This is a genomic window from Pseudomonas soli, from assembly GCF_900110655.1.
GTDB classification, from domain to species: Bacteria; Pseudomonadota; Gammaproteobacteria; order Pseudomonadales; family Pseudomonadaceae; genus Aquipseudomonas; species Aquipseudomonas soli.
In genome coordinates this window covers 112,097-168,426 of record NZ_FOEQ01000001.1, presented here as the reverse complement: position 1 = coordinate 168,426, position 56,330 = coordinate 112,097, and the positions used below count along the sequence as shown (strand labels likewise).

The 56,330-nt window shown below is 65.7% G+C and carries 49 protein-coding genes and 1 pseudogene (1 of these 50 cut by a window edge); 16 read left to right on the top strand and 34 right to left on the bottom strand.

Annotation, left to right across the window (positions count from 1 at the left end; genetic code table 11):
* The 3 genes from BMY03_RS00770 to fos form a co-directional block, all read left to right on the top strand.
* Window positions 1-229: the 3' portion of a GNAT family N-acetyltransferase gene (locus BMY03_RS00770; RefSeq protein WP_094009990.1), read on the top strand. Its footprint begins 320 nt before the window's first position; 229 of the gene's 549 nt are visible here — the last part of the coding sequence; its start codon lies off the left edge, out of view; its stop codon occupies window positions 227-229.
* Window positions 230-351: 122 nt separating this feature from the next.
* Entirely contained in the window at window positions 352-699 is a 348-nt protein-coding gene (locus BMY03_RS00765; RefSeq protein WP_023629951.1) for a hypothetical protein, read from the top strand.
* A 76-nt stretch (window positions 700-775) separates the two neighbouring features.
* Entirely contained in the window at window positions 776-1,186 is a 411-nt protein-coding gene (gene fos / locus BMY03_RS00760) for a fosfomycin resistance glutathione transferase (RefSeq protein WP_094009989.1), read from the top strand.
* On the opposite strand, the gene BMY03_RS00755 is transcribed toward fos, so the two are convergent.
* On the bottom strand, window positions 1,177-1,686 hold the full coding sequence (locus tag BMY03_RS00755; protein WP_038706187.1) for a GNAT family N-acetyltransferase: 510 nt from the start codon (window positions 1,684-1,686) through the stop codon (window positions 1,177-1,179). The genes fos and BMY03_RS00755 overlap by 10 nt on opposite strands.
* A gap of 150 nt (window positions 1,687-1,836) precedes the next feature.
* Here BMY03_RS00755 and BMY03_RS00750 point away from each other — a divergent pair, with 150 nt between their 5' ends.
* A complete protein-coding gene (locus BMY03_RS00750; RefSeq protein ID WP_094010351.1) occupies window positions 1,837-2,334 on the top strand; it encodes a methylated-DNA--[protein]-cysteine S-methyltransferase in 498 nt (165 codons plus the stop codon).
* Here the strand turns inward: BMY03_RS00750 and BMY03_RS00745 are convergent.
* Together BMY03_RS00745 and BMY03_RS00740 are read right to left on the bottom strand one after the other, a co-directional pair.
* On the bottom strand, window positions 2,327-2,569 hold the full coding sequence (locus tag BMY03_RS00745) for a hypothetical protein (protein WP_038706186.1): 243 nt from the start codon (window positions 2,567-2,569) through the stop codon (window positions 2,327-2,329). The genes BMY03_RS00750 and BMY03_RS00745 overlap by 8 nt on opposite strands.
* Window positions 2,566-3,306: a carbon-nitrogen hydrolase family protein gene (locus tag BMY03_RS00740; RefSeq protein WP_094009988.1), complete on the bottom strand. Its 741-nt coding sequence runs from the start codon at window positions 3,304-3,306 to the stop codon at window positions 2,566-2,568. Before BMY03_RS00740 ends, BMY03_RS00745 begins: the two co-directional genes overlap by 4 nt.
* Before the next feature lie 82 nt (window positions 3,307-3,388).
* Here BMY03_RS00740 and BMY03_RS00735 point away from each other — a divergent pair, with 82 nt between their 5' ends.
* Window positions 3,389-3,913 (top strand): DUF2867 domain-containing protein, encoded by a 525-nt coding sequence (locus tag BMY03_RS00735; RefSeq protein WP_232888138.1) that lies wholly within the window; start codon window positions 3,389-3,391, stop codon window positions 3,911-3,913.
* 3 nt (window positions 3,914-3,916) lie between these two features.
* Here BMY03_RS00735 and BMY03_RS00730 read toward each other — a convergent pair whose 3' ends face one another.
* Window positions 3,917-4,426, bottom strand: coding sequence for a DUF3016 domain-containing protein (locus tag BMY03_RS00730; protein WP_094009987.1), 510 nt, complete (start codon window positions 4,424-4,426; stop codon window positions 3,917-3,919).
* A gap of 74 nt (window positions 4,427-4,500) precedes the next feature.
* Between BMY03_RS00730 and BMY03_RS00725 the strand changes: the two genes are divergently transcribed.
* Window positions 4,501-5,196, top strand: a complete 696-nt coding sequence (locus BMY03_RS00725; RefSeq protein WP_094009986.1) for a metallophosphoesterase — start codon at window positions 4,501-4,503, stop codon at window positions 5,194-5,196.
* Here the strand turns inward: BMY03_RS00725 and BMY03_RS00720 are convergent.
* Both BMY03_RS00720 and BMY03_RS00715 read right to left on the bottom strand, forming a co-directional pair.
* A complete protein-coding gene (locus BMY03_RS00720; protein ID WP_094009985.1) occupies window positions 5,174-5,794 on the bottom strand; it encodes a LysE family translocator in 621 nt (206 codons plus the stop codon). The genes BMY03_RS00725 and BMY03_RS00720 overlap by 23 nt on opposite strands.
* Before the next feature lie 93 nt (window positions 5,795-5,887).
* The gene (locus BMY03_RS00715; protein ID WP_094009984.1) at window positions 5,888-6,706 is read right to left on the bottom strand and encodes an AraC family transcriptional regulator; all 819 of its coding nucleotides are present in this window, start codon (window positions 6,704-6,706) and stop codon (window positions 5,888-5,890) included.
* A gap of 135 nt (window positions 6,707-6,841) precedes the next feature.
* On the opposite strand from BMY03_RS00715, the gene BMY03_RS00710 reads away from it, so the two are divergent.
* From BMY03_RS00710 to BMY03_RS26835, 3 genes and pseudogenes are all read left to right on the top strand, one after another.
* Window positions 6,842-7,465: a LysE family translocator gene (locus BMY03_RS00710; RefSeq protein WP_094009983.1), complete on the top strand. Its 624-nt coding sequence runs from the start codon at window positions 6,842-6,844 to the stop codon at window positions 7,463-7,465.
* A 523-nt stretch (window positions 7,466-7,988) separates the two neighbouring features.
* A pseudogene (locus BMY03_RS26840) lies at window positions 7,989-8,228 on the top strand (methyl-accepting chemotaxis protein); the annotation flags it as partial.
* A gap of 36 nt (window positions 8,229-8,264) precedes the next feature.
* Window positions 8,265-8,723 (top strand): CZB domain-containing protein, encoded by a 459-nt coding sequence (locus BMY03_RS26835; RefSeq protein WP_390899040.1) that lies wholly within the window; start codon window positions 8,265-8,267, stop codon window positions 8,721-8,723.
* On the opposite strand, the gene BMY03_RS00700 is transcribed toward BMY03_RS26835, so the two are convergent.
* The 10 genes from BMY03_RS00700 to BMY03_RS00655 all read right to left on the bottom strand — a co-directional run bounded on the left by BMY03_RS00700 (window position 8,711) and on the right by BMY03_RS00655 (window position 20,427).
* Window positions 8,711-8,986 (bottom strand): peptidylprolyl isomerase, encoded by a 276-nt coding sequence (locus BMY03_RS00700; RefSeq protein ID WP_013972552.1) that lies wholly within the window; start codon window positions 8,984-8,986, stop codon window positions 8,711-8,713. The two genes, BMY03_RS26835 and BMY03_RS00700, sit on opposite strands and share 13 nt — an antisense overlap.
* A gap of 52 nt (window positions 8,987-9,038) precedes the next feature.
* Entirely contained in the window at window positions 9,039-10,988 is a 1,950-nt protein-coding gene (locus BMY03_RS00695; protein ID WP_094009982.1) for an acetoacetate--CoA ligase, read from the bottom strand.
* Between the two features lie 88 nt (window positions 10,989-11,076).
* Complete coding sequence (hbdH, locus tag BMY03_RS00690; RefSeq protein ID WP_094009981.1) at window positions 11,077-11,847, bottom strand: 3-hydroxybutyrate dehydrogenase; 771 nt, start codon at window positions 11,845-11,847, stop codon at window positions 11,077-11,079.
* A gap of 11 nt (window positions 11,848-11,858) precedes the next feature.
* On the bottom strand, window positions 11,859-13,250 hold the full coding sequence (locus tag BMY03_RS00685; protein ID WP_094009980.1) for a GntP family permease: 1,392 nt from the start codon (window positions 13,248-13,250) through the stop codon (window positions 11,859-11,861).
* A gap of 265 nt (window positions 13,251-13,515) precedes the next feature.
* A complete protein-coding gene (locus tag BMY03_RS00680) occupies window positions 13,516-14,901 on the bottom strand; it encodes a sigma-54 interaction domain-containing protein (protein WP_094009979.1) in 1,386 nt (461 codons plus the stop codon).
* Window positions 14,902-15,010: 109 nt separating this feature from the next.
* Window positions 15,011-16,027, bottom strand: a complete 1,017-nt coding sequence (locus BMY03_RS00675; RefSeq protein WP_094009978.1) for an ABC transporter permease — start codon at window positions 16,025-16,027, stop codon at window positions 15,011-15,013.
* The gene (locus BMY03_RS00670; protein ID WP_094009977.1) at window positions 16,027-17,085 is read right to left on the bottom strand and encodes a microcin C ABC transporter permease YejB; all 1,059 of its coding nucleotides are present in this window, start codon (window positions 17,083-17,085) and stop codon (window positions 16,027-16,029) included. Before BMY03_RS00670 ends, BMY03_RS00675 begins: the two co-directional genes overlap by 1 nt.
* A complete protein-coding gene (locus BMY03_RS00665; RefSeq protein ID WP_094009976.1) occupies window positions 17,082-18,923 on the bottom strand; it encodes an extracellular solute-binding protein in 1,842 nt (613 codons plus the stop codon). The genes BMY03_RS00670 and BMY03_RS00665 overlap by 4 nt, the downstream gene beginning before the upstream one ends.
* 81 nt (window positions 18,924-19,004) lie before the next feature.
* Complete coding sequence (locus BMY03_RS00660) at window positions 19,005-19,286, bottom strand: peptidylprolyl isomerase (RefSeq protein WP_094009975.1); 282 nt, start codon at window positions 19,284-19,286, stop codon at window positions 19,005-19,007.
* 79 nt (window positions 19,287-19,365) lie between these two features.
* Window positions 19,366-20,427 carry a 3-deoxy-7-phosphoheptulonate synthase gene (locus tag BMY03_RS00655; protein WP_094009974.1) on the bottom strand — a complete coding sequence of 354 codons (1,062 nt, stop codon included), beginning with the start codon at window positions 20,425-20,427 and terminating at the stop codon, window positions 19,366-19,368.
* A 697-nt stretch (window positions 20,428-21,124) separates the two neighbouring features.
* Here BMY03_RS00655 and mnxG point away from each other — a divergent pair.
* Window positions 21,125-26,974, top strand: coding sequence for a manganese-oxidizing multicopper oxidase MnxG (mnxG, locus tag BMY03_RS00650; protein WP_094009973.1), 5,850 nt, complete (start codon window positions 21,125-21,127; stop codon window positions 26,972-26,974).
* Between the two features lie 158 nt (window positions 26,975-27,132).
* On the opposite strand, the gene BMY03_RS00645 is transcribed toward mnxG, so the two are convergent.
* The 12 genes from BMY03_RS00645 to BMY03_RS00590 are packed head-to-tail and all read right to left on the bottom strand — an operon-like array spanning window position 27,133 to window position 42,953.
* Complete coding sequence (locus BMY03_RS00645) at window positions 27,133-28,188, bottom strand: hypothetical protein (protein WP_038706172.1); 1,056 nt, start codon at window positions 28,186-28,188, stop codon at window positions 27,133-27,135.
* A gap of 33 nt (window positions 28,189-28,221) precedes the next feature.
* Window positions 28,222-30,033, bottom strand: coding sequence for a hypothetical protein (locus BMY03_RS00640; RefSeq protein ID WP_094009972.1), 1,812 nt, complete (start codon window positions 30,031-30,033; stop codon window positions 28,222-28,224).
* A gap of 3 nt (window positions 30,034-30,036) precedes the next feature.
* The gene (locus tag BMY03_RS00635; RefSeq protein WP_094009971.1) at window positions 30,037-31,329 is read right to left on the bottom strand and encodes a hypothetical protein; all 1,293 of its coding nucleotides are present in this window, start codon (window positions 31,327-31,329) and stop codon (window positions 30,037-30,039) included.
* Between the two features lie 19 nt (window positions 31,330-31,348).
* The gene (locus tag BMY03_RS00630; protein ID WP_094009970.1) at window positions 31,349-32,272 is read right to left on the bottom strand and encodes a hypothetical protein; all 924 of its coding nucleotides are present in this window, start codon (window positions 32,270-32,272) and stop codon (window positions 31,349-31,351) included.
* Between the two features lie 57 nt (window positions 32,273-32,329).
* On the bottom strand, window positions 32,330-34,717 hold the full coding sequence (locus BMY03_RS00625; protein WP_023630891.1) for an Ig-like domain-containing protein: 2,388 nt from the start codon (window positions 34,715-34,717) through the stop codon (window positions 32,330-32,332).
* A gap of 10 nt (window positions 34,718-34,727) precedes the next feature.
* A complete protein-coding gene (locus BMY03_RS00620) occupies window positions 34,728-35,870 on the bottom strand; it encodes a hypothetical protein (protein WP_094009969.1) in 1,143 nt (380 codons plus the stop codon).
* A complete protein-coding gene (locus BMY03_RS00615; protein WP_094009968.1) occupies window positions 35,849-37,294 on the bottom strand; it encodes an alkaline phosphatase family protein in 1,446 nt (481 codons plus the stop codon). The genes BMY03_RS00620 and BMY03_RS00615 overlap by 22 nt, the downstream gene beginning before the upstream one ends.
* On the bottom strand, window positions 37,284-38,516 hold the full coding sequence (gene eboE / locus BMY03_RS00610; protein WP_038706169.1) for a metabolite traffic protein EboE: 1,233 nt from the start codon (window positions 38,514-38,516) through the stop codon (window positions 37,284-37,286). Before eboE ends, BMY03_RS00615 begins: the two co-directional genes overlap by 11 nt.
* On the bottom strand, window positions 38,513-39,397 hold the full coding sequence (locus tag BMY03_RS00605; RefSeq protein WP_023631477.1) for a TatD family hydrolase: 885 nt from the start codon (window positions 39,395-39,397) through the stop codon (window positions 38,513-38,515). The genes eboE and BMY03_RS00605 overlap by 4 nt, the downstream gene beginning before the upstream one ends.
* Before the next feature lie 36 nt (window positions 39,398-39,433).
* Complete coding sequence (locus tag BMY03_RS00600) at window positions 39,434-40,207, bottom strand: EboA domain-containing protein (protein WP_094009967.1); 774 nt, start codon at window positions 40,205-40,207, stop codon at window positions 39,434-39,436.
* Window positions 40,204-41,094: a UbiA family prenyltransferase gene (locus BMY03_RS00595; RefSeq protein WP_094009966.1), complete on the bottom strand. Its 891-nt coding sequence runs from the start codon at window positions 41,092-41,094 to the stop codon at window positions 40,204-40,206. Before BMY03_RS00595 ends, BMY03_RS00600 begins: the two co-directional genes overlap by 4 nt.
* Window positions 41,091-42,953 carry a 3-dehydroquinate synthase gene (locus BMY03_RS00590; protein WP_094009965.1) on the bottom strand — a complete coding sequence of 621 codons (1,863 nt, stop codon included), beginning with the start codon at window positions 42,951-42,953 and terminating at the stop codon, window positions 41,091-41,093. Before BMY03_RS00590 ends, BMY03_RS00595 begins: the two co-directional genes overlap by 4 nt.
* Window positions 42,954-43,503: 550 nt before the next feature.
* Between BMY03_RS00590 and BMY03_RS00585 the strand changes: the two genes are divergently transcribed.
* Both BMY03_RS00585 and BMY03_RS00580 read left to right on the top strand, forming a co-directional pair.
* Window positions 43,504-44,706 carry a DUF3142 domain-containing protein gene (locus BMY03_RS00585; RefSeq protein WP_094009964.1) on the top strand — a complete coding sequence of 401 codons (1,203 nt, stop codon included), beginning with the start codon at window positions 43,504-43,506 and terminating at the stop codon, window positions 44,704-44,706.
* Window positions 44,693-46,840, top strand: coding sequence for a hypothetical protein (locus BMY03_RS00580; RefSeq protein ID WP_094009963.1), 2,148 nt, complete (start codon window positions 44,693-44,695; stop codon window positions 46,838-46,840). Before BMY03_RS00585 ends, BMY03_RS00580 begins: the two co-directional genes overlap by 14 nt.
* 36 nt (window positions 46,841-46,876) lie before the next feature.
* On the opposite strand, the gene BMY03_RS00575 is transcribed toward BMY03_RS00580, so the two are convergent.
* Genes BMY03_RS00575 through BMY03_RS00550 form a run of 6 tightly spaced genes read right to left on the bottom strand, consistent with a single transcriptional unit; the run spans window position 46,877 to window position 53,099 of the window.
* Window positions 46,877-48,418, bottom strand: coding sequence for an ABC transporter substrate-binding protein (locus tag BMY03_RS00575; protein WP_038706164.1), 1,542 nt, complete (start codon window positions 48,416-48,418; stop codon window positions 46,877-46,879).
* Window positions 48,419-48,452: 34 nt separating this feature from the next.
* A complete protein-coding gene (locus BMY03_RS00570) occupies window positions 48,453-49,427 on the bottom strand; it encodes an ABC transporter ATP-binding protein (RefSeq protein WP_038706163.1) in 975 nt (324 codons plus the stop codon).
* Window positions 49,424-50,410: an ABC transporter ATP-binding protein gene (locus BMY03_RS00565; protein WP_094009962.1), complete on the bottom strand. Its 987-nt coding sequence runs from the start codon at window positions 50,408-50,410 to the stop codon at window positions 49,424-49,426. The genes BMY03_RS00570 and BMY03_RS00565 overlap by 4 nt, the downstream gene beginning before the upstream one ends.
* Window positions 50,407-51,261 (bottom strand): ABC transporter permease, encoded by an 855-nt coding sequence (locus BMY03_RS00560; protein ID WP_038706161.1) that lies wholly within the window; start codon window positions 51,259-51,261, stop codon window positions 50,407-50,409. The genes BMY03_RS00565 and BMY03_RS00560 overlap by 4 nt, the downstream gene beginning before the upstream one ends.
* Window positions 51,258-52,205: an ABC transporter permease gene (locus tag BMY03_RS00555; RefSeq protein WP_094009961.1), complete on the bottom strand. Its 948-nt coding sequence runs from the start codon at window positions 52,203-52,205 to the stop codon at window positions 51,258-51,260. The genes BMY03_RS00560 and BMY03_RS00555 overlap by 4 nt, the downstream gene beginning before the upstream one ends.
* A gap of 3 nt (window positions 52,206-52,208) precedes the next feature.
* Window positions 52,209-53,099 carry a proline iminopeptidase-family hydrolase gene (locus tag BMY03_RS00550; protein ID WP_094009960.1) on the bottom strand — a complete coding sequence of 297 codons (891 nt, stop codon included), beginning with the start codon at window positions 53,097-53,099 and terminating at the stop codon, window positions 52,209-52,211.
* A gap of 172 nt (window positions 53,100-53,271) precedes the next feature.
* Between BMY03_RS00550 and BMY03_RS00545 the strand changes: the two genes are divergently transcribed.
* From BMY03_RS00545 to BMY03_RS00530, 4 genes are all read left to right on the top strand, one after another.
* Window positions 53,272-54,033 carry a LuxR family transcriptional regulator gene (locus tag BMY03_RS00545; protein WP_038706159.1) on the top strand — a complete coding sequence of 254 codons (762 nt, stop codon included), beginning with the start codon at window positions 53,272-53,274 and terminating at the stop codon, window positions 54,031-54,033.
* Between the two features lie 99 nt (window positions 54,034-54,132).
* Window positions 54,133-55,032 (top strand): proline iminopeptidase-family hydrolase, encoded by a 900-nt coding sequence (locus BMY03_RS00540; protein WP_094009959.1) that lies wholly within the window; start codon window positions 54,133-54,135, stop codon window positions 55,030-55,032.
* Between the two features lie 176 nt (window positions 55,033-55,208).
* Window positions 55,209-55,631: a PA0061/PA0062 family lipoprotein gene (locus BMY03_RS00535; protein WP_023630318.1), complete on the top strand. Its 423-nt coding sequence runs from the start codon at window positions 55,209-55,211 to the stop codon at window positions 55,629-55,631.
* Between the two features lie 52 nt (window positions 55,632-55,683).
* Window positions 55,684-56,292 (top strand): dTMP kinase, encoded by a 609-nt coding sequence (locus BMY03_RS00530; RefSeq protein WP_023630319.1) that lies wholly within the window; start codon window positions 55,684-55,686, stop codon window positions 56,290-56,292.
* Window positions 56,293-56,330 lie beyond the last annotated feature (38 nt).

Sequence of the window (56,330 nt, the reverse complement as noted above, 5' to 3'; positions counted from 1 at the left end):
CGCATTCGAGGCGGCCAGCGCGTGCCTGGCCTACGCGTGGTCGACCCTTGGGTTGCTTCAGGTCATCGGTTACACCTCGAGCATCAACACACCCTCCAGGGCATTGATGCAGAGGCTGGGCATGCGTTCGGATCCGCAGGAGGACTTCCTCGACGTGACGGTGCCTGAAGGCAATCCGTTGCGACCCCACGTGCTCTACCGGATCGACCGGCCCACCCAGGCGATATAGCGAACCGGCATACCGCACCCGTCACTCCGGGGCTAGGCTTGTAGATCGTAAGCAGACTATTAAAAAGGGTGGTGGCTGTGTGACTCTGTCCAGGGCATCCTGCTGGGGTGGTTGGAGTCTGTATGAATCGCTTGATGATGGCATTGGCCGCCAGCCTGCTGCTGGCCGGTTGCGCGCATGATCCCGATATCCGGGCCGGGCGCGACAACACCTTCGGCGTGACCGCGAAAGCCCCGCCGGATTACCTGAACTGCGTCAAAGCCGAGCTTCCCGCAAACGCGACGACCTTTATCGTGCAGAACCAGGACGCCCTCGAGCTGTTTGTCGCCAGCCTTGATCCGAACAAGGCCGACGGCCTGGTGAAGGTCCAGGGCTCCCCTGGGCGGCAACAATACTCCGCCTATCAACGCGATGCCTGGTATGACAAGGGGCGCCTGCTCGATGCCGCGCTGATGTGTTCGAGGGTATGATCGGCGCTTCGCGGGACGCTGCCGTTTGCCTCGTCCCGCGAAACGCTCTTGTCCTACTTCACTTCGGACGATTCTCATGTTGAACGGATTCAACCATCTCACCCTGGCCGTCTCCAACCTCGCCGACAGCATCGTGTTCTACCAGCAGGTACTGGGCTTCAGGCTCAGTGCTCGGTGGGAGCGGGGTGCCTATCTGAGCCTGGGCGAGCTGTGGCTGTGCCTGTCGGTCGATCAGGTAGAGGCGGGCGACATGCAGCGCACGTACACGCACTACGCGTTTTCCATTTGCCAGGGCGACTTCGCGGCCTTCGCCCAGCGCTTGCGCGAGCACGACGTGCGCCTGTGGAAGCAGGACAGCAGCGAGGGAGACTCGCTGTACTTTCTCGACCCGGATGGCCACCAGCTCGAAGCGCATGTCGGCGATCTGCAATCGCGGCTGGCGGCCTGCCGGGTGAAACCTTATGCAGGCATGGTGTTCTACGACTGACGCAACCGCGCCATGCACAGCGCGTCGACAAACACCCCATCGCGCACACCGTAGTCGCGCAACCGGCCTTCGACCTCGAAGCCGAACTTGCGATACAGCGCCAGTGCCGGTTCGTTGTCGGCGTAGACGGTGAGCTGGACCCGGCGCAGGTTCATCCAGTTGTCGGCAATGTCGAGGATGGCCGTCATCAGCCGTGAGCCGACGCCCTTGCCTTGCCAGGCCTGGGCAACGCCCATCAGCAGTTCGCCCAGGTGCGCCTGGCGGATGCGTGTGCTCTGGTCGAGGCCGATATTGCCGATCACCTGGCCTTGGTGCACCGCCACCAGGCGGATTTGTCGGTCATGGTAGGCGGCCAGGCGCTCGCGCCACACTTCGACGCCCTGATAGGGCATCTGCAGCACCTGGCGGCACACCGCGGGTTCGTTGTAGAGCGCGGTGATACCGTGCAGGTGCTGCTCGGCAAAGCGTTCGATGACGATGTCGGGCGAGGCGTCGTTCACTGTGTTTCCGTCCTTTGAAAAACGAGTGGCGCCTCAGTGTACGGGGCGGCGCTGCGGACTGGCCAGTGGCGATGGCTGGGCAAGAAAGCGGATGCGTGGCCGCGCCGCGATGGGTACAGTGCAGCGAACGTCATCCTGCCGGAGCCTGCCATGTCCTGTGCCTTCACCCTCATGCAATCGCCTGTCGGCACCCTGACCCTGGTGGCGCGGGGCGAGCGGCTGGCCGCCGTGCTGTGGGAGCATGAGCGGGACAACCGGGTACGCCTCGGCGAGCTGCACCGCGACGACCAGCACGGCGTGCTGCGCGAGACCGCCCGCCAGCTGGGCGAGTACTTCGCCGGGCAACGCCAGCGCTTCGAGCTGGACCTGGACTTTGCCGGGACCGCGTTCCAGCGTGAGGTGTGGGCGGCGCTGTTGAGCATTCCCTTCGGCGAGACCCGTAGCTACGGCCAGATCGCCCGGCAGATCGGCAAGCCCGATGCGGTTCGGGCGGTGGGCGCGGCCAACGGCCGCAACCCGATCTCGATCATCGCGCCCTGCCACCGGGTGATCGGGGCCTCGGGCAGTCTCACTGGTTTCGCCGGTGGCTTGCCGGCCAAGCAGTATCTGCTGGCGCTGGAGGGGCGCCAGAGCCTAGGCGTCAGCTGAGCCAGGCACAGAATACCGTCAACACCAGCGCCAGCACGGTGCCGGCAAACAGGCTGTAGTGGCGGTGGGCGCGGCGGGCGTGGGCTTCGACTTCGCGCAGGTACTGCCCCGCAGGCGGGGCGTCCGGGCGATGGCGCAGGCCTTCGGCGATATCGGCCAGGCGCCCGCGAATCAGGGTGCCCACCAGGTACCAGACGCTGGCATAACTGGCCAGGATCACCAGCGCATACTTCATGCGCCCAGCTCCAGTGGCCATGCCTGGGCAGTGCCAGTCGCCGTGTCGAGCAGCAGCAGGCCTGGCGCTGTATCACCGAGGCAGGCCAGCAGGTTTCCTTCGGCATCCCAGGCCGCGGACTGCCCGGCCCCCACGTAAATGTCCGCAGGGCCGACGCAGTTGCTCATGATCACCGGCATGCGCAGCCGCCGGGCAACCTGCGGGTAGTGCGCAGCCCCTGCGCGGATGCCTTCCTCGGTCTTGACCACGCTGACCAGGTAAAGGTCGGCGCCCTGGGCCTGTGCGTGCGCGGCGTGCTCGAGGAACATCGATTCATAGCAGATGGCCGGCGCCACCTGGTGGCTGCCGGCGGCGAACACCAGCGAGGTGCTGCCGGGTACGAAGTAGTCCAGTTCGTCGTCATGCAGGCGCTGCTTGGCATACACCAGCGGCGCCAGCCTCGGGCGCAATACCAGCATGCCGATGCGCACGCCGGCCATGGTCGGCATCGGCAGGCCGACCGCCGCCGTTACGCCGAAGCGATCGCACGCGGCTTGCAGCGGTACCAGTTGCGGCGAGTCGGCGGGCATGGCCAGTTGCCGGGCCAGCGTTGGTTCGTAGCCGGTCAAGGACAGTTCGGGGAACACCAGCAGTTCGGCGCCCAGGGCCGCGGCCTGTTCGATGGCGTGCAAATGATGGGCGATATTGGCGGCCACATCGCCTTTGCTCAAAGCCAGCTGTACTGCGCAGCTCTTCATGGAGTATCCGTCCTTGGCATGTCGTCGGCAGTCGAGGATACAATCGACGGCCGTTCCCTCCCAGTACCGATGTGTCGATTTCATGGACGAAAACACAATGACCCACGCCGCCACCATACCCGCCGACTCGCTGATCGCAGCGCATGCTGCTAAGGCGGGTTTTCGCCATTGCCGGGCGATTGAAATTGCGGACGACGGGCGGCCCGCCATGGCGCACTTCCTACGCCTGATGACAAGCATGCCCGGCTGGATCGACACGCTGATGGTGCTGCGCAACCGCCTGGTCGCGCTGCTCGGCCTCAAGGACCTGGGACGCTTGACCGCCATAGACCCGGCCCGCGCCCCGGGCAGCTACCAGCCCGGAGAGCGGGTGGGGATTTTCACCCTGGTGGCCAACACCGAGGATGAGGTGCTGCTGGTCGACCGCGACCAGCACCTGGACGTGCACATCGCCCTGCTGCGACGCCCGACGGCCGAGGGCCGTTGCGAGGTGCTGGTGAGCACCGTGGTGCGCACGCACAATCGGCTTGGCCGCCTGTACATGCTGCCGGTGGCACCGTTCCATCGGCTGATCGCACCCATCGCCTTGCGCCGTCTGGCGTGGTGACGCTCAAGAGGGCGGCTGGGCGAAGCGCTGGCGAAACCAGTCGCCGAGCATGGCCTTCTCCGCATACAGCCGGTCGTTGTTGCCCAGGCGGCCTGGGCGGCTGAGGTACATCTTGTCGCTCAGGTGCTCCTGGGCCTTGAGCGCGGGCTGGCCGGGCTGCTGCAGGGTGTAGTCGAGGTCGATGCTGGGCCAGGTGACTTCGCGCATGAAGCGCACATCGTAGGCCTGGCTGTGCCAGGGCTCGAACTGGCCGGCCAGGTCGATGTCGCGGATGTCGATGACCAGTTGCTGGCCGGGCCGCAAGTAGCGCTGGCCGAGTTTCTGCAGGTGCAGGGTGAGGACTTTCAGCACCTGCGGGTCGGCGCTGCGAGGGTAGGCCCGATTGTCGAGGCTGGCATCGCGGAATTTCTCGGGGTGCTCGAAACGCACCTCGACCTGCGCGGTCGAGGCGCCCTGTGCCATGCTGTCTAGTGCCAGCACCATCAGCACGGCACTGGCCAGGGTGGTTCGCATGATGCACCTCCGGGTTCGGGCGGTTTACCCGCTTATTTTACGCCGGTGCCGGAAAGAAGCAGAGGAATGATGCAATGACTGCGTTCAGGCGGATCGCCGCCAACAGCCGTGGCCGTGACCTGGCCGTGGGCGATATCCATGGGCATTTCAAGCGTTTGCGTGAATGCCTGGAGGCGGTCGGTTTCGATCCGCTGGTCGACCGTTTGTTCAGCGTCGGCGACCTGGTCGACCGTGGGCCGGGCAGCGCACAGGCGCTGCAATGGCTGGCCGAGCCCTGGTTCCATGCGGTGCAGGGCAACCACGAGTCGCTGGCGGTCAATCACCTGCGCGGCGGCCGGGTCGACCTGGACATGTACCGGGCGGCCGGCGGCGGATGGTTCCTCGATTTGCCAAAGGCCGAGCAGGTGCGGTTCGTCGAGGTGTTCGAACGCCTGCCGATCGCCTTGCAAGTCGACACGGCGGGCGGGCCGGTCGGCCTGCTGCATGCCGACAGCCCGTTCGACGACTGGGCGCAGCTCTGTGCGAGCCTGCAGGCCGGGGATGACCTGCAGGTGCGTGAGGTGTGCCAGTGGTCGCGCCGGCGCCTCAAGGAGGGCGACAGCCGCCCGGTCAAGGGCCTGCGCGCCTTGCTGGTAGGCCATACACCGGTGCTGGAGATCAAGGTGCTGGGCAACGTCTGGCACCTGGACACCGGCGGCTGGAGCCGTGGTCACTTCAGCCTGCTCGAACTGGATGGCCTTAAGCCGCTCAGCGCCAGGCCAGGTGCGTGAGAACAGCGCCGGCCAGCAGGATCAACATCAAGCCCGAGGCGCGCTCGAGCCAGGGCAGGGCGCGGGCGAAGCGGCGCAGTACCCGCGGGTTGCCGATGGCCACGGCAACCGCCAGGTCCCAGGCCAGGACGATGGCGAACATCCAGATGCCATAGCCCAGCTTGGCCCAGGTACCGCTGCTGGCGATCATGCTCGCCAGGCTTGCATAGAACAGTGCGTTCTTCGGGTTGAGGATGCCCGAGGCGAAGCCCATGCCCAAACTGTTCAGCCAGCCACGCGCAGACGTTGCCACGCCAGGTTCGCTGTGCGTCAGGGTTGCTTGCCCGGCATGGCGCAGGAACAGTTGGCCGAGGTAGAGCAGGTAGCCACAGCCGGCCAGCTGGAGGGTGACGAACAGAGGGCCGCCATCGCGTAAAAAGGACACCCCGGTAAACGCCGCACAGATGAACATGCCGTTGGCCAGGGCGATCCCGGCACAGGCGCCACTGGCGAGCCGCCAGCCGGCGCTGGCCGAGGTGTGGGCCACCAGGAAAAAGTCCGGGCCGGGTGATAGCAGGGCGAGGAAGTGGGCGGTGGCGACGAGCATGAACAGTTGCATGGGGGCGGGCTTCCTGGTGGAGGTAGCCGCAGTCTGTTGCTGGTGATGGGTGGAGTATTGAAGATTATTGCAGGGGGCCGCTGTGCGGTGATGTCAGTGCTTCAGTGCCGCCCGGTAGGCCCCAGGCGCCACCCCGACATGCGCCTTGAACACCCGCTGGAAGTGGCTCTGGTCGGCAAAGCCCAAGTTATAGGCCACCTCCGCGAGCGCCTGGCCCTGGCGCAACAGACTCCGGGCTTTGTTCACCCGCGCGTTGAGCAGGCAGGCGTGAGGGGTCATGCCGGTAGCGACGCTGAACGCCCGTATTAACTGGTAGCGCCCCATGCCGGCTTGGCGCGCCAGGCGCTCCAGGCTCAGTTCGGCCAGGTCCTGCTCCTGTGCGTGGTCCAACAGTTCGCGCAGTGTCGACGGCGGCAATGGTGGCGCCGCCAGCAAGGCCGGGTGCATGGAGAAATCATGTTCGCCGATGAAGGCCACCAACGCAGCCTCTTTCTCGAAGGTTGCCGCCGGTGAAAACAGCAACCTGTTCAGCGCGCAGAACTGCAGGTACAGCGCCTGTGAGCGAGTGACCCGGGCCACGGCACCGGGCTCGCCTGCGGCAACGCCGGATTCGAGGCGTAGCTGACGCAGCCACTCGGCATCCAGGTGCAGCATCTGGTAACTCCAGGCCTGACCCGGTTGCGGGTTGCAGGCATGCACCCGCTGCGCCGGCACGAACACCAGGGTACCCGGCGTCAAGCGCTCCTCACCGCTGGCGGCGCCGGTGAAGCGGCTGCTGCCGGCATCCACTGCGCCGATGGAAAAGCTGGGATGGCTATGAGCCTTGTAGCAGGCGCGGCTATGGCAAGCGCGGCGGCTCTCGACGTACGGCATTGCCGGGTCGTACCAGATTTCGCAGCTCGGGCGGGTCATGGCGAGGTGCCTTGAGACGGACGGAGGGCGCCAGTCTAGCGCCTGGTCGCTGTTACGGCCATTTGCCGCGCCACTGTGCTTGACGGGTCTGCCCGCCAGGCGCGACGCTGCACCGGTCCCTGCTGGAGAACAAGAATGGACCTGTCGAGCCTGCTGCTGTTCATCCCCGCCTGTTTCGCCCTGAACATGGCGCCGGGCCCCAACAACCTGCTGTCCCTGCACAATGCCAGCCGCTATGGCCTGCGCACCGCTTGTGTGGCCGGTGCCGGGCGCCTGCTCGCCTTCAGCGGCATGATCGCCCTGGCCGCGATGGGCCTGGCCGTGGTGCTGCACACCAGCGAGTACCTGTTCCTGGCGATCAAGGTGCTGGGCGCGGGTTACCTGTTCTATATCGCCTGGCAGCTGTGGCGGGCACCGGTCGGCGAGGCGGCGCTGGTCGGCGAGCAACCTCGCGGCACCTGGAAACTGGCGCGCCAGGAGTTCTGGGTCGCGGCGGGCAATCCGAAGGCAATACTCATCTTCACCGCGTTCCTGCCGCAGTTCGTCACCGTGGGCAGCGCCACCCCGGTCAGTGAACAGTTCCTGCGCCTGGGCGTGCTGTTCCTGTTGCTGGAGTGGGCGGCCATCGCCATCTATGCCGGGCTTGGCGCGTACCTGCAGCGCTGGTTCGCACGGCCCGGGCCACGGCGCATGTTCAACCGGGTCAGCGCCTCGCTGCTGGGGTGCGCGGGGCTTGGCCTGCTGGCGGCCCGTCGCTGATCCGCTGTTTTCCATCGCAGCTGAGTATTGCCGCGCTTTGCGCTTGCTGAGACCTTTCCATGTTTCTGCCCGGAGCTTTTTCGCCGGGTGACAAGCGGTGGGTCTATCCCGGGAGCGTGGTGTGAAGTGGTGGAGCAAGGCAGGTCGGCAAGACCCGCGGATCAAGGAGCTGAACGTCGCCCTGGAGCATTCCCGTTCACAGTTGGCGGCATCTGAGCAGCGCGTCCGCGAGGCGGAATCAAGGGCTGAGGAACTGGCGCGAGAGAACCAGGTGCTCGGGCACCTGGCCGGCAACCTCTCGGCGTTCTCGCATTCCCTGGAAATGACCCAGACGTCGTTCGCCAGCCTCGCCCACAGCATGGAGCAGGAAAGACAGTACGCCATCCGCATCCAGGGCATTGCCAGCAGCAACCAGGCCAGCATCGATGCCATCGCGACCAACCTCGAGCAGCTGGCCGATGCCTCCGGCGAGGCGTCGGAGAAGGTCGGCAGGCTCGATCATCAGGCCCAGCAGGTTGGCGGTGTGCTGGAGATCATCCGCGAGGTGGCAGACCAGACCAACCTGCTGGCCCTGAACGCGGCCATCGAGGCGGCGCGGGCGGGCGATGCCGGGCGCGGCTTTGCCGTGGTGGCCGATGAGGTCAGGACCCTGGCCAGGCGCACAGCCGACGCCACCGCCGAGATCGGCACGCTGGTCTCGGCCATTCGGGCCGACAGTGCGCAAAGCCGAGGACATATCGCCAGCCTGGCCGAGCATTCGTCGTCATACAGCGGGGTCGGCCAGTCCGCGGCCAGTACCATGCGCCAGTTGCTCGACATGTCGACGGTGGCCGAAGGATCGGCATCGGTGTCGGCGCTGCGCAGCTTCTGCGAGCTGGCCAAGCTCGATCACCTGATCTACAAGTTCCGCGTCTACAAGGTGTTGTTCGGCGTCTCGCAAGAGCGCGGCTCGGACTTTACCGACCATACCCACTGCCGTCTGGGCAAGTGGTATCGCGAGGGGGACGGGGCGCTGCACTATGCGCATCTTGCCGGGTACAAGGATATCGACGCGCCCCATGCCGCCGTGCACCGCTGCGCATTCGACGCCATCGATGCCCATGCCAGCGGCGATACCGCAGCAATGCTCAAGGCGGTGGCCGAGATGGAAAGTGCCAGCCTTGCCGTGCAGGAGGGTTTGGAGCGCGTGGTCGCCAGTGGCGAGCAATCGCCTGCGTTGTTGCAGAGACGGCGCGAGAGCGAGGCTCAGTCGCGATAGAACGTTTGCACCAGGTGATAGCCGAACTTGCTCTTGATCGGTCCGTGTACCACCCGCAGGGGCTTCTTGAAGATCACCTGGTCGATGGCGCCGACCATCTGCCCCGGACGTATTTCACCCAGGTCGCCGCCGCGCTTGCCGGACGGGCAGGTGGAAAATTTCTTCGCCAGCACGTCGAAAGCCTCGCCGTTGGCGATGCGCTGCTTGAGCTTTTCGGCTTCGTCAGCGGTCTTGACCAGGATGTGGCGGGCTTGGGCTTTCATCGGGTTACCTGTGCTTCGGGGCAAAAGGGCGACATTATGCCTGATGTCGCCCTCAGCGTAACGCCGGGCGGTCGCGGAACTGCTCCAGCGCCTCGGGGTTGGCCAGCGCGTCGGTGTTCTTCACCGGCCGGCCATGCACCACGTCGCGGATCGCCAGCTCCACCAGCTTGCCGCTGAGGGTGCGCGGGATGTCGCTGACCTGGACGATCACCGCCGGCACATGGCGCGGCGTGGTGAACTGGCGAATAACCTGGCGGATATGCAGGCTGAGCGCCTCGTCGAGCTGCAGACCGTCGCGCAGGCGCACGAACAGCACCACGCGCACATCGTTATTCCAGTCCTGGCCGATGGCCACGCTCTCCAGTACCTCCTCGACCTTTTCCACCTGGCGGTAGATTTCGGCGGTGCCGATACGCACGCCGCCGGGATTGAGCACGGCGTCGGAGCGGCCATGGATGATCAGCCCGCTGCCAGGCACCTGCTCGGCGTAGTCGCCCTGGCACCAGACACCTTCGAACTGGCTGAAGTAGGCGTCACGGTAGCGCTGGCCGTCAGCGTCGCCCCAGAAGCCGAGCGGCATCGAGGGGAAGGGATGGATGCAGACCAGCTCGCCTTTCGCGCCGCTGACCGGCTGGCGTTGTTCATCCCAGACTTCCACCGCCATGCCCAGGCCCTTGCCGGAGATCTCGCCACGACGCACCGGCAGCAGCGGGTTGCCGGCCACGAAGCAGGCGACGATATCGGTGCCACCGGACATCGAGGCCAGGCACACGTCGGCCTTTATCTTGGCGTAGACATAGTCGTAGCTGTGGGGCGACAACGGCGAGCCGGTGCAGAGGATCAGGCGCAGGCTGCCCAGGCCATGGGATTTCGCCGGCTCCACAGCGGCCTGCTCCAGGGCGGCGAGGTACTTGGGGCTGGTGCCGAAGGCGCGGATGCCTTCGGCATCGATCAGGTCGAGCAAACGCTCGGGCCCGGGGTGAAGCGGCGAGCCGTCATACAGCACCAGGGTAGCGCCGACCGCCAGTCCGCTGGCCAGCCAGTTCCACATCATCCAGCCACAGGTGGTGTAGTAGAACAGCACATCGTCGGCCTTGAGGTCGTTGTGCAGGCCGTGTTCCTTGAGGTGCTGCAACAGCACGCCGCCAGCGCGGTGGACGATGCACTTGGGCACGCCGGTGGTGCCGCTGGAATACAGGATATACAGCGGATGATCGAAGGGCTGCGCGGTGAAGGTCGGCGTCCCGCCGGGCGTAAAGTAATCGGCCCACAGGGTCGTCGGCTTGCCGGTGAACTCATCGGCGCGGGTCTGCGGCCGGGTATGCGGCACCACCAGCAACTGCTCGATGCTCGGTAGCTGGGCCACGACCTGGTTGATCTTCTCCACCTGGTCGATGACCTTGCCGGCATATTGATAACCGGCGCAAACCACCAGCAGCCGAGGGGCGATCTGGCCGAAGCGGTCGATGATGCCGTGGCTGCCAAAGTCCGGCGAGCAGCTGGACCAGACCGCGCCGAGGCTGGTGGCGGCGAGCATGGCCACCAGGGTTTCCCAGGTGTTGGGCATGACCGCGGCGATACGATCGCCCGGCGCGATGCCGGCCTGGCGAAAAGCCTGCTGCAAGCCGGCGACCTGCGCGGCCAGTTGATTGTGGGTGAGGCTGTGGCGGCCGCCGTCCTCGCGCACGGCCACCACGGCCGGACGGTCATCGCGGCGCTGCAGCAGGTGTTCGGCGAAATTCAGGGTGGCGCCGCGGAACCAGCGCGCGTCGGCCATGTGTTCGCCTTCCTCGAGGATGCTCGATGGCGGCGTGTGCCACTGCACATGGAAGTACTCGGCGAGGGTCTGCCAGAACTGCGGGCGCTGCTCGATGCTCCAGCGGTGCAGGGCGGCGTAGTCGTCGAGCTGAAGGTTGAAACGCCGGTTGACGCGACGACGGAAGGCGTCCATCCGGCTGGCTTCGATCTGGGTGGTGGTGGGGCGCCAGAGTACGTCGTTCATGCGGAAGTCTCGGTCAGGGCTGAGAGTCTTGTCGCGGTGCGAGCCCGCTCCGCTACAGGAACGGGCTTGTCTTGTTCCACTCTAGCCTTTACTGGGCGAGCCAACCGCCATCGACGTTCCAGGCGGCGCCACGGACCTGGCTGCCGGCCTCGCTGCACAGGAACAGCACCAGTTCGCCGAGGTGGCGAGGGGTGACGAAGGCGAGGGAGGGCTGCTTCTCGGCCAGCAGGTCGTGTTGCGCCTGCTGTGCATCGCCACCGCCGGCGGCGCGGTCGTCAATCTGCTTCTGCACCAGCGGCGTCAGTACCCACCCCGGGCAGATGGCGTTGCAGGTGACGTTGCTGGTGGCGGTCTCCAGGCCGATCACCTTGGTCAGGCCGACCACGCCATGCTTGGCGGCCACGTAGGCGGCCTTGCCGGTGGAACCGACCAGGCCGTGCACCGAGGCGATATTGACGATCCGCCCCCAGCCGCGCGCGCGCATGCCTGGCAACACCAGGCGGCTGCCATGGAACACCGCCGAGAGGTTCAGGGCGATGATCTTGTCCCAGGCCTCCACCGGAAACTGCTCGACCGGTGCCACATGCTGGATGCCGGCATTGTTGACGAGGATGTCGACCGCGCCGAACTCGCGCTCGGCCAGGGCGAACATTTGCTCGATTTGTGCGACGTCGGACAGATCGGCCGGATGATGGGCGACCTTGACCCCGAACCGCCTGATCTCGGCGATGGCCGCGGCCGGGTCGCCGAAACCGTTGAGCAGGATATCGGCGCCGGCCTCGGCCAGCACTTGGGCTATTCCCAAGCCGATGCCGCTGGTGGAACCGGTGACCAGTGCGGTCTTGCCTTTGAGCGTCATGCCTTTCTCCTTCATACGATGCCGGTGGCGTAGAACGTGGCGATGACCACGAACACGGCCAGGGTCTTGATCAGGGTAATACCGAAAATGTCCTTGTAGGCTTCGCGGTGGGTCAACCCGGTGACCGCCAGCAAGGTGATCACCGCGCCGTTGTGCGGCAGGGTGTCCATGCCGCCGCTGGCCATGGCGGCGACCCGGTGCAGCACCTCCAGCGGGATGTTGGCGGCGTTGGCGGCGGCGATGAAACTGTCGCTCATGGCTGCCAGGGCGATGCTCATGCCGCCGGAGGCGGAGCCGGTGATGCCGGCAAGCAGGGTGACGGTGATGGCTTCGTTGACCAGCGGGTTGGGGATGCCGCGCAGGGCGTCGGCCAGTACCAGGAAACCAGGCAGCGAGGCGATCACGGCGCCGAAGCCGTATTCCGAGGCCGTGTTCATCGCTGCCAGCAAGGCGCCGCTCACCGCGCTCTTGGTGCCTTCGGCCAGGCGCTGGCGAATGGTGCCGAAGGCGCACACCAGCACCATCAGGATGCCCACCAGCAACGCCGCCTGCACCGCCCAGATCGCCGTGAGCTTGGCCACGTCGCTCTGCACCGGCGCGGCCATGCCCGGCAGTTGCAGGGTGTGGCTGGTGCCGTACCAATGCGGGATCCAGTGGGTGAACAGCAGGTTCATCACGCCTACCAGAAGCAGCGGCGCCAGGGCCAGCCAGGGATTGGGCAGGGCGATGTCGTCGGCGGTCTCCGGTTCGTTGCGCAGGTTGCTGCCATAGCCTTCGCCCTTGCGCTGGGCCTTGTTGCGCTGGCGTTGCAGGTAGAGCATGCCGGCGCTGAACACGAACAATGTGCCGGTCAGGCCCAGCCAGGGCGCGGCCCAGGCGGTGGTGTTGAAGAATGTGCTGGGGATGATGTTCTGGATCTGCGGAGTGCCGGGCAGGGCGTCCATGGTGAAGGAGAACGCGCCCAGGGCGATGGTCGCCGGGATCAGCCGCTTGGGGATGTCGCTCTGGCGGAACATCTCGGCGGCGAATGGGTATACCGCGAACACCACAACGAACAGCGACACACCGCCGTAGGTGAGCAGGGCGCAGACCAGCACGATCACCAGCATGGCCTGGCGGGTGCCGAGCAGGCGGATGGCGGCGGCGACGATCGAGCGCGAGAAGCCCGACAGCTCGATCAGCTTGCCGAACACCGCGCCTAGCAGGAACACCGGGAAGTAGAGCTTGATGAAGCCGACCATTTTCTCCATGAACACCCCGGTGAAGGCCGGGGCCACGGCGGCGGGGTCGGTGAGCAGCACCGCGCCGAGGGCGGCGATGGGCGCGAAGAGGATCACGCTGTAGCCGCGGTATGCAGCGAGCATCAGCAGGGCCAGGGCGGCCAGGGCGATGAGCACGGTCATCCTAAGGGGATCTCCAACTGTTGTTTTTATGGTTGGAATGCAGATAGCGGAAATCGTGCCAAGTTACTAAGTCATTGAATTTATTGTGTTTTATTATTTCCCTGAAGCTCAGTGTCTCTGATTTGAGAAAGTGGGCGCGCGCCGCGGCCCATTGCCGGCAAGCCGGCTCTCACAGTTGATCGCGGTACGCCCCTGTGGGAGCCGGCTCGCCGGCGATCGAGGGCGCAGCCCTCACAATAGTCTCAATTTAGAGGTAGTGATCTCTTTATTGAGACTCGATTTCCAGCGCCGCCATTTTCTTGTACAGCGTCGACCGTCCCAGGCCCAATGCCTGCGCCGCCTCCGGCACATTTCCGGCGCTGCGCGCCAAGGCATCGACAATCAATCCTCGCTCGAACTGGGCACATGCCTGGCGGTAATCCAGCGCTGGCGCGGCCAATGCCACCGGGCTCAACGGCCCCAGTGCGTTCGCCAGGTCATGCACGCCCAGTCGCGGCTGGTCCGCCAGCAGGGTCGCCCGCTCCAGCACGTTGCGCAGCTCACGGATATTCCCTGGCCAGGCATGGCGCCGCAACAACGCTTGGGCCTCGGCCTCCAGCTCGTACTGGCTGCCCAATTCGGCGAGGATCGCCTCGCACAGCGCCGGCAGGTCCTCCAGGCGTTCGCGCAGCGGCGGCACCTGCACCGGCAGCACGTTCAGCCGGTAGTACAGGTCGGCGCGGAACGCACCCCGGGCCATGGCCGCCTGCAGGTCGATGGAGGTAGCGGCGATGATCCGCACGTCGCTGCGCAGCATCTGGTTGCTGCCCACCGGCTCGTATTCCTTTTCCTGCAGCACGCGCAACAGCTTGCTTTGCAGGGTCAGCGGCATGTCGCCGATCTCGTCGAGGAACAGCGTGCCACCCTCGGCCAGTTGCAGCTTGCCGCTGCGCCCCTTGCGGTCGGCGCCGGTGAAGGCGCCTGGGGCGGTGCCGAAGAACTCGGCTTCGAGCAACGCTTCGGGGATCGCCGCGCTGTTGATGCTGACAAAGGCCTTGTGCGCGCGGGCCGAGGCGGCATGGATGGCATGGGCCAGCAGTTCCTTGCCGGTGCCGGTCTCGCCCAGCAACAGTACCGGCGAGTCGCTGCCGGCCCCACGCCGGGCGCGGCGCTTGGCCTCGAGGCAGGCGGGGCTGCTGCCGACGAACTGGGCGAAGCTGTAGCGGGCCTGGCGCGCGCGCAGCTGCGAGCGGGTCGAGGCCAGCTCCTGCTGCATGCTGGCGTAGCGCTTGAGCAGCGGCGACAGGCTGCGCAGCTCGTCGAACAGGGCGAAGCCGATGGCGCCGATCAGCGCGCCCTGGTCGTCGTGGATCGGCAGGCGCATCACCACCAGCGGTTCGTTCGGCGTGTCGAGCATGTCCAGCAGGATCGGCTTGCCGTTGCTCACCACCTCGCGCATCAGGCTACCGGGGATCACCGTCTCGCACGGTTTGCCGATGGCGCTGGCGGCGTCCTCCAGGCCGAAGCGGCGGGCATAGCGCTCGTTCATCCAGACGATGCGCGCCTGGCGGTCGACGATCACCGTGCCTTCGCTGGACTGCTCGATGATCTCGAACAGCGAGCGTATGGCCAGTTGGCGAACCTGGGGGTAGTCCTTGAGGTTGTCGTGCATGTATTGGCCTTGGGTTGGACGTGAAGGCCTCATCGCCGGCAAGCCGGCTCCAGAGATAGCGCGAACCCTGTGGGAGCCGGCTTGCCGGCGATGAGGCCGGTACAAGCGATCACCTGCGCGGGTCGAACGCCTCGCGCAGCGCATCGCCGATGAATACCAGCAACGACAGGATCAGCGCCAGGGCAAAGAATGCGGTGAAACCTAGCCACGGCGCCTCGAGGTGCTGCTTGCCCTGGGTCACCAGCTCGCCCAGCGAGGCGCTGCCGGCGGGCATGCCGAAGCCGAGGAAGTCCAGCGCGGTCAGGGTGGTGATCGCCCCGGTGAGCATGAACGGCACGTAGGTCAGGGTCGCGTTGAGGGCGTTGGGCAGGATATGCCGCAGCATCACCTGGGTATCGGAAAGCCCCAGTGCGCGAGCGGCCTTGACGTATTCCAGGTTGCGCCCACGCAGGAACTCGGCGCGTACCACATCCACCAGGGTCAGCCAGGAGAACAGCGCCATGATCCCCAGCAACCACCAGAAATCCGGCTCGACGAACCCTGACAGGATGATCAGCAGGTACAGCACCGGCAACCCCGACCACACCTCCAGCAGGCGCTGGCCGAGCAGGTCGACCCAGCCGCCGTGGTAGCCCTGCAGGGCGCCGGCCGTGACGCCGATCAGCACGCTGAGCAGGGTCAGGGCGAAAGCGAACAGCAGCGAGACCCGCGTGCCGTACAGCACCCGCGCCAGCACGTCGCGGCCCTGGTCGTCGGTACCCAGCCAGTTGCTCGTGCTGGGCGGGCTGGGGGTGGGCACCTGCAGGTCGTAGTTGGGCGTGTCGGCGCTGAACGGGATCGGCGCGAAGAGCATCCAGCCGCCCTGGCCCTCGATCAGCTGACGCACGTATTGGCTGCGGTAGTCGGGCTGGAACGGCAGTTGCCCGCCGAACTGCTGCTCGGTGTAGCGCTTGAGCGCCGGGGTGTACAGCTCGCCCTGGTAGCCGAGCAGCAAGGGCTTGTCATTGGCCACCAGCTCCGCCCCCAGGCTCAGCAGCAACAGCCCGGCGAACAGCCACAGCGAGATCCAGCCGCGGCGGTTGTCGCGAAAGCGGCGCAGCCGGCGCCGGGCGATGGGCGAGAACATCAGTGGCCCCTCGCGTCGAAGTCGATGCGCGGGTCGAGCACCGTGTAGCACAGGTCGCCCAGCAGGCGGATCAACAGCCCGGCCAGGGTAAAGATGAACAGGGTGCCAAACACCACCGGGTAGTCCCGCGACACCGCTGCCTCGTAGCTCATACGCCCGAGGCCATCGAGGGAGAAGATCACCTCGATCAGCAGGGAGCCCGCGAAGAACACCGTGATCAGCGCCTGGGGTAGCCCAGCCACCACCAGCAACATGGCGTTGCGCAGCACATGGCCGTATAACACGCGCCGTTCGCTCAGGCCCTTGGCCCGGGCGGTGACCACGTACTGGCGCGCGATCTCGTCGAGGAAGGCGTTCTTGGTCAGCAGGGTCAGGGTAGCGAAGCCGCCGATCACCAGGGCGCCGACCGGCAGCACCAGGTGCCAGAAGTAGTCGGCGACCTTGCCCAGCAGGCTGAGCTGGTCGAAATCGTCGGAGACCAGGCCGCGCACCGGGAACCAGTTGAGTGAGGTACCGCCAGCGAACAGCACGATCAGCAGCAGGGCGAACAGGAACGATGGCAAGGCGTAGCCGATCACGATCAGCGCGCTGCTCCAGGCATCAAAGCGGCTGCCATGGCGTACCGCCTTGCGGATGCCCAGCGGGATCGACACCAGGTAGGTGATCAGCGTGGCCCAGAAGCCCAGCGACAGGGTCACCGGCAGTTTCTGCACGATCAGGTCGGTGACTTTGGCGCCGCGGAAGAAACTCTGCCCGAAGTCCAATCGGGCGTACTGTCCGAGCATCAGCCACAGGCGTTCGGGCGCGGACTTGTCGAAGCCGTACTGGCGCTTGATCTCCTCGATCAGCTTGGGGTCCAGGCCACGGGTGGCGCGGGACCCGCCTTGCACCGCCTCGACCCGTGCACCAGGCGCGCCGCCGCCGATACCCTGCAGGCGCGCCACGGCCTGTTCCACCGGCCCGCCGGGCGCGGCCTGGACGATGGCGAAGTTCACCAGCAGGATCGCCAGCAGGGTGGGAATGATCAGCAGCAGGCGGCGCAGGATGTAGGTGGTCATGGCCCTTTCCCCAGGCGCTCGGCCATCTGTTGGGTGGTCAGTGCCCGTGGGCTGACTTCCCACCAGGTGTCCAGGCCTTCGTCATAGGCCGCCTGCACCTTGGGCAGGCCGAAGCGGTTCCACCACACCGTCGAGCTGCCAGGCGGGTAGTAGTTGGGGATCCAGTAGTAGTTCCATTGCAGCACCCGGTCCAGGGCGCGGGCGTGACGCAGCATGTCAGCCTGGCTGTTGGCGCGCACCAGACCGTCGAGCAGGCGGTCCACCGCCGGGTCCTTGAGCACCATCAGATTGTTCGAGCCGGGGTCGTTGGCCGCTGCGGAACCGAAGTAGTTGTACTGCTCGCTGCCCGGCGACAGGGTCACCGGGTAGCCGGTGACGATCATGTCATAGTCGCGGGCCATCACGCGGTTGACGTACTGGGCGGCGTCGACGTTGCGGATGTTCAGCTCGACGCCGATCTGCGCCAGGTTGCGCTTCCACGGCAGCAGCAGGCGCTCCAGGCCTGACTGACCATTGAGGAAGGTGAAGCTCAGCGGCTGGCCCTGGGCGTTGACCAGTCGATCGCCCTGGGGATGCCAGCCGGCTTCCTGCAGCAAGGCCAGCGCCTGCAACTGCTGCTGGCGGATGATGCCGGAGCCGTCGGTGACTGGCGCATTGAACACCTGGCTGAACACTTCGTCCGGCACCTGGCCGCGCAGCGGCTCGAGCAGCTTGAGTTCCTCTGCGTCGGGCAGGGCGCGGGCGGCCAGCGGCGTGTTGGCGTACAGGCTCTGTTGGCGGATGTACATGTTGCGCATCATCTGCCGGTTGCTCCACTCGAAATCCCAGAGCATGGCCAGGGCCTGGCGCACGCGGCGGTCCTTGAACTGCGGCTGGTCCAGGTTGAACACGAAGCCCTGGGCGATCTGCGGCTTGGCTGGGCCCAGGTGGGCACGGCGCAGGCGCCCGTCATCCAGGGCCGCGCCGTTGTAGCCGAGGGTGTAGGCGGTGGCGGAGTACTCGCGGTTGTAGTCGTAGCCACCGCCCTTGAGTACCTGGCGGGCCACTTCGGTGTCGCCGAAGAATTCGACGCTAATGCGGGCGAAGTTGTACAGCCCGCGTGCGACCGGCAGGTCCCGCGCCCACCAGTTCGCATCGCGCTCGAAGGTGATGCTGCGGCCGTTGTCGATCCTGCCGATGCGATAGGGGCCGCTGCCAACGGGTTTGTCGAAGCCGCCGCCGTTGGCGAAGTCGCGCTGGCGCCAGTCATGCTCGGGCAGCACCGGCAGGCCGGCCAGCTCCAGCGGCAGGGTGCGGCCATGGGGCTGCTTGAAGTCGAAGCGCACCTGGCGCGGGCCTTCGACGGTGACCCCGGCGACGTCGGCAAACTGGGTGCGGAACTTGAGGCTGCCCTGGCTCATCAGCAGGTCGTAGCTGAAGCGCACATCCTCGGCGCGCACCGGATTGCCGTCGGCGAAAGTGGCGCGCGGGTCGAGGTAGAAGCGCAACCAGGCGTCGTCGGGGCCGCGCTCCAGGCGCTGGGCGATCAGGCCGTAGACGGTGTAGGGCTCGTCGAGCGAGCGTATGGCCAGCGGCGCATATAACCAGCCGTCGACCTGGCTGACGCCGATGCCCTTGTCGATATAGGGCAGGATATGGTCGAACTGGCCGATCTCGATGGCCGAGCGGCGCAGGCTGCCGCCCTTGGGGGCGCCAGGGTTGACGTAGTCGAAGTGGTGGAAGTTCGCGGGATAGCGGGGGGCTTCACCGTAGACGGTGAGGGCGTGGGTGGGGGCGGCCTGTAGTGAAAACGGCAGGATCAGGCACACGCAACTTGCAACCACACAGCGCATGATCATGTCGAAACGGCTTTTGTGGGAGCGGGGCAAGCCCGCTCCCACAACGTTCGCTCCTACAGGAACGAGCACGGCAATGCCGGATCAGTCCTGGCGGCTGGTCACTTCCAGCAGGTGGTAGCCGAACTGGGTCTTCACCGGGCCCTGGACGACGTTCAGCGGCGCGCTGAAGACCACGGTATCGAACTCGCGAACCATCTGGCCCGGGCCGAACGAGCCCAGGTCGCCGCCCTGGCGGCTGGATGGGCAGGTAGAGTTGGCCTTGGCGACTTCGGCGAAGTCGGCGCCAGCTTCGATCTGCGCTTTGAGTTCGTTGCACTTGTCTTCGCTGGCAACCAGGATGTGGCGGGCGGTGGCTCGGGCCATGGGTACTGCTCCTTAGGTTCGAAAAGGCAAGCCTAGCGCACTTGCTCGTGCCCTGTCTCGCCAGGCTTGCCGCAGAGACTCACAGGCGCGCGGCGGCGTCGCGCAGCAGTGCTTGCGTTGCGTCCCAGCCCAGGCAGCCGTCGGTGATCGACACGCCGTACTTCAGCGCGCCTTTGCCGAGAGTCTGGCAGCCGTCGAACAGGTGGCCCTCGAGCATCACCCCGAGCAGCGAGCGGTCACCGCCCAGGCGCTGGGCCAGCACGTCCTCGAACACCGCCGGCTGGCGCGCCGGATCCTTGCCGCTGTTGGCGTGGCTGCAGTCGACCATGATGCGTGGCGCCAGACCTGCCTTGGCCAGACCCTGACGCGCCAGGGCGACGCTCTGGGCGTCGTAGTTCGGGCCCTTGTGCCCGCCGCGCAGCACCAGGTGGGTGTCGGGGTTGCCCAGGGTCTCGATGATCGCCGGGTGGCCCTGCGTGTCCATGCCGAAGTGACGATGCGGGTGGGCGGCGCTGCGCATGGCGTCGCAGGCGATGCCGATGCCGCCGTCGGTGCCGTTCTTGAAGCCGACCGGCAGCTCCAGGCCACTGACCATCTCGCGGTGAATCTGCGACTCGGTGGTGCGCGCGCCGATGGCGGCCCAGCCCAGCAGGTCGTCGAAGTAGCCGGCAGCCATCGGCTGCAGCAGCTCGGTGGTGATCGGCAGGCCGCGCTCGAGCATGCCCAGCATCAGGCCGCGGGACAGGGCGATGCCGGCGTGCATGTCATCGCTGCCGTCGAGGTGCGGATCGTAGGCCAGGCCTTTCCAGCCCACGGTGGTGCGCGGCTTTTCCACGTAGGCGCGCATCACCAGCAGCAGCTTGTCGTCGACCTCGCGGCTGAGCGCGGCCAGGCGGTCGGCGTACTCGAGGGCAGAGCGCGGATCATGGATCGAGCAGGGGCCGACCACCACCAGCAGGCGTTCGTCGCGGCCTTCGAGAATGGCGCGGATCGCCTGGCGCTGGGCATGGACTTGCTGGGTGAGTTCGCTGGACAGCGGCATCTGCTGCTTGAGCAGGTGCGGGCTGGGCAGGCGCTGGCTGACGGTGGTGTTGGCTGCGTGCGGCTGGGTCAGGGGCAGGGCGAGATTCGAGGCTTGCATGGCGTTTTTTCCCTGGGCGGACGGCGGGTTCTGGCCCGCGCGGTCGGCCCTATAGAGGTGTTCGACTGATCGTCAAATGGGGTGTCTGTGCGGCATTGCCACCGGAAATCGACCGAACGGAGGCGGCAGGCTGGCCCGAACGGAACTGGCTAAATCGCCATGCATAGGTGCGGTAGTAGGTGGTGTGGTTCATGACGCTGTCCTCAAGGTAATCGGTATGTTTCGTGGGCCCGGAAAAGCAAAACCCCCGGTCGGGGAGCCGACCGGGGGTTTGAGTATTCTCATGTTCGGCGGCCCCTCGAAGGTGGGCGCCGGATGGGTAATCGGCGCCTAGTGGCTAAACCAATACCCAAAATAAAAGCTGGCAACGGCGTTACGACCGGCAACGGCCAGCACGCGGTGCGCGGAGCGACCGGTGTGGTTGGCGTGGTTGCGGGTTTGTTTCGACATGTTGCTCTCCAGTGATTGGGACCGAGCTTACTGCACCTTTGCTCGGGTGTTCAATCACTAAATGCTATCGAGGCGATTGACCCGGCTTCAGCCCTTTAGCCTGCGCTCCAATGCGGCCCCCAATTAAGGGGGAAAATGCCCAGTTCATCCTTCTCCATCTCGCAAATATCTGATTAACAACGACTAAATTCATGGCATAAGCCTTGCTCACCTCCCCGCAGTATCCCTGTGTCCCCGGAGGTGCCCCATGTCGACCCCTCGCAAAGGCCTGGTCCTGTCCACCTTGCTGCTGGCCTTGCTGGGCTGGCAGGTCTCCAGCGAGGCCGCCGTGCAGTGCCAGCGCACGCTGGTGGCCAACGTGGTGGCGCTGGATCAGCCACTGATGTTCAACCGCCTGGGCGCGCAGAACGCCAATGGCATGATCTTCGCCCTGCGCCAGGACGTGGTGGATGAGCGCCGCGTACCCTTGAGCAACGGCGGCGCCGCCGTGCCAGGCAAGGTCACCCTGCGCCCGGACAAGCGCCCGCGGCCGATTGTGCTGCGAGTGGCGGCCGGTGATTGCCTGACTGTCAACCTGACCAACCTGCTGGCTTATCAGGCCAATCCCAACAAGCACGGCATCGGTCACGACGAGAACGAAGTTGAAGGCGAGGAAGCAGAGGGCGCCGTACTCGACGAGCAGGGCAACGAAAATCTTGTTGCTGATGAACAGGTGACCGACCGCCACGTCGGCTTCCAGGTCAACGGCATGCAGGCGGTCAACAGTATCGGCGACATTTCGGCTAACACCGGTCGCAACGCCAACTTCCTGGTGACACCCGGCAGCACCCGCAGCTATACGTTGTACGCCGAGCGCGAAGGTGCCTTTGCGGTCTCCAGCCGCGGTGCGCCATTCGGCGGCGAGGGCAATGCCGGGAACGTCGCCAACGGCCTGTTCGGTCAGGTGGTGGTGGTGCCCAAGGCCGGTCGCACTTACCGCAACACCCTGACCGAAGAGGAGATGCGCCTGGCCACCACCGGCCGCACCGCCACCGGTCAGCCGGTGATCGACTACCAGGCGCGCTATCCGCAAGTCCAGCCATGGATCGCCGAAGGCAAGGCTGGCAAGCCGATCATCGCCATGGTCGACGGCGAGGAGATCCTTAATAGCGAGACCGATGCCATTGTCATGGGGCCCAACCCCGACGGCAGTTTCCCGAAAGCCACCTACCCACTGGAAAGCGTCGGCAAGCGCAACCCGGCGCTGCCCAACCGGCTGGAAGCCTTCCGCGACTTCGCCTCGCAGTTCGCTGACGAAGTGGCTGGCACCCAGGCTTTCCCCGGCTATTGGGCGGACCCGGTCATGGGCCATGTGCTGGAGCCGACCCGCGACTCCTTCATGATCAACTACGGCTCTGGCGGCATGGGCGCCGAGGTGGTGGCCAACCGTCTCGGCGTGGGGCCAATGCACGACTGCTTGTCGTGCGCCTATGAGGAATTTTTCCTCAGCGCCCACACGGTGGGCGATATCGGCACCCTGGTGGACATTCCGGCCAACGTCGGGCTGGAGCATATGCGCCCGGGCGAAACGCCGCCAGCCAGCGCTACCGGGGTCAAGGCGACCATGGCCTTGTTCCCGGCGGAGCCGGCCAACGTCCACCACAGCTACATCGGTGACTTCACCAAGTTCCGCAACACCCACAATGGCCACGAGCAGCACATCTTCCACCTGCACGGGCACCAGTGGCTGTTCAACCCCAACGACGACAACTCCGACTACATCGACGCTCAGGGCATAGGCCCAGGCGTGGGCTACACCTACGAAATTGCCAACGGCGGCTCCGGCAACCGCAACCGGGTGGCGGGCGATGCAATTTACCACTGCCATTTCTACCCGCATTTCGCCCAGGGCATGTGGGCCATGTGGCGGGTACATGATGTGTTCGAGCCGGGCACGCGCCTGGCGGTCAGCGGCGAGGGCGAGAACGGCTTCCACACCACGCCGTTCGCCCTGCGCAATGGCAAGCCGGCCCCGGGTGCCCGGGCGCTGCCCGACGGCGAGATCATCGCCGGCACGCCGATCCCGGCCATCGTGCCGCTGCCCGGCAAGGCCATGGCGCCGATGCCGGGCAAGGTCACGGTGGTGCCCAAGCTGGCCGAGGCCCTGGTCGCCGAACATGACGATGAAGAAGAAGAGCAGGGCGACGATCACCCCGACGAGCCCGCCACGCCGCGTGCGGTTGGCTCCCTCGCGCTGGTCGATCGCAGCGAGACCAATCGCAACGCTGACGGCAGCCTGAAAAACCCCGGCTACCCGTTCTGGATCGGCGGCATGGAGAGCAGCGTCGGCCAGCGTCCGCCGACTCCGCCGCTGGACATGCTCGACCCGGCCATGGCCCGGCAGCTCAAGGACAGCGGCAAGGCGCTGTGGGCCAACCTCGATCCCAACCAGGTCGACGGTTGGGACGGCGGCCTTGGCCGGCACACCCTCGACGGCGTGTCTGCCGGTGGCGACGCCGTGACCACCACCACCAAGCTGGACTTCTCCAAGGTGGTGCACAAGGCCAAGCCGATCTACCTACCCGAAGAGGGCACAGAGGTCGAACAGGCGGCCATGCAGTTCCACGCCAAGGCCGAGCACCAAAGCTTCGCCCTGATCCCCGGCGGCGCGCCGGTGGCCAAGGCCTTCCGCACCAACGGCGCCTTGCCGACGGCGGGCGCGCCGTACTATGAGCCGTGCATGGACGACCGTGGCAAGCGCCTGACCCAGTCTGCGGGCGTTGGCGAGTTCTTCAGCGGCGAAAACCTCACCGGCATGAGTTTCCGCGGTTCGTCCACCTTCACCGCCGACCGGCCGCGTATGTACAAGGCGGCCAACATCCAGTTCGACGCGGTGTACAACAAGGTCGGCTACCACTTCCCGCAGGCGCGCATCCTCGCCCTGTGGGAAGACGCCTGGCCGGTGATCACCAAACAGCGCCCACCAGAGCCCTTGGTGATGCGCATGAACACCTTCGACTGCACCCAGTACGTGCACACCAACCTGATCCCGTCGTTCTATGAAATGGACGACTACCAGGTACGCACCCCGACCGACGTGATCGGCCAGCATATCCACCTGCCCAAATGGGACCTGACCGCCGCCGACGGCTCGGCCAACGGCTGGAACTACGAGGACGGCATCCTCTCGCCCGGCAGCGTGGTCGAGCGCGTGCAGGCCATTCGCAGCTTCAACAACTGCACCGAGGGTGACACCCGCGACGGCACCGCCGCCTGCCCGAAAGCCAAGCAGCATCCGTACTTCGGGCGCTTTGGCCGGGCCGACTGGCTCGGCGCGCGCAGCGCGATGCAACGCTGGTTCGCCGACCCCCTGGTAAACGTGCACAACGTCGACCGTGGCCTGGGTACCATCTTCACCCATGACCACCTCGGCCCATCGACCCACCAGCAGCTCGGGCTGTACGCCACCGTGCTGGCCGAGCCCGCAGGCTCTACCTGGTACCACGCCGAGACCGGCGAACAGCTGTACAACCCGGCGACCCGCCAGGATGGCGGCCCGACCTCGTGGCAGGCGGTGATCCAGACCGGCGATCACGACGGCGATGGCAAGAACGACAGCTACCGCGAGTTCTTCCTCGAGTACAGCGACTTCCAGCATGCCTATGAAGCCGGCGTGTATGTCGGCGCCGGTCCCAACGGGGTGCCCGATGGCCAGGCGTATCCGGCCACCGCCGACAGCTTCCGCTACGCCATCAACCCGCCAGTGCGCGGCAAGGCTTCCACCCTGCTTGAGGCGATCGTCGAGGAACGCGGCGGCATCAACCCTGGCTGCCCGAGCAGGCCATGCCCGCAGGCGATCTCGGTGGACGATCCCGGCATGTTCGTTGTCAACTACCGCAACGAACCGCTGGCCCTGCGTGTGTTCGATCCCAACAAGGTCGGCCCCGACGGCAAGCGCGGCATGCAGGCCGACGGCCCCGGCGGCGATCTGGGTTACGCCTTGCAGTCCCGGACCGACCGCGCCATACCCGCGATGAACCTGGCGCCGTCGGCGATTACCCAGGCGGTCGGCCCGACGGGGGGCACCACACTGTTCCCACCGCACGTCAACAAATCCGGCAGCGAACCGGGCGACCCGTTCACGCCGATGCTGCGCACCTATTCGGGCGATAACGTGCGCCTGCGCATGCACGCCGGTGGACATGAGGAAGAGCACAACGTCACTCTCCATGGGGTCAAGTGGCTGCAGAACGGCTCCGGCTTCGGCAACAGCTCCAACTCGGGGTGGAAGTCGTCGCAGATGATCGGCATCTCCGAGCAACTGGGCTTCATGGCGCCGGTGTCGATGATCTCCAGCTCCGCCGCCACCAACGGTGACTACCTGTACTCCCTGGATGCGGCGCTGGAAGGTTACTGGAACGGCATCTGGGGCATCATGCGCAACTACACCGCCCAGCGCGCCGACCTGTTCCCGCTGCCCAATAATCCGCAGCCTGTGGCCATGCGCAATACCGTCAACTTCGATGGTATCTGCCCGAAAACCACCAGCAACCCCAACGGCATCGGCACTCGTCCCACGGTCAAGCGCAGCTACGAAGTTGTCGCGGCGCTGGCGAACGATATACTCGAAAATCGCAACAACGTGGCCATCAATGACCCCAACGGCTCCGGCCAGCATGTCGGCGGCCCGCTCAAGGTTAACGGCGGCACGCTGGTGTTCAACAGCCGGCGCACCAGCATCCCGCTGGTGAGCGGCATCGACCCGGAGGATGGCGAGACCTTCACCATCGGCGGCCACAGCGCGCCGCTGCATGACCCGACCGCGATCCTCTATGTGCGTAAGGCCGATCTTGACCCGAACACCGGCAAGCTCAAGGCCGGGGTGCCGGTGGAGCCGCTGATCCTGCGGGCCAATGCGGGCGACTGCATCAGTGTCACCCTGGAAAACCGCCTGCCCCTGGTCATGCCCGACTTGCCCAGCACCGCCGTGATGCATAACGTGGTCAAGCGCGACCGCTTTGACGCAGAAGGCGCCACGGCCTTCGCCAACAACCTGATGCGCCCGTCCAGCCACGTGGGCCTGCACGCGCAGCTGCTGGCCTACGACATCACCAAGTCGGACGGTGTCAATGTCGGGCTCAACCCGGTACAGACAGTGCCGCCTCGCGTTGGCAGCAGCGGCGCGTATCCGACCAAGGTGTACCAGTACTATGCCGGGCATCTGGAACGCGAAGGCAAGCCGACCCTGCAATTGGGTCGCACGGTGGACAACATCAACACCACCGCCATCGAGTTCGGCGGCCTCAACCTGACCCCGGCGGATGTGATCAAGCAGCCGCAGAAAGGCCTGGTGGGCGCCATGAGCATCCTGCCGCAGAACGCCACCTGGACCGAGGATAGCGCCAGCCGCGCCCAAGCCACAGTGAAAGTCAGTGGCCAGGCTGACTACCGCGATTTCGTCACGGTGTGGCAGCGGGCGCTGAACATGCGCTGGGCCGACGGCGCGCCTGTGGCGGGGATCAATACCGAGGGCAACGGCGCGGCAGGTGATCCGCAGGACAACGGCAACATGGCGCTCAACTACAAGACCGAGCCGCTGTGGCTGCGCTTCAACATGGCGCCTGACTCGCCGTTCGGTCATGCCAACGGGCTGGGCTTCGCCGACATACCCAATGCCCACATGGCCTACAGCAATGCCCTGGTTGGCGGTGATCCGCTGACACCGGTGCTATACGCCAAGCCTGGCCAGCCAGTACGCAACCACGTCGTCATGCCAAGCGGCGGGAGCCGAGGCATGACCTACCAGCTGGACGGGCACCTGTGGCCAGTGCACAACTACCAGGCCGAAAAAAGCGATGTGGACGGCTATCCCATGGGGGTACCGGGTATCGGCTCGGTGCGCTTCGGCTACAACCCGATGGCAATGTACGTGGGTGCACAGGAAAGCGTGCTGCCGGCGGCCCACTTCAGCTTCATGCTGCCCAGCGCGGGTGGTGCCAACGCGGTGCCCGGGGATTACCTGTTCCGCGACTATGCGGCATATGGCAACACATCCGGGCTGTGGGGGATCCTGCGGGTGACCAACGAGCAACCGCCGGCGGTGGCGCCTGCGCAGTAAAGGGGCCTGGCGGCCTGACCGGGAAGTGGTCAGGCCGCCAGGCATTCGCCGACAGGACTGCAATCGCGTCGGTAAACAACAAGCCATCAAAATTTGCGGCTTTATCGCCTTGCCGCTGACTCACCTTGAATGCCGACCTAGCTGGAATGTACGCCGTATCAAAGCCCCACCCAGCGAACTCTGCCAGCCAACGGCACCACCTCGCCCCCTGCCGTGGGCAGTGCCCGCCCCAGCAGCCCCATGCCTTCGCTGACCAACACCCCATCGCGCACCAGGCACAGGTTGGACGGGGTATCCAGGCCTTGGGCAAGCACCGTCACCTGCTCGGTCTGCAGGTTGCAGTGCAGGAGCCTGCCTGAGAAACGGGTGAAGCCGCCATGCCGCGCCTCACCTTGCCAGTCAGGCGTCAAAGGTTGCTGCACGCTGTCGCAGAGCTCCAGCACCAGCAGGTTGCCGCTGCGATCCAGGGCCAGGCCGGTGGGCAGCTGCAAACCCTGGACAACTACCTCGATGCGTCCATCGGCTGGCCAGACCCGGATGACCTGTCCGGCCCTGTCGGCAAAGTCGATGCCCTTGCGCAGCGGGTCACCGTGCAGCTCGCCGGAGAACAGACTGATCAGCACTGCGTCCGTGTCAGGTTCGTACACCAGTGTGACGGGCACGGCCTCCTGGCCTTGCTCCAGTTCGGGCAGCTGCGCCAGCACGCGCTCCTGCTGGTCATCGACGAACTCCACCAACTGGTTGCTATCGGGCTTGACCGCCAGCCAACTGCGCCGGGATGGATGAAAGCACAGTGCGTTGAGGTTGCCGCGACTGTGAAACACCGGCTCGGGCGGGTTGAACTGCAGGTCGAGCAACCTCGAGCCCTCGACATAGTCGGTCTGGCTGGCCAGGCAGCGTCCGTCACCGCAGGCGATGTCCGACAACCCCATGATTTCGTCGCGCAACATGCGCGCTTGCATGTTCATGGTGCGAAAACCCTGTGCCAGGGTTTCCCCGGGCAAGTAGGCGCCGGGTGAGGTCGGGTCCGGTCGCAGTCGACTGATCCGGCCGCTGAAGGGCTGCTCGGGCAGGCCGGACCCGGCCTCGGCCAGCAGCAGGCTGCCATCGGCCTGCAGACAGATGCCGCGTGGGTTGAGCAGACCCTCGGCGATGAGGGTGCTGGGGCGCAGCGTTGCGCGTGGATGTGTGGGGATATGAATAGTTGCAGACATCGGCTTCTCTCCGTGAGCGAACAGGGGTAGCGGCTACTGCGGTGGCTGCCACGGCTCGCCGGTGAGGTAGGCGCGCAGCAGCGCCCGCTGACTCGGCGACATCGAACGCACCACCGGCATGAACAGCGTGGTGCCTTTGTAGGCATCGGCGGTGCGGGCGAGGATCGGCCCCTTCGCCGCCATGATCGCGTCGGGCTGGTTCAGCGGCACGTACCGGGACATGGCGGGGAAGGCCAGGTAGTGAAAGCGCAGGACATTCGGGTACACCTGCTGCCAAGTGATGGTGCTGCCCGTGGCGATGCCGAAGTCGGTGCTGGCGAACTTGCGGAAGTTGGTGAAAAAACTGCCAGCGGCCAGGCCATTGACGGAGTAGCTCAGGGTGACGAACCCGGCCTGTGCGTCGGTACCGGGCTTGACCTTGACCGGGAGGCTGACCGCGAGCTGGCCGGCCTCGACGACCAAGGTATCGGGCACGTCGAGAAAGTCCCAGTTTTCCGGCGCTCCGTAGACCGGGCCGGAAGGGCCGGTGCCGAGCGCTATCTTGCTCAGGGTGGTTACCGGGCCACCCAGGTAGCGGACCTGCAGGGTGATCGACAGGCCGTCGGGGTAGTCCTCGGTATAGACATTGCGCTGGTCGGCGTAGACCCGATAGACCGACTCGCAGGCATGCAACAGGGTGCCGGCGACGGCGCCGGGGGCGTCGACGTGCAGCACTGAGGTTTTCGTCGCCTGCTGCTGGCTGGGGTCGAGCGGCAAGTCGACCAGGCCGCCATACACGTAGTAGTTGCGCATCAGGTCGCTGTTCGGATCGAGCGTGGCCAGGGGTACGGTACCGGCAGTGAAGGTGACCGGCCCGTAGTTGGCGTTGGGCCCGATGGGGCTGGTGATGTCGTCGCGCACGGTCCTGAAGGTCTGCTTGGGTATCAGGTTGACCATGTCGACGCTCAGCAGGCCGCTGCCGGCGAGCTCGGCGTAGGCGGTGCCGCCGGTGCTCTGGTTGACCAGCTGTCGTCCGGGCTGGCAGTTGGCGGGTTCGTTGGCAAAAGCCGGGGCCAGGGTGCCGATGACCCGACCGATGCTCGGGTTCGGGGTATATCGGCCCGCGGCGTAGTCGGCGTCCAGTTGCGCGGTGGTCATCGCCGGGCACATCTCGAACATCACGAAGCGCAACACGATCCCGGTCGCCCCGGGCGCCTGGATGATCGCGCGCAGCCCGGGGCTGTCGCGGTTCCAGCTGACGATGCTGGCGAGCGGGAAGGTCAGCTGGAAGGTGCCGCTCAGGCGGAACGAGCCCGGCGCGTCCATCGACGCGGGCAGCAGCACGCGCTTCTTCACATCAAGGCTGCTGCAGACGGTGTCGCAGCGGATCAGCAGCTGGGTATCGCTGTTGCCACCGATCTGCAGGCCGCCGACGAAGATCTGCGTGGTGGTCGTCGAGGTCGGATCCAGGTCCACCATCATCGGGCCGGAGTTGGTTGGCTGGCCGGTCGCCGGGTCCAGCGAGCCAAGCAGGTACACCGGTTGCCCCACCAGGTCACCGCTGGTGCTGACGCTGCCGGGGCTGCCCTGCGAGCTGATCATGGCGTTCTGCAGATCGACCAGGTGCTGCCCGTAGTGGTTCCAGCCACCGGCGGTGTAGTAGTCACCTGTCGGCGCATTGAGCATGGCGTTCAACTGGTCGTCGGTGAAGGACTGGGCGCCCGGCGCCAGGGTCGAGGTGGTCAGGTCGAAGATCGGCCACTCGTCGTTGCCATCGTAGGGGATGGTCGGCGAGTTGTTCGGCAGGCTGACATCGGTGCGGATGCCACCCCAGAAATTAAGGCGTGGGCCATTCAGGATGCTCATGGTTCAATCCTCGTCCTTGATGGTTTTGCCCAGGGGCGCATGGGCGAATTTGAACAGGTAGGAGAAGTCGGACTTGTACGGGCTCCTCACCGCCGTGGCCATGGAGTGGCAGTTCATGCAGCTGCTGTTGGGCTGGATGTAGCTTTCCATGGTGACGTTGGCTGACAGTGAGGGCGTCGGCTGGCCCAGCGGATTACCGGGGTTGTCGGGCATCAGCGGGCGCTGGGTGGTGACCAGTTGGTAGTACTTGAGCACGCTGCGTTGCAGCCCAGGGTCGGCGCGGTAGGCGGCGTTGACCTGTTGGGTGACATCGGCGATCGGGGTGACTCGGTTCAGCGGGTTGGGGGTCTGGAAGGTGGTGCCGGGCTTGGGCACGCAGACCAGTTGCGTGCCCTGGGTCTGCCAGTCGCAGGGCGACTGGTTGAGGCTCGCGGCGGGCGCGTCGGCGTTGAAGTAGGAATAAGCGGTGCCGGATGCCGGCTGGTCGACCCACTGGCCGCCCACCAGCGCTTTGGGCGGCACGTTGTCGATCTGCTCGAAGGTCGACCAGATCCACTGCGGATAGCCCTTGGCCTTGGTGATCACATGCAGGCCCACCAGGCCGAGGAAGGCCTCGGTCACGCCGTTGCGCCGACCCTGGTCATCGAAGGTGGCCACCCGCGCCAGCATGGTCAGGTAGCGGCTGGCGTTGTCACGGGGGCCGAGGATGCGCCAGCTCGACTTGATCTCGATGACGCCATAAGGGAACTGGATGTTGGCTGCCCTGGACACCACATCGGCGTTGTAGAACTGGTTGGCGACGATGTAGTCGTAGGATGCCTGGTTGGCCGAAATATCGTAGTAGGTCGGGTTGCCGGCCTGGTCGATCAGCCAGCCGCCAACCGCCTGGTCGATGGCGTTGACCAGCGAGCTGTTCTTCAGCGCGGCGATGTTGATGATGCCCAGGCTCCTGGCGCCCTGCGGGGTGTTCCAGGGGCCGGGATTGGCGCCACCGGGCAGGAAGATCTCATCGACGCTCTTGTAGGTCTGCCAGACGGTGTAGCCGGCGTCCCCAGGCTGCCGGGTGCAGTCCGGGTTGCCGCGCTGGCGGTCCTGGGCCGGCCAGTTCAAGGCGATGAACAGCTGCCAGCTGTAGCGATCGAACTGGTCCTGGCTGGCGTTGGCGGCCGGCGCGCTGCTGGGTGGCTGGCAATCGAGCGGGGTGGCCTGGGACGAGGGCAAGGCCTGTTCCCTGGCCAATGCCGGCAGGCTGGCCAGGCCCAGGGTTATCACGGATAAACGCAGTATGGCTTTCATGGCGATCCTTCGTCGTGGCTCAGGGTTTGCGCTGCATCAGTTTGTTCCACTGCGCCTTGTGCCCGTTGCTCTGGCCGGTTGGCGGCTCGAACAGCTGGCAGGGCGGCGGGTTCGATGGGCACATGGCGGCGACCTGCGCCCAGGTCTGGGCCGGGTCGGGCTTGGCAATGCGAAAGCCGGTGTAGTTCTGGCTGACGATCGGTGCGTTGGCGATGCTGGCGTCCCCGGAAAAGTAGAACGACTGCGGTTGCCGGTAGGGCGGCTGGCCCGAGGCCTTGTTGTAGAAGGCATAGCCGAACAGGATCGGTCCCTGCGGCGAGTCCAGGTCCAGTGCATAGGCCTGCACGCTGGCGTCCAGGTGCTGGCTGCGGGTGGCGCTGTAGGGCAGGTGCTTGATGAAATCCTGCCGAGGCGGGTGGTTCATCGGCGAGAACATGCAGCAGGCCGGCATGTCCTTGGGCCGGTCCTGCGGGTAGGTGAGGAAGTAGGCCTTGTTGCCCAGGGACACGAACGAGCAGGTGTAGTTGTTGTTCTTGATCGGGAAGATCGGCAGGCAGTACTTCTCGTAGTGCTCCATCATGGCGCCGAAGCCGTCGCCATCGGCTGGAATGTAGGTGGTGTCGTAGTAGCTGGTGCCACGGGACACGGTGTAGTCGGCCGGGGCCAGGGTGGCCGGTGGGTTGCTGTAGGGCGGCGGATTCTTCTGGTAGTTGTGCATCACCCGGTACATCGTCCAGTCGCTGATCCAGTAGGCCGGAAAGAACGGATCGGACGGGTCGCTCGGTGCGCGTTTGGCGATGCAGTTGCCGTTGCTTGCATCGCAGCCCAGGGTGTTGTGCACGCCCATGGTGAAGTAGACGGCGCTGTCGTCGGCCTGGGCGACCAGCGAGGGGCACAGCAGCAGGACAAGCAGCAACAGTCGGTAGAGGATGCGGGTTTTCATGGGACACTCCTGTGAAGTGTGCCGGGTGACAGCCTCGTCACCCGGCAGTCCTGCCGGTCAGCCTTGCGGGAAGTCGCTCATGCTCAGCGGGATGGGGGGGTAGTTGCGTTTCACCAGGGCCTGGGCCCAGAGCTCCAGCACCGCCCGGCGGCTTTGCGGCATGTCCCGGGTGATGGGCATCGCCAGGGTGCTTTCCTCCTGGTACTCCTTGCTGATCAGCACGATCAACTGGTCGACCGCGCCTTCTATACGCGCCAGGGAGTTCAGCGGCATGTACTTGTTCATGATCGGGTACATGTAGAAGAACGGCTGCAGGATGAACGGGTAGATGAAGCTTTCCCAGATCAGCTGGCCGGCGTTCTGCTGCTTGTAGACCTGGTTCCAGGCATCGACGAATGCCTGCTGTATCTCCGGCTCCTGCGGCAACACGCGCAGCGGCGCGAGGAAGTCGGTGTAGGTTTGCATCAATTTGAAGCTGAACGGGATCTGCGGCGGCTGCTTGTCCTCATGCACGAAGAAGCGCAAGGTCGGGAAGCCCGGCGCCACGGCCTTGACAGTCAGCAGGGCAACCCCGTTGGCGTCGGTGGTGATCTGCGTGGTGCTGAACTGCACGTTGCCCTTCGGCTCATCCTTCAGTGTGCCCTGGCCCTGGACGGGGTTGGCGAATGCCAGGCTTGGGCTCAGGGCCACCGAACCTGGCGTGGGCAGGTACTGCTGGTAGCTAACCGCTTTCATGTCGGTGGTCGGGCCGGCGGGGTGGACCGCCGTGAGCCTACGGCCCGTGCCTTCGCTCAGCTGGCGGGTGAGCGACGGGGTACCGACGAACTGCGGCAGGTTGGGGGTGTTGTTGGCGGGATTGTCCGGGTCCTCCAGGAACAGCGTGAAGTCGGCCGGGTTGCTGAACGCCAGGTAATAGTCGGTGGTGCACATCATGTAGGCGTTGTTGTATTCGGCCACCGTCAGCACGGTACCGGCCGGCGCGGGCAGGCCGTCGTACTGCACCATGATCTGCAAGGTCTTGCTGTCGCCGACGTCGATGAAGCTGGCGCTCTCGACCACTTCGGCGGTCCACATCTGCTGGGTCGCCGCCTGCACGGGGGTGGCGCCTTGCTGCTGCAGCTCCAGCGCTCCGCTTTGCAGCTGTTTCTGCGCCTCGGCGCTCAACGGCAGGTCGAGGATCCCCGAACGTTTGTCGAAGGCTGCCTGCTGATAGTCGTCGTAGCCGAAACCGGCCAAAGGCGTGAACTGCTCGCCCTGGCGTATCCCCAGCTGGTAGCTGCCGGCGTCGAACTTCGCCGCCACCGGTATCTTGGCCTTCGGGTCGAGCGAATAGCTGGGGAACCCATTGAGCAGGTCCAGCGACAGGGTGTCGTCATGCACCTGCGCCGAGATGACCCCCAATGTCATGGATTTGAAGTTCACACCGTCCTTCTGCAACTGTACCGGATCAGCAGGGACCAGCCGCCGCCCGGCCGGTGCCGTGGGGAACTCGTCGTCGAACCACAGGCCCAGGGTGCCGGCGGTGCGGCTGTAGGCGGGGTTGAAGAAGATGCTGCCGACATTGTCCAGGCCTTTCTGGTACATCGCCTGCACATTGGCCAGGATCTTCGAGTCGACGGTGTGGGTGATGATGGGCGGTTGGTCGTTGAAAATGCCGTTCATGTCGTAGCAGGTCAGGTAGGTAGAGAAACGGAACATCAGCCCTTTGGCCTTCTGCTGCTCCATCTGTTGCTGCAGGTTCTGCAGCAGTTGCGAGTTGCCGAGGGCCCAGCTCAGGTTCTCTTTGGGGAAGCACGTCTGCCAGGTGGTGGTCACATAGATCAGGCCACCGAGGGTCGCCCAGTTGAAGTTGAGGAAGCGGTCGAGCATGCGGTGCTCGCGCTTGAGCGTCAGGCCGCACTGGGCGTCGCCAAGTACCAGCCGGTCGAAGTACAGCGCGGTGAAGGTGTTCTGCCAGGGGCTGACGTCGACGAAGCGCGCCGGGGTGGGGGCGTCACTGCCGAACGGGTTGCCGAGCAGGTTGTAGGTCTGGTTGATCAGCGGGTCCTGGCTGACATAGCCGCCACCGGGCAGCTCGCCGCCGGTGATGATGGAGGCGGTCGCCGGGATCGTGGGGTCTGCTGGCGTGTAGTTGACGGTGCCGCAGGCATTGTCGCCAAACAGGTTCCACTCGCCGGGGATCATCACGCTGGGATTCTGCGAGACGTTGCCCGGCACCTGGGTCACATAGGTTGGCGCTTCGAGCAGCACTTGCGGGGCGATGACCCATGGCATCAACTTGCTGCTGGCATTCGCCGGGTTGATTCCGTAGTACTCGAGGAAACGCCAGTTCAGACGCATCTTCGAGGCATCGTAGAGCGGGAACATGTCGTTGTTGTTGGCGGTCGGCGGGCTCCAGAACATATGGCCGCCGAGATAGATGCGCGGGAAGTTCAGTACGCTCATGTCATGCTCCTTAGCGTTGCCACTGGGCGCGTTTCAGCGACCAGACAAAGTCCAGTTTGTTGTACCCGGCGAACTCGGACGCCGGCACTTCGGCAGTCGGATAGACAATCCCGCCTTGCTGCTTCTGGGCGAAATTGAAATAGCCCTTGGTCTTGGAGTAGGCCGCCGTGCCATGGCAGGCGAAGCACGAGGACTGGCTCTGGAAGGCCGACTCGAGCTGGGAGTTGGCCAGCAACTTCGGATTGGTCTCGGACTGAGTGCCGATCAGCTCGTACTGCGCCAGCGCCGGGTACATGGCCTGGAAGGTGGTGTTGGCGGTCTGCGCCGCCGGGGTCGGCCCGGTGCTGTTGCTCATCGGGGTCGGGGGAATCGCGTTGGTCACGGTGTACTTGCCGTTGTTGCGATTCTCGAAGGTGGTCCAGACCCATTGCGGGTTCAGCTTGTTGACCACGTGCAGGCCACTGAGCGCGGCGTAGCCGACCTGGTACTGGCCGTTGTCCTGCTGGTAGTAGGCCTGGGCGATGTAGTAGCCATCGCTTTGCAGTTGCTGCTGATAATCCGGGTCATTGCCGATCCACAGCCAGGCGGCCTTGAGCTCCCAGGCGGTGGAGGGAAAGGCCAGGTTGCTGGTCAAGGCGGCCTGGCCGTTCACGTTGTACACCTGCTTTTGCACGATGTAGTCGAAGGTGTCCTCGCCCATCAATAGCTGGAAACGCACCGGTTGCCCCTGTTGCGCGGTGGGTACCGCGCCGCCCATTTCCAGTATCAGGCCGTCCACCTGCTGCACGGCGTTGAGGTTGTGGAACGTGCGATCGGGGTTCAGGCCTTGGGCCTGGGCGGCCTGCAGCACCGCGGCCGGCACCGGCTCGCTCTGGCCCCAGGGCAGCGGTGCGGCGCCATTGCTCAGGTAGACCTGGTCCGAAGGCTTGAGGGTTTCCCAGACCCGATTGGGGCTGTTCGACTCGACCGGCTGGTTCAGGCAGACGAACCAGTTCCAGCTCATGCTTTCCGGCCCTTGGGCGAAGGTCTGCCGGGCTTGGTCGACGTTGCCGCCAAACTGCATGAACTGGTTGCAATCGAAGGGGGTAGAGCCCTCGGCCTGGGCCAGTCCGGCCAGTGCGCTGAGGACGGTTATTGAGATGGCTCGCCGCATGTAAGCTCCTTGGCTTTGGCCAGGTCGGTGTATGAGTGCCCCAGGAAATGCTGCAGGAGCAGTTGCTTCACCGCGGTCGCCGGCAGGCTGCCCGGCAACGGCAGATCACAATCGGTAATGAGCAGTGGCCCGGTCTGCGCGCTGGCGGGCAGACGGCCGTGGCTGCCACGCACCATCGAGGTGTCGAGCGGGATCAGGTCCATGTAGTAGCGAAAGCCGAGCTTCTTCTGCAGCAGGCGCCGCGCCACTTTCAGCCTGGGGAAGCGGATGGCGGGGTCGATGAACAGCTCCAGCGGGTCGTAGCCGGGCTTGCGGTGGATGTCCACGGTGCGGGCGAAGTCCGGTGCCTTGCGATCGTCGAGCCAGTAGCGGTAGTCGAACCAATTATCGGCGGCGGCTATGGCGACCAGTTCGCCACTGCGCGCGTGGTTCAGCTGCCAGGCCTGCTGCTCGGTCCTGTCCAGCACCCGCTCGATGCCGGGCTGGCCTTGCAACAGGGCTTTGACCCGAGGGATGTCGCGGGCCTGGCGGACGTAGACATGGGCAATCTGGTGGTCGACGACGGCGAAGGCAGCGCTGGCGCCGGGGTCGAGCAGTTCCCAGGTCAGTGACTGGCGCACCTGCAGCAGACCTTCAGCGCGCAGCAGGCGATTGATGGACACCGATTGACTGACTGCCTCGATGCCGTACTCCGACACCAGCATCACGGCCGCGCCCTGCGTCTTGGCGAAGCCCAGCAGGCGGCCGACCTCGGCGTCGATGGCCTGCACTTCGTCGACGATAGACGGGTGCCCTGGCCCGAGGCGCTGCAGGCAGTAGTCGAGGTGGGGCAGGTAGACCAGCTGCAGGTCCGGGCGATCGAGCTGGAACTCGGCCATGGCGCAATCGACGATCCAGCGGCTGGAGGCGATGCCGGCGGCCGGCCCCCAGAACGCCGGGAACGGAAACGCGCCGATCTGCTCTTCGATCCGCGCATGCAGGTTTGCCGGGGACGAGTACAGGCCGAACAGCTTGCGGCCATCGGCCGGATAGTGCGGGCGCGGGGTGATGGCGGCATCGACGTCGGCGTACATGTTGTACCACCAGAACAACTGGCTGCAGCGAAAGCCCGGCAGTTCGCGCTTGAGCGTCTGCCAGACCTTCTCGCCCTGGATCAGGGCGTTGGGTTGCAGCCAGAAACGCACTTCGGCCTGGTCGCGAAAGTACCAGCCATTGCCGACGATGCCGTGCCCGGCCGGTGGCAGGCCGGTGAGGATCGAGGCCTGCACCGTGGAGGTGACGGCAGGGAACACCGGTTGCAGGCTGGCCATCCTGGCCTTTTGCAACAGCCGGTTGATGTGCGGTGTTGCCGAGCCCAGCAGCGCAGGCGTCAGCCCGACCACGTTGATCAGCAGCAGCGGTTGGCGGGGCTGTTCAGAGGGCATCGGCGCAGACCTCCTGTGGGTTGGGTTGCAGCAGGCGACGCTGGCGCAACTGCTCCTCGACCCAACGCAACTCGTCGCTGATGCCCTGTTGCTGCGCAGCGGCGGTGGTGGGTCGCAGTTGCGCAGGCAGAACGCCCCAGCTGTAGGTTTCCACTTCCAGGACGGGGCGGATGTCTTCGTGCGCCGTGAGAAAATCGAAGGTCTGCGCCAGGGCGGCCTGGCTGGCGCCAAGCTCCGGCAGCAGCAGGTGTTCGCTGAACAGCGGGATGTGGAAGTGAACCCGCAACTCCCGGTAGCGCCCGGGCTCCGCCAGGCAGGCAGCGAGCGCAGCAGGCAGGTCCGCCCAGGCGCACAGGTGGCCTTGGCTGTCGCGCGCCTGTACCTGGTGCAGATAGGTGGCTTCGGCAAAGCCGCCCAGCACCTCGAGTACCTGGGCGCAACGGCGAATGTCCTGGGCCGGCAGGCGGCAGATCATCGCATTGGAAAGCTGGATCTTGCCGATGGGCACCCCGGCCTGGCGCAGCCTTTCCAGGGACTGCCGGCAGTCTTCGAACATCACCGCCTGGTGGCAGACGTCGAAGCACAGTGCCAGGTATTCATGGTGTGGGTCGCTGGCCTGCCAGTGGTGGAAGAAGGCGACGGCCTGGTCGGTAGTTTGCAGCACGCAGTCCGGCTCCATTTCCAGGCATACGATGATCTTCTTGCCGGTTTCCTGGTGCAGACGGGCCAGCGCCGAGGTGAGCTGGCGCAGCTGTTCCTCGGCACGCTGCTGCAGCGCCGGGCTCCAGTGGGCGGCATAGCCCAGCGGCACGCTGGAAATCACCCCTTGCCGGCAGTCCGGCGGCAGCGCTTCGGCCAGCAGCCGTGCCAGCTCCAGGCTGTACGCCAGCCGTTGCTGCTCGGCCCAGCTGGGCAGGTAGACGGCAGCCTTCACCGCGCCCTCATGGAACTGCCCGTAGGGGAAGCCGTTGAGCGAGGTCAGGCGCAGCCCGCTGCGTCGCAGCAGGTCGAGAAACGCCTGCCGTGCCGGCGCCTGGCGCAACTCGGAAGCGGCGCGGGCGCTGATCCACAGCCCGCTGTCTTGCACGTCGAGCCCGCGCAGTCTGCGCACGCCCTGGAAGTGTTGCTCGATGGAGGCGCGCAGCGCGGCCAGGTCAGGTGCCGGGTGCACGTTGCCGCAGTAGCCGAGCTGCGAGGCGCTCCAACCCCGGCCAGCGCTCATTTGACCACCGGATCCTGGCCGCGCAGGGCCGAGTTTTCCTGCCACTGGCGACGCTGGTCGATGGGCAGCGGGGTGCTGACCAGGGTCTTGTCCAGCTGGCCACTCTGGGCAAAGAAATCCACCGGGTTGTGGAACAGCACCTGTTCGACCTGGGCCTCGCTGAAGCCTGCGGCCAGCATCGCCTGGCCGGTTTTTGGCACCTTGAGCGGGTCACTGATGCCCCAGTCGGCGGCGCTGTTGACCACCATTTTTTCCGTACCGTACTGCTGCAGCAGCGCGACCATGCGTTGCTCGGACATCTTGGTGTTGGGGTAGATCGAATGGCCGCGCCAGCAATCGCTGTCGAGCACCAGCGGCAGGGTCAGTTCGTTGAGGTGGTCGATGATCACCAGGTGCTCGGCGATGCCGACTTCGCGGATCACCGCCAGGGTGCGCTTGGTGCCGCCGATCTTGTCGCGGTGTGGGGTGTGCACCAGCACCGGCAGGTTGAATTGCCTGGCAAGCTCAAGCTGCGCGGCGAGAAAGCGGTCTTCCTCGGGGGTGATGTCGTCGTAGCCGATTTCACCCACCGCCACCACGCCGTCCTTGACCAGGTAGCGCGGCAGGACCTCGAGTACCTCATAGGCGATCGACAGGTCGTTGGCCTCCTTGGGGTTGAGGCCGATGGTGCAGAAGTGATGGATGCCGAACATGCTGGCGCGAAAACGCTCCCAGCCCAGCAGGGTGTCGAAGTAGTCGATGAAGCTGCCGAGGCTGGTCCTGGCCTGGCCCTGCCAGAACGCGGGTTCGATCACCCCGGTGATGCCGGCGGCAGCCATGTTCTGGTAGTCATCGGTGGTGCGGCTGACCATATGGATATGCGGGTCGAAGTACTTGGGCATGGTGGATCCTCGTCAGGGAGAAGGCATCGTCGGGTATCAGGTCGGTAAGTGGCCGGCCAGGTGCTCATGCCAGCCGGGGGGCAGACATTGCTGGCGGCTGAGGCCAAGTAGACGCTGGTGCTGCGCCGGGCTGAGCAGGTTGAAGGCAATCGCCAGGTACAGACCGCCGGAAACCGGGCGCGCGGCAGCCAGTTGCTCATCCAGCAGATCGAGGGCCAGTTGGTTGAGGGCGACGCCCTGACGCTCGCTCAGACCGCGCAGGCCGCTCACGTCCAGCCCCATGCCGAGCGCTTTGAGCACCAGCTGGTGGAACGCCCGCTCCGGGTAATGGCGGGACGGGTAGAGGGTGTCGAGGGCGAGGGCGGCGAACACCTGGCTGTTGCTGGTACGCCCGGCCTGCAAGGCCAGCTCCAGGCACGAGCCATGGCTGTCGAGCCAGTCCAGGGCCTTGAGCAGGGCGACCTTTTCCTGGTCGTCGCCCCACAGGAACAACTGGCGCAGCAAAGGCAGCTGCTCGGCCTCGGGCTGCTGGTCGAGGACCTGCGCCAGCAGCAGCGCGCGTGCCACTTGCAACTGGCTCCATCCCTTATCGTCGAGCATGGCCCGATCGCCGATCCGGCGCTTGCACTGGCTGCTCAGGAGGGCGGCGGTGTTGGCGTCCGGCGACTGCCCGAGGCGCGCCAGCGCCTGCTGCCACCACTGCAACTCGGCCTGATCGAGTTGCGCGATCAAGGCCTGCTGCCGTTCGGCCAGGCAGTCGTGGCGCATGTCCAGCGCCGCCGTTGGCGACGAAGCGATATGACTGTTCATGTCGGTTTGATCCAGCGTTGGAGGTGTGGAAGCAGGAAGAACACCAGGACGCACAGCAGGCTGCCCAGGGGCTGGTCGGCCACCGCCAGCACCAGGGCATCGAACAGCGGCAGGGCCGCCAGCCCCGCGCCGATGAAGGCGCGTACTTGTCGGCGCCGCGGATCGGCGAGGTGCAGCCAGTAGTGCCAGCCCAACCAGCCCAGCCACAGCAGCAACACCGGCCAGAACCACAGGGTGTCGGCGTAAGCCGCCAGGGCCAGCGGGCTGAGCATCAGCAGCAGGGGCAGGCGGCTGAGCAACTGGTTGAGGTGTTCCTGGCGTGCCAGGTAGGTCAGGCCGCTGATGTACACGCCCAGCAGGACCGCGCACAGCCAGAGGGGCTGCGCCGGCACCGCCAGGCTGGCCGCCGCGGTGAGGTACAGCGCCGAGCGGCACGCGCCCATCAACCAGACGCTGTGGACGTGGGTCTTGTGCAGCAGGTTGTAGCCGAGAATGCAGCCCACCAGCAGGGTGACGCTGCCCAGCAGCCAGTGCGGCTGTTCGACCAGGCGGCTCAGGCCGAGCGCAGCGGTCGCGGCCAGCAGCAGCAACCCGTAGATGGCCAGGCGCACCTGCCGCCGGCTGACCAGCCCGAGGGTGATGGGGCGGGCGTTGCTGTGCTGTTGGTCCCAATCGGCGTCCAGCAGGTCGTTCAGCAGCATGCCGGCCAGGTACAGCAGCGACAGCATGGCCAGCAGCAGGAGCCACACCAGAGAGGAGGGTGGCGCCAGGGCGCCGGCGCTGCTGGCCAGCAGGGCGGCGGCGAGGGTGTTGGTCCACACCGTGGGCAGGTTGGAGACCCGGCCAACGGTCAGCCAGGTTTTCAGGTCCGGCGCGATCGGGTTCATTGCGCGCAGCCCTCGCCCAGGGTGAGGGGCGCGCGCTGGCTGACCAGCCGCAGCAGCGCCTTTTCCATCAGGGCGTCATCGATCTCGTGCAGGTCGACCGATGTGCCGATGCAGCTCAGCATGGGGATGGACAGCTGCCCGCCCAGGTGCTGGCGAAACTCCTCGAGCCCAAGCAACACTCGCGAACGTCCATGCGCATCTTTCAGGCTCAGCTCCGGCGGGCACAGGTTGAAGCCAAGCCTGAGCAACAGGCTGATGACGCGCTCGCTGTCGGCATCGCTCAACAGACCCAGGGCATTGGCATAGAGCCCGTCGAGGGCCATGCCCACCGCCACCGCCTCACCGTGGCGCAGGCGGTGCTGGCTGAGGTTTTCCAGCTTGTGCGCCGCCCAGTGGCCGTAGTCCAGGGGGCGCCCGTTGCCGCGTTCGAAGGGGTCGCCAGCGCCGGTGATGTGCCCCAGGTGCAGCTCGGCGCAACGGCGGATGGCGTAACGGCTGGCCGGATGATCGAAGTGGGCGAGGGCGTCGGCCTCCCGCTCCATCCACTCGAAGAAGGCGCGGTCCTTGATCAGCGCCACCTTGACCGCCTCGGCCAGGCCGGCAATGCGGTCGCGGTGGGCAAGCGTGGTGAGCAGCTGGAAGTCATTGATCACTGCGCAGGCGGGGTAGAAGGCGCCGAGCAGGTTCTTCTGGCCGAAGGCGTTGATGCCGTTCTTCACGCCGATGCCAGCGTCGTTCTGTGCCAGTACCGTGCTGGGGATGCGGATCAGGCGCATGCCCCGGTGAAAGGTGGCGCAGGCGTAGCCCACCGCGTCCAGCACAGCGCCGCCGCCCAGGGCCAGGACGAAGCAATGGCGGTCCAGCCCATGGCTCAGCATGTCGCTGTACAGCTGTTGCAATACCTGTGCGTCCTTGCTCAGCTCACCGGCCGGCACGGCGATGGGCGCGGCTTTCAGGTTCAGGTCCGCAGCATGGGCGGCAAAGTAGGCGTCGATCTGGCCCGGCAGGTGCGGTGCGCAGCGCAGCAGCTGTTCGTCGGCGAACACCAGCACCGTTACCCGACCACGCTGCTGTGCGGTGAGCTGGCGATGCAGGCAGGTGTTGAGCGGATCGAACAGGTGCTCGGTGAACACCACGGGGTAGTCGTAACTGACCGTGAAACGCCCGCGCAGTGGTTCACCCTTGCGCAAGGCCTTGAACAGGCTGTACCCGGCAATGAACAACGCGGGCAGGACCATGCCGGCGAGCAGGGTCACCAGCAGCGCGTTCTGCGCGACCAGGAAGCTGCCGATCGCGCTGTAGGCCAGTGCCAGGCCGGCATTGGCCAAGGTGGTGACCAGGATGAAGGCGCGCAACGGATAGCGCTGCATGCCGGCCGCCACCACCGAGGTTTCCGCCAGCACCGGCACGCCGCGCAGGCAGATCAACGACAGCGTGCCCAGCCGATACGCCAGTTGCCCCGGCTGGCGCTGGTGCAGGCCCAGGCGGCTGGACAGCAGGCGAAAATACCCCGCCCCCAGCGCATACCCCAGCCCGGCACCCAGGCACAGGCCGATGAAGATCACCAGGTAGCCGCCAACGCTGCCAAGCGTCGCCACCGCAAACAGCGCGACCATGCTCGACGGCACGGGTAGTACCACGTCCAGCGCCAGCAAGCCGATCAGCAGCACCGCCAGGGTAAGCATCTGGGCGGGGGTCGAAGGCAGGAAGTGTTCGAGGTGGGAAAGGAAGTTCTGGATCTGTTGTTCGAATAATACAAAGCTGGCGATCACCAGGCCTGAGAAGCACAGTACTGACAACCAGAAATGTTTGCCGGGCCCTCTTTGCGAGAGCGCACGATACCCGCGGCTGCGCTTCATCAAGCGTCCCTCTTGTTATTTGACTGATTTCCGTTTCAGCAATCGAACGTCACGCCCAATGGGCGCAAGGACATGGACTCCTCTGAACTTATTGGCGAGGGAGTTGTATTTATGATGTTGGCGAAGACAAACACAAAACTAGTCGGCCGCTTCGCTTTTGCAAGGAAATGTGGGGCGAAGGGTTAGATGAAACACGTGATTTTTATGAGTGCATTAGAATGCTTGCGAATTATTAATCCTGACTATATATAAATAATTAATCTTGAAGCTTGTATGGTTTGGCTGGTGAATGATAATCAATTAATTTGGTCATTATTCTTCGCCTTGCAAGTTCGTAGCTGAAGTCAAGTTGGATAGTCTTCTAACTAGTACGCAGCTATTTAAAATGACGCGTGCTGAGTGAAGGCTCTTTACTCACCAACGGTAATCCTCGCATATACGTCCATGGAGAACATCTGTACTCCAGCTGGCAGGACGCCGCCTCGATGCTGAGTTGAGGTAACATCGCCGCCTCGCCACCGGCAGCCCAACGCGCCAGACAAAGGATTGCATGCCCGCCACCCCGTCCCTGCGTCATCTGTTCTTCTGTGTCGTGCTCGGCGCGCTCGCCGGCTGCCGGCCTGAGCCCGCACTGCCGCTCGACCAGCAGCTCTATATCTGGCAACGCCAATGGCAACCCGCCCATGAGCAAGCCCTGGCGGACAGCCGCGCCGACTTTTCGACCTTGCGCGTACTGGCCTTGCAAGCGCAGCCCAAAGCCGGGTGGAGCAGGGCGCTGGTCGACCTGCCACGGCTCAAGGCCGATGGCCGGCCAGTGATCGCCGTGGTGCGCCTGGACGGCCAGTTGCCGGCGCTCGACCTGCAGGAGGCAGGCCCACAGATGGCGCGCCTGCTGGCGGACTGGCAGGCCGCGGGTGTGGCCCTGGAGGGGTTGGAGATCGACCATGACAGCGGCAGTGCTCGCCTTGCAGGCTATGGCGAATTTCTCCTGAAACTGCGCGCACAACTGCCGCCGGGCCTGAAGCTGAGCATCACCGCATTGCCCGCCTGGCTCGACAGCCCGCAGCTGCCGGCGCTGTTGCAGGCGGTGGACAGCAGTGTGTTGCAGGTGCACGCAGTGAGCGACCCGCGGCGCGGCCTGTTCGATCCGGCACAGGCCAGGCAATGGGCCGAACGCTGGAGTCCCGTCGGCGACAAGCCGTTCTACCTGGCCTTGCCCGCCTATGGCGTCGCGTTGCTGCCTGATACCGGTGGCGCGCCCGTTGTGGAAAGCGAAACACCGTTGAGTCGTGGCGGCGAACGCCGCGAACTGCTGGCCGATCCAAAGCAATTGGCGGACCTGGGCAGACAATTGCGCCACCAGCCACCTGCGCACCTGGCCGGGCTGATCTGGTTCCGCCTACCGTTGCCCGGCGACCGCCGCGCCTGGAGCCTGACCACCTTGAAGGCAGTGGCGCGAGGCGACGCGCTCGCCAGCCACTGGCGGGTCGAACTGTCCGGGCAGGCGGGGCTGCGCGACATCAATCTGGTCAACGTCGGCAATCTCGACCTGCCGATACCTGCGCGGGTGGAGCTGAACGTCGCATCCTGTGACGCCGCCGACGGGCTCAACGGCTACCGCTTGCAGCAATCCCCGCAACACCTCATCTTCAACCGCCAGTCCAGCGCGCGTCTCGCCGCTGGCGGCCGGCGCGTCCTCGGCTGGGCGCGCTGCCATGGAATCGATCAAGGAGCATGGAATGTCTACCCGTAACTGGCCCCGGCGCCTGCTGTACCTGTCCCTGAGCGTGCCGGCCGTTCCGGCGCTGGCCTGTGGCCCGGACTTCCCGATGCAGTTGCTCGGCGACCGAGCGCACACCCTGGCCGAGTTGCCGGAGGGCAATTTCGGTTTCGAGGTGAATCGCCTCGGCGAGCAGATCGCAGGCCTCAAGCCCGCCACCGATGTGACCCTGACTCCTTACTGGGACAGTGACGACAACGACCGACCTTACCGTGAGCAGCGCAGCCGTATCGAGGCAAGCGAGCTACCGCAATCGCTGCGCGAAAAGGTCGCGCAACTGCGTGCCCTGGCGGATCCGCAACAAGTGCTGGAGCAGGGCGCCGAATTGCCGGATGAACTGCGCCTGTACATTGCCGGCGCAGTGGCTTTCGACACCGGCGACCACGCCCTGGCCGCGGATTATTTCGCCAAGGTGCTGGCCCTGCCAGCTGAACAACGCAAGCTGCGCAGCACCTGGGCAGCCTACTCGCTGGGGCGGGCCTTGATGGCCCGCAGCTTCTCGGCCAGTGATGATCCGCAACAGACCCCGCAGGCCCTGCAAGCCCAGGCGCGCGAGGCTTTCCAGCAAGCCCGCGCGCTCAGCGCCGAAGGCTTCAGCGACCCATTGGAACTGGGGGTTGCCAGCCTTGGCGAGGAGGCCCGCCTGGCCAAGCTCGCTGGCGACTGGAACAGCGCCATCCGCTTGTATGCCAGCCAGAGCCGTCTGGGCTCGGGCAGTGGCTACAGCTCGCTCAGGCAACTTGCCAACGAACTGGTGAGCCTGCCGGATGAACAGCTGAAGACGCAGTTGGCGCAACCGATGCCACGCAAGCTGCTCACCGCCTATCTGCTCAGCCATGTCGGTTGGGACTACGACGGCCAGCCGCCAACCCAGGCCCGGCGCCTGCCCGGGTTGCTGCAGGCCAGTGTCGGCGACAAGCTGGAAGACGCCGACCGCCTGGCTGCATTGACCTACCAGCAAGGCAACTATGCCGCGACCAGGAGCTATCTGCAGCAGGCCGGCGATACCGGCCTTGCCTGGTGGCTGCGCGCCAAGCTGGCCTTGCGCGATGGCGACAAGGCCCAGGCAGCCGCTGCCTATGCCAAGGCCGCCGCCGCGTTCCCCCGCGAAGAGTCGTGGGGCTCCAGACAGACACCCGATTGGGACTACGAAAGCGTCAAGCCCGGCTGCCGGGTCGAAGGCGAGGGCGCGATCCTGGCGCTGGAGCGCGGCGACTACCTGCAGGCCTTCGACCTGCTGTATCGCAGCCAGGACATCTACTGGCAGGATACGGCCAACGTGGCCGACCGCGTGCTGACCCTGGACGAGCTCAAGGGCTATGTCGATGCCCATGTGCCGGCGCCACCGGCCCCCAAGGTGGAAGAGGGCGGCTATGTGCCGCGACCGGTGGCGACGCAGCTGCGCGAGTTGCTGGGCCGACGTCTGCTGCGTGAGGGCCGTTATGACGAGGCGCCCGGCTACTTCGCCACGGCGCAGTTGCAGGCCGATGCCAAGGCCTACGGCCAGCATCGCCAGGAGGCCGCCTCGCGCTGGACGGCCACGGGCCGCGCCGAGGCGCTGTTCGCCGCGGCCACCTTGGCACGCGGTGCCGGCATGGAAATCCTCGGCTACGAAATGGCACCGGACTATGCCTGGCTGGGTGGCAGCTTCAGCCTGGGCAGCGCCACCCTGCAGCCCGGGCCGTTCATCGGTGCCGGCGAAGTGCAGCGCCAGTTGGCGACCGAGGCCAAGCCCGACCAGCGTTACCACTATCGTTATGTCGCCGCCGACCTGGCCAACCAGGCCGCGGACCAGTTGCCGCGCAGCAGCCAAGCCTTCGCCGCGGTGCTGTGCACGGCGGCGGGCTGGGTGCCGGGCACCGAGCAGGAAAGCGCGCTGTACAAGCGCTACGTCCAGCAGGGGCCGTTCGTGCAGTGGGCAGAGGATTTCGGCAACCAGTGCGAAGCGCCCCGGTTCGACCAGGCCAACAAACGCTATGTGACAGAGAAGCTGGATGCCGCGCGGGCTGCGTTGCGGCCGTACAAGGCGCAGGCGCTACCGGTGGGGTTGGTGGTATTGGCGGGGGTTGCCTGGATGTGGTTGCGACGGCGCAAGGCCAAGGTGTGAAACGAAAAGGGGCGGCCATCAGCCGCCCCCTGACCTTCACTTCTGTGCAGTCGTCACCCCTGCATCCAGCTTCACCGTTTCCTCGAGCGTGAAACGGCCCAACGGGTTCTGCAGGAAGTTCTGGATATTGCTACGCGAGATGTTGATGTACGGGCTGTAGTACAGGTCGATCCAGTGCACGTCCTGCTTGGCCAGCTTCTGCAGGTCCTGGTACATCTGCCCGCGCTTGACCGGGTCGGTCTCCACCCGGGCCGCGGCCACCAGGTCCTTGACCTTGTCGTTGTGGTAGCGGGTCATGTAGTTCTGGTTGGTGTCGTGGCCGAGCACGAAGGTGGTCTTCTGGTCCGGGTCGAGCACGTCGTTGGTCCAGTACATCACCGACAGGTCGTAGTCGCCATCGACCAGCATCTGCCAGCTCTGGGTCGGGTCGACCTTCTGCAGGTTGGCGGTGATGCCGACATCGGCCAGCTGCTTCTGTACCAGCACGGCGATCTGCTCGTCGGCCTCGTTGCCGGCGTTGACCACGTAGTTGACCTTGAGCCCCTCGGCACCGGCCTTCTTCAGCAGTTCACGGGCCTTGGCCGGGTCGAACGGGCGTTGCGGGTTGTTGGCATTGTGGTACAGCGCGCCTTTTGGAATGTACGAGTAGGCCGCTTCGCCATGGCCGAAGGTCACGGTTTCCACCAGCGCCTTCTTGTCGATCGCCAGGTCGATGGCCTCGCGCACCTCGACCTTGCCCAGCAGGCCTTTCTCATGGTTGATGAGCAGGTGGTCCTCGCGGGTCGACGGGTCGATGTGGATGATCAGGCTCTTGTCTTTCTGCAGCGCGTCAACGCGGGAGAACGGCACGAAGATCGCCGAGTCCAGCTCGCCGGCCTGGACCTTGAGCATGCGCGTGTTGTCGTCGGGGATCGAGATCCACTCCACGCCGTCCAGGCTGACCTTGTCGGCTTCCCAGAAGTAGGGGTTTTTCTCAAGGATCACGCGGTCGCCGCGCAGCCACTCCTTGACCTTGAACGCGCCGGAGGTCACCGGTTCCTGGGCGTAGGCCTCTTCGCCGATGGCGTCCATGGCCTTTTTCGACAGGATCGACACGTTGGCGGTGGCCAGCTGTGCGAGGAACGGCACCGACTTGTTCTTCAGGGTCACCACCAGGGTGCGGTCATCCGGTGCTTCGGCCTTGTCGATGATCTTGTAGGAGTCGGACCACAGTGAGCCGGGGTTGTCGCGAATGCGCAGCAGGGAGAACGCCGCATCGCTGGCAGTCAGCGGCGAGCCATCGGAGAACTTGGCTTCGCGAACCTTGAAGGTGTAGGTCAGGCCGTCGTCGGAGACTTTCCAGCTTTCGGCCAGGCCCGGCAGCAGCTTGGTGCCGCTGTTGTCGACGCGCACCAGTACGTCGTAGACGTTGGCGAAGACCCAGCTGTCGCGGTTCTGCGCGCTCTTGATCGGGTCGAAGGTGGTGCTCTCCTCGCGGCAGCCGATGGTCAGCACGCCGGCGGCCTGGGCCATGCCACCGGCCAGGGTGCTGGCGGCCAGCACGGCGGCGGTGAGTAACTTCAATGCAGTGGGTTTCATGCTCAAGCTCCGTTTGATGGTCATGTGGGGTGGGTCAGCACGGCAGTCGCGGGTGGACGCAGGCATGGTAGCGGCCACCTTCTGCGTGGCTGGGGGGAATATCTGCGCCGCACTCGGGCAACGCGTGGCGACAACGTGGGTGAAAGGCGCAGCCGGACGGTGGCTGCAGCGGGCTCGGCGGCTCGCCGGCCAGCGGGTGCTGCGGCAGGCGCCGGGCCGGGTCGATGTCGGCGATGGACTGCACCAGCGCGGCGGTGTAGGGATGGCGCGGGTCGTCGAAGACCTCGGCCACCGGGCCTTCCTCGACGATCCGCCCCAGGTACATCACCGCCACCCGGTCGCACAGGTGGCGTACCACGCCCAGGTCGTGGGTGATGAACAGCAGGGCCAGGCCCATGCGCTGGCGCAGTTCCAGCAGCAGGTTGATGATCTGCCCCTGGATCGACACGTCGAGGGCGGCGACGCACTCGTCGGCGACGATCAGCCGGGGCTCGACGGCCAGCGCCCGGGCGATGCCGACCCGCTGGCACTGGCCGCCACTGAGCGAGCCGGGCTTGCGCTCGGCGAGTTCCGCGCGCAGGCCGACCAGGCCGAGCAGTTCGGCGACCCGGGCGGGGATCTGCGCGGCGGGCACCTTGCGCTGCACCTGCAGCACCTCGGCGAGGATCTGGCCGATGCGCTGGCGTGGATTGAGCGCGCTGTACGGGTCCTGGAAGATCATCGCGGTCTCGCGGCGCAGGCGCTCGATATCCAGGCGGTTGCCCTGGCGCATGTCGCTGCCGTCGAACAGCACCTGGCCGCTGCTGGCCGGGGTCAGTTGCAGGATGGCCCGGGCCAGGGTGCTCTTGCCGCAACCCGACTCGCCCACCAGGCCCAGGGCCTGGCCGGCGGCGAGGCTCAGCGACGCGCCGTTGACGGCGTTGACCTTGCGTGGGCGCAGGTTTAACAGGCCGCCGCCCGGGGCGGGGAACTGCACATGCAGGTCGTTGACCTGCAACAGCGTGGTCATGACAGGCCTCCGGCCAGCAGCGGGGTATGGCAGGCCAGGCGATGGCCGGGGGCGATCACCCGCAGTTCCGGCAATTGTGCCCGGCAGTCCGGCGTGGCCTGCGGGCAGCGCGGTTCGAAGCGGCACCCTGCGGGCAGGGCGTCGAGCAGCGGCGGTTGCCCGGCAATGGTGTTCATCAGTCCCGCGTGCCGCCGCGTCGCGGGATGGCAGGCCAGCAGTCCGGCGCTGTAGGGGTGGCGCGGCTGGCTCAGCAGGGCCTGCTTGGCGCCGTGTTCACACAGGCGCCCGGCGTACATCACGGCGATGCTGTCGCAGGTTTGCGCGACCACGCCGAGGTCGTGGCTGATCAGGATCATCGACAGGCCGCGGCGGTCGCGCAGCTCCAGCAGCAGGCGCAGGATCTGCGCCTGTACGGTGACGTCCAGCGCCGTGGTCGGCTCGTCGGCGATCAGCACCTTGGGGTTGCAGCCCAGGGCCACGGCGATCATCGCCCGTTGCCGCATGCCGCCGGAGAACTCGTGGGGATAGCTGTCGACGCGGGTTTTCGGGTCGGGGATGCCGACTTGGCGCAGCACCTCGATGGCCTCGGCCCGCGCTTCGCGCCGCGAGGCGCCCTGGTGCAGGCGGATGCCCTCGGCGATCTGCGCGCCGATACGCATCAGCGGGTCGAGGTGGCTGCTGGGGTTCTGGAAGATCATGCCCAGCTCGCGACCGCGCATACGGCGCATGCCGGCCTTGTCCAGGCGCAGCAGGTCGTTGCCGGCCAGGCGCACGGCCTGGCCTTCGAGGCGCAGGTTCGGCGACGGCAGCAGGCGCATCAGGCCGCGACAGGCCAGGGTCTTGCCCGAGCCGCTTTCGCCCACCAGGCCGAGGATCTCGCCCTGGCCGAGGTCGAACGACAGGCGATCGACCAGGGTGATATCGCGTTGGCCAGCGCGGGCGATGACGCTCAGTTCGCGGACCTGGAGCAGGGCAGGGCTCATGTACGGTCTCCCAGCAGCTCGGCGACGCCGTCGGCCAGCAAGCTGAAGCCCATGGCCAGGGTCACCACGGCCAGGCCCGGGAAGGTGCAGATCCACCAGGCGCTGGTGATGAAACTCTGCCCCTCGGCCACCATGGTGCCCCATTCCGGGGTGGGCGGCTGCACGCCGAGGCCCAGGTAGCTGACGGCCGCGCCATTGAGCAGCACCAGCACGGCATCCGACATGCAGAACACCACCGAGCCGAACAGGGCGTTGGGCAGCAGGTGGCCGAACAGCACGCGTCGGTGGCTGAACCCCAGGCTCCTGGCGGCCAGGGCGAAATCGCCTTGCTTGAGCACCAGGATCTGCGAGCGGATCAGCCGCGCATAGGACACCCAGCCGACCAGGGCCATGGCGATGTAGAAGCTGCCCAGGCCCGGGCCGAGGATGGCCATGATCGCCAGCATCAGCACCAGGAACGGGAAGGCCAGGACGATATCGACCAGGCGCATGCAGATGTTGTCCAGCAACCCGCCGACATAGCCGGAAACCGCGCCGATGCAGGTGCCGAGCAGGAACGGAAAGATCACCCCGATCAGCGCCATCTGCAGGTCGATGCGCGCGCCCCAGATCACTCGCGAGAGGATGTCGCGGCCAAAGTTGTCGGTGCCGAACGGGTGACCAAGGCTGGGCGCGGCCAGGCGCAGGTCGGCGTTCTGCGCCAGCGGGTCGAACGGCGCTATCCATGGCGCGCAAAGCGCCAGCAGGCACCAGCCGAGGACGATCGCCAGGCCGCAGTACAGCGCCAGGCGGCCATTGCCCAGGTGCCAGGCCAGGCGCCAGCGTAGCGCCAGTGCGGGGCTCTGGCTCATTGGATGGTCACCCGCGGGTCGAGGGCGGTAGTCACCACGTCGGCGATGAAGTTCACTGCCACCGTGGCGCAGGCCAGCACCATGGCCACGCCCTGGACCACCATGTAGTCGCGGGTGAAGATGCCGCGCACGAGCAACTGGCCGACACCGGGCAGCGAGAACAGGCTTTCGATCACCACGGTGCCGCTGATCAGCCAGCCGATGTTGACCGCCAGCAGGTTGATGGTCGGTAGCATGGCGTTGGGCAGGACGTGCCGGCGCAGGATCGCCCCTTCGCCCAGGCCGCGGGCGCGGGCAGCGGTGACGTGGTCGGCCTGCAGCTCCAGGAGAATGCTTGCGCGCAGGTTGCGCACCAGCACCGCCGAGAGCGCCAGGGCGATGGTCAGGCACGGCAATACCAGGTGGTGCAGTTTATCTGCCCAGGTGCGGCCATAGCCGGACACCGGGAACAACCCCCAGTGCACGCTGAACAGCAGGATCAGCATGAGCCCCAGCCAGAAGGCCGGCAGGCCGAGCCCGGCGGTGGTGAACAGGCGGATCAGGTTGTCGGCCCAGCCGCCCTTGTGCCGGGCGGCGAGGGTGGCCAGCGGCACGGCGATCAGCAACGCCAGCAGCACGCTGCCCAGCACCAGCAACACAGTCGGCTCGATGCGCCCGGCAATCAGCGGCAGGGCATCGACCTTGTACAGCAATGACTTGCCCAGGTCGCCGTTGAGCAGGTTCTTCAGGAAGTACAGGTACTGCACCCAGATCGGCTCGTCGAGGGCGAACTGGGCGCGAATCTTCGCGATCGCGTCCGGCGTGCTGCGCGCGCCCAGCAGCACCCGCGCCGGGTCGCCGGGGATCGAGCGCACCAGCACGAAGGTGATGATGCTGATGCCCAGCAGTACCGGCAGCAGTTGCAACGGGCGAATCAGGACGAACCGGTAACGTGCCAGGCTCATCGGTCAGCCCCGGTTGCGTTGCAGGAAGTCCAGCAACACCGGGAAATAGGCCTGGGGTTCTTCGTAGAACGGCATGTGGCTGCTGTTGGGGAACACGTGCAGCTCGGCGCGGCCGTGCAGGGCCAGGTTCATGCGCATGGCGCAGGCGGGGGTCAGCTCGTCGTGCTGGCCGGTGGTGATCAGCACCGGCATGCGGAACTCGCCCATCTGCTCGAGGCGGTTCCAGTCCTTGAGGTTGCCGATATAAAGGAACTCGTTGGGGCCCTGCATGGTGCTGTACGGGCCCATGTTCCAGTCGCTCAGCGAGCGCTGGATCGGCGCCGGCCACTGCTCGAGGCGGCAGACGTGGCGGTAGTTGAGCAGGGTGATGGCCGCCTGGTACTGGGGATGGTCGAGGGTGCCCAGGGCCTCGTGGCGCTGCATCATCGCCACGGTCTCGCTGCCCAGCGCGCCGCGCAGGCGCTCAAGCTCGGTGATCAGGTGCGGAATGTCGCCGACAGTGTTCTCGAGAATCAGACTTTTCAGCGACTGCGGGTGATGAATGGCGTACTCGATCGCCAGCCAGCCACCCCAGGAATGCCCCAGCATGTGCACGCGCCCCAGGTCCAGGGCCTCGCGCACGCGTTCGACCTCGGCCACGTAGCGGGTGATGTTCCACAGGCTGCCGTCATCCGGGCGGTCGGAGGCGCCGGTGCCCAGCTGGTCGAAGGCGACCACGCGGATACCCTTGTCCTTGAGCCAGGCATGGGCGTCGCGCAGGTAGTCGCAGGGCAGCCCCGGCCCGCCATTGAGGCACAACAGCACCTCGTCACCTTCGCCAAAGCTGTACACCACGACGTTATGGCCATCGACCTCTACGTCGAACCGCTGGTCAGGTTGCATCTCACGCCACATCGCTACTCTCCTGTTGGCCATGGCTTGGGGCTATAACTAGCGCAGGAGATTTCGTCGCCTACAAGCTAGTGTTTCCTATAGGTTTTGTATGGCAGTCCCGCGCCAAGCCGTGGCATTCTACGTGCCGGACTTCGGGATGGAAATCCAAAAGGAATCACAGGGAGTGTCAGGTATGCAGGCCAAGGTGGCTGAACTCAATGCCCGTCTGGCGTCGGACAAGAGCCTGGACGAACAGATGGACAGCGTCGCCGAACTGGCGGCAGAACTGGGCTTTGATGCCCTCGTGTACGACTACAGCCCGGTGCCGCTGGATCATGTCGGCGAGCTGATCACCCCGAGCGTGGTCCGACTGCGCCAGACCCCGAAGGACTGGCAGGACCTGTGGTGTTCCGAGGGTTTCTACCAGATCGACCCGGTACAGCAGGTTGCCGTGTCCTCCATCGCGCCCTTCGTCTGGTCGTACCTGCCCAAGGGCGAGACCATCCTGCAGCGCCACATCGACCGTCGCCACGCCCCGGTGGTCGGCTACCTGCACGATGCGCAGCTGACCTGCGGCGTGACCGTGCCGATCCACCTGCCACGGGGCGGGCTGGCGACCCTGACCGGCCTGCGCCCCCAGGCCAGCCAGCGCGACCTGGACGACGCCCGGGAGCACCTGGGCGATTTCAGTCAGATTGCCCACGCTCTGCAGGAGGCGGCCTATCCCTTGCTGGCCAAGGAGTCCTCTACCCGCGCCATCCGTCTGACCCGCCGCGAAGTCGAGTGCCTGCGCTGGGCCGCCGAAGGCCTGACGGCAGGGGAGATCGCCGACAAGCTCAACCGCTCGCTGGCGACGATTTCCCTGCACCTGACCTCGGCGATGCACAAGCTCGGGGCCAAGAACCGCGTCCAGGCGGTCGCCCGGGCGGTGCATTACCGCCTGCTCGACCCGTGAAAAGGGCAAAAAAAACCGAAAACCTAGCAAATTCTCTAGTTATGCCGCGTTGCGCATAGGGATATCGTGTGTTCCATGATTCACATGGAGCCGGATGAAATGGAACTCACCCAATCGCGTGAAGGTTTTGCCCCCTTTGGCGAATACCAGACCTGGTACCGCGTCACCGGCGACCTGGCCTGTGGCCGCACCCCGCTCGTCATCCTGCACGGCGGCCCGGGCTGCACCTACGACTATGTCGATGCCTATAAAGATGTCGCCGCCGGTGGCTACCCGGTCATCCACTACGACCAGCTGGGCAACGGCCGTTCCACCCACCTGCCGCAGATGCCGCCGTCGTTCTGGACGGTGAAGCTGTTCCTGGATGAGCTCGACAACCTGCTTGAGCACCTGGGCATCAGCGAGCGCTACGCACTGCTGGGCCAGTCCTGGGGCGGCATGCTCGCCAGCGAACACGCGGTGCGCCAGCCCAGGGGCCTGCGCTGCCTGGTGATCGCCAACTCGCCGGCCGACATGCGCACCTGGGTGCGCGAGGCCAACCGCCTGCGCGAAGAGCTGCCCAAGGACGTCCAGGAAACCCTGCTGCGCCACGAAGCCGTGGGCGACTACACCGCGGCCGACTACATCGCCGCCACCCAGGTGTTCTACGACCGCCACGTGTGCCGGCTCAAGCCCTGGCCGGAAGAGGTGGCACGCACCTTCGCCCAGGTGGAGGCCGACCCGACCGTGTACCACGCGATGACCGGGCCCAACGAATTTCACATCATCGGCAGCACCAAGGACTGGACCATCGTTGACCGCTTGCCGCGGATCAACGTGCCGAGCCTGTTGATCTCCGGGCGCTATGACGAGGCCACGCCGCTGGTAGTCAAGCCGTACCTGGACCTGATCCCCGGGATCCGCTGGGCGTTGTTCGAGAACTCCAGCCACATGCCGCATGTGGAGGAGCGGGTGGCGTGCATGGGCACCGTGGTCAAGTTCCTCGACGAGAGTCTGTAGCTTCAACGGCCGCCAGCCGGCCGACAGTTTCCCTTCCTCAGGCCTGTCCGGGTTCAACCCGGCGGGCCTGAGTTTTATCTCCTCCCAGGTGACGAGCACCAGCACGTTCCCACGCGGTGATTAACAACCCAACGCCCCAGCGCTATCCTTAATCCAGTTCCCCAAGGAACCTCACCATGCGCCGGCTGCTACTGCTGTTACTGATCACCGTCATCCCAGGCTGCCAAACCCCATTGCCCGCCGCCAACCCGCAGATGGCCTGGGTCGACCTGTCGCTGCCATTCCCCAATGACCGCGTCCTGCTGGCCGAACGCCTGGACAAGCAACGCCTGGACGAAGGCCGTTTCTTCCAGGTCAGCCCTGGCAGCCACGAACTGGTGGTGCGCTTTGACTATGAAACGAACGGCGGAGGAGGCATGAGCATGCTCGGCGGCACCACCGTCCGCCAATGCTACCTCACCCTCGATTACGCCCATTTCCAGGCCGGCCAGCGCTATGTGCTGGAAGCCCGCTCCATGGCCCTGACACCCGAGGCGAGGCTGTACAATGCCGCCCGGGAGATCGTCGCAGAGGTCAGCGAGTTCTACTGCCTGATGTGACCGAGCCCGGTTCATTGACTGTTCGTGAAGGAATTCAACCGTTGTGTGAAGCATGAGTCGTTCGCTGTTCATTTCCCTCGATGGCCCCAAGGGCACTGGCAAGACCACGCTGCTGGAAGCCGTCACCAAAGCGCTGAGGGCGGACAACAGGAAAGTGATCCGCATCTGCGAGAAGAAAAGCGATCCCTACCGGGGCGAAACCATGGTCCTGGTCAACCAGTTCGTCAGGAAACCCTGCCGGGACCTGGAAATGAAGGTTTGTGAGCGCCTGGCGGACAGCCGTGCCTGGATTTCCCGGCACGTGCTGGCCAAGCAGCCAGCAGACAGCATCATCCTGATCGATCGCTGGTACCCGTCCGATGCGGCGTTTCGCCGACTGGTGCCGTTTGCCGAGATCCTTCGCTTGAACCTCGAACGCAACGTGCGGGTGCCGGACCTGCATGTGGGCGTTGTCACCGACCCTGAACTCTCGTGGAAGAGGGCAGCGGCGCGGTCGCGCGGATTGAGCAGTACCGTGATGCACGCGCTGGAGGAGCATGTCGCTTGCACCGAAGCGTTCGAGCGAGTGGTTGCCGATCAAGGGTGGGTTTTATGTCGCAACGAAGGAACGCTTGAAGAGGCGACAAGCGCGTTGGTATCTGAGATCCGTCGCCTGCTTTGATGGTCCTGATTTTCACTCCATCGGTGAAAGTGTTCACG

Bases quoted from the DNA above. Each gene is read 5' to 3' on its own strand.
- BMY03_RS00765 (WP_023629951.1), top strand. From the start codon at position 352: ATGAATCGCTTGATGATGGCATTGGCCGCCAGCCTGCTGCTGGCCGGT.
- fos (WP_094009989.1), top strand. From the start codon at position 776: ATGTTGAACGGATTCAACCATCTCACCCTGGCCGTCTCCAACCTCGCC.
- BMY03_RS00750 (WP_094010351.1), top strand. From the start codon at position 1,837: ATGTCCTGTGCCTTCACCCTCATGCAATCGCCTGTCGGCACCCTGACC.
- BMY03_RS00745 (WP_038706186.1), bottom strand. From the start codon at position 2,569: ATGAAGTATGCGCTGGTGATCCTGGCCAGTTATGCCAGCGTCTGGTAC.
- BMY03_RS00740 (WP_094009988.1), bottom strand. From the start codon at position 3,306: ATGAAGAGCTGCGCAGTACAGCTGGCTTTGAGCAAAGGCGATGTGGCC.
- BMY03_RS00735 (WP_232888138.1), top strand. From the start codon at position 3,389: ATGGACGAAAACACAATGACCCACGCCGCCACCATACCCGCCGACTCG.
- BMY03_RS00730 (WP_094009987.1), bottom strand. From the start codon at position 4,426: ATGCGAACCACCCTGGCCAGTGCCGTGCTGATGGTGCTGGCACTAGAC.
- BMY03_RS00725 (WP_094009986.1), top strand. From the start codon at position 4,501: ATGACTGCGTTCAGGCGGATCGCCGCCAACAGCCGTGGCCGTGACCTG.
- BMY03_RS00720 (WP_094009985.1), bottom strand. From the start codon at position 5,794: ATGCAACTGTTCATGCTCGTCGCCACCGCCCACTTCCTCGCCCTGCTA.
- BMY03_RS00715 (WP_094009984.1), bottom strand. From the start codon at position 6,706: ATGACCCGCCCGAGCTGCGAAATCTGGTACGACCCGGCAATGCCGTAC.
- BMY03_RS00710 (WP_094009983.1), top strand. From the start codon at position 6,842: ATGGACCTGTCGAGCCTGCTGCTGTTCATCCCCGCCTGTTTCGCCCTG.
- BMY03_RS26835 (WP_390899040.1), top strand. From the start codon at position 8,265: ATGCGCCAGTTGCTCGACATGTCGACGGTGGCCGAAGGATCGGCATCG.
- BMY03_RS00700 (WP_013972552.1), bottom strand. From the start codon at position 8,986: ATGAAAGCCCAAGCCCGCCACATCCTGGTCAAGACCGCTGACGAAGCC.
- BMY03_RS00695 (WP_094009982.1), bottom strand. From the start codon at position 10,988: ATGAACGACGTACTCTGGCGCCCCACCACCACCCAGATCGAAGCCAGC.
- hbdH (WP_094009981.1), bottom strand. From the start codon at position 11,847: ATGACGCTCAAAGGCAAGACCGCACTGGTCACCGGTTCCACCAGCGGC.
- BMY03_RS00685 (WP_094009980.1), bottom strand. From the start codon at position 13,250: ATGACCGTGCTCATCGCCCTGGCCGCCCTGGCCCTGCTGATGCTCGCT.
- BMY03_RS00680 (WP_094009979.1), bottom strand. From the start codon at position 14,901: ATGCACGACAACCTCAAGGACTACCCCCAGGTTCGCCAACTGGCCATA.
- BMY03_RS00675 (WP_094009978.1), bottom strand. From the start codon at position 16,027: ATGTTCTCGCCCATCGCCCGGCGCCGGCTGCGCCGCTTTCGCGACAAC.
- BMY03_RS00670 (WP_094009977.1), bottom strand. From the start codon at position 17,085: ATGACCACCTACATCCTGCGCCGCCTGCTGCTGATCATTCCCACCCTG.
- BMY03_RS00665 (WP_094009976.1), bottom strand. From the start codon at position 18,923: ATGATCATGCGCTGTGTGGTTGCAAGTTGCGTGTGCCTGATCCTGCCG.
- BMY03_RS00660 (WP_094009975.1), bottom strand. From the start codon at position 19,286: ATGGCCCGAGCCACCGCCCGCCACATCCTGGTTGCCAGCGAAGACAAG.
- BMY03_RS00655 (WP_094009974.1), bottom strand. From the start codon at position 20,427: ATGCAAGCCTCGAATCTCGCCCTGCCCCTGACCCAGCCGCACGCAGCC.
- mnxG (WP_094009973.1), top strand. From the start codon at position 21,125: ATGTCGACCCCTCGCAAAGGCCTGGTCCTGTCCACCTTGCTGCTGGCC.
- BMY03_RS00645 (WP_038706172.1), bottom strand. From the start codon at position 28,188: ATGTCTGCAACTATTCATATCCCCACACATCCACGCGCAACGCTGCGC.
- BMY03_RS00640 (WP_094009972.1), bottom strand. From the start codon at position 30,033: ATGAGCATCCTGAATGGCCCACGCCTTAATTTCTGGGGTGGCATCCGC.
- BMY03_RS00635 (WP_094009971.1), bottom strand. From the start codon at position 31,329: ATGAAAGCCATACTGCGTTTATCCGTGATAACCCTGGGCCTGGCCAGC.
- BMY03_RS00630 (WP_094009970.1), bottom strand. From the start codon at position 32,272: ATGAAAACCCGCATCCTCTACCGACTGTTGCTGCTTGTCCTGCTGCTG.
- BMY03_RS00625 (WP_023630891.1), bottom strand. From the start codon at position 34,717: ATGAGCGTACTGAACTTCCCGCGCATCTATCTCGGCGGCCATATGTTC.
- BMY03_RS00620 (WP_094009969.1), bottom strand. From the start codon at position 35,870: ATGCGGCGAGCCATCTCAATAACCGTCCTCAGCGCACTGGCCGGACTG.
- BMY03_RS00615 (WP_094009968.1), bottom strand. From the start codon at position 37,294: ATGCCCTCTGAACAGCCCCGCCAACCGCTGCTGCTGATCAACGTGGTC.
- eboE (WP_038706169.1), bottom strand. From the start codon at position 38,516: ATGAGCGCTGGCCGGGGTTGGAGCGCCTCGCAGCTCGGCTACTGCGGC.
- BMY03_RS00605 (WP_023631477.1), bottom strand. From the start codon at position 39,397: ATGCCCAAGTACTTCGACCCGCATATCCATATGGTCAGCCGCACCACC.
- BMY03_RS00600 (WP_094009967.1), bottom strand. From the start codon at position 40,207: ATGAACAGTCATATCGCTTCGTCGCCAACGGCGGCGCTGGACATGCGC.
- BMY03_RS00595 (WP_094009966.1), bottom strand. From the start codon at position 41,094: ATGAACCCGATCGCGCCGGACCTGAAAACCTGGCTGACCGTTGGCCGG.
- BMY03_RS00590 (WP_094009965.1), bottom strand. From the start codon at position 42,953: ATGAAGCGCAGCCGCGGGTATCGTGCGCTCTCGCAAAGAGGGCCCGGC.
- BMY03_RS00585 (WP_094009964.1), top strand. From the start codon at position 43,504: ATGCCCGCCACCCCGTCCCTGCGTCATCTGTTCTTCTGTGTCGTGCTC.
- BMY03_RS00580 (WP_094009963.1), top strand. From the start codon at position 44,693: ATGTCTACCCGTAACTGGCCCCGGCGCCTGCTGTACCTGTCCCTGAGC.
- BMY03_RS00575 (WP_038706164.1), bottom strand. From the start codon at position 48,418: ATGAAACCCACTGCATTGAAGTTACTCACCGCCGCCGTGCTGGCCGCC.
- BMY03_RS00570 (WP_038706163.1), bottom strand. From the start codon at position 49,427: ATGACCACGCTGTTGCAGGTCAACGACCTGCATGTGCAGTTCCCCGCC.
- BMY03_RS00565 (WP_094009962.1), bottom strand. From the start codon at position 50,410: ATGAGCCCTGCCCTGCTCCAGGTCCGCGAACTGAGCGTCATCGCCCGC.
- BMY03_RS00560 (WP_038706161.1), bottom strand. From the start codon at position 51,261: ATGAGCCAGAGCCCCGCACTGGCGCTACGCTGGCGCCTGGCCTGGCAC.
- BMY03_RS00555 (WP_094009961.1), bottom strand. From the start codon at position 52,205: ATGAGCCTGGCACGTTACCGGTTCGTCCTGATTCGCCCGTTGCAACTG.
- BMY03_RS00550 (WP_094009960.1), bottom strand. From the start codon at position 53,099: ATGTGGCGTGAGATGCAACCTGACCAGCGGTTCGACGTAGAGGTCGAT.
- BMY03_RS00545 (WP_038706159.1), top strand. From the start codon at position 53,272: ATGCAGGCCAAGGTGGCTGAACTCAATGCCCGTCTGGCGTCGGACAAG.
- BMY03_RS00540 (WP_094009959.1), top strand. From the start codon at position 54,133: ATGGAACTCACCCAATCGCGTGAAGGTTTTGCCCCCTTTGGCGAATAC.
- BMY03_RS00535 (WP_023630318.1), top strand. From the start codon at position 55,209: ATGCGCCGGCTGCTACTGCTGTTACTGATCACCGTCATCCCAGGCTGC.
- BMY03_RS00530 (WP_023630319.1), top strand. From the start codon at position 55,684: ATGAGTCGTTCGCTGTTCATTTCCCTCGATGGCCCCAAGGGCACTGGC.